We start from the raw sequence: 55,443 nt of genomic DNA, 5'->3' as shown, positions 1-55,443 counted from the left end.
ATGGACGCCGACCTGCTCGAGTCCGCCGACGAGATGCGCACCTTCCTGAACCTGCTGGCCACCGAGCCCGAGGTCGCCCGGCTGCCGATCATGATCGACAGCTCGCGGTGGTCGGTGATCGAGGCCGGTCTGCAGTGCGTGCAGGGCAAGGGCGTCGTCAACTCGATCAGCCTCAAGGAGGGCGAGGAGCCCTTCCTGGAGCAGGCCCGCAAGGTCAAGGCCTACGGCGCGGGCGTCGTCGTCATGGCCTTCGACGAGACCGGCCAGGCCGACACCGCCGACCGCAAGGTCGAGATCTGCGGCCGCGCCTACGACCTGCTCGTCGAGCAGGCCGGGCTCGACCCGCACGACATCATCTTCGACCCGAACATCCTCGCCATCGCCACCGGCATGGAGGAGCACAACGACTACGCGAAGGACTTCATCGAGGCCTGCCCCCGGATCAAGGAGCGCTGCCCCGGCGCCCACATCTCCGGCGGTGTCTCGAACCTGTCCTTCGCCTTCCGCGGCAACAACGTCGTCCGCGAGGCGATGGACTCGGCGTTCCTGTTCCACGCCATCAAGGCCGGCCTGGACATGGGGATCGTCAACGCCGGCCAGCTCGCGGTCTACCAGGACATCCCGGCCGACCTGCTCGAGATGGTCGAGGACGTCCTGTTCAACCGGCGCCCCGACGCCACCGACCGGCTGGTGGAGAACGCCGACCGGTTCAAGGGCGAGGGCACGCAGCGCAAGGTGGACCTGTCGTGGCGGGAGAGCGACGTCCGCGCCCGGCTGTCGCACGCGCTCGTGCACGGCATCGTCGACTTCGTCGAGGCCGACACCGAGGAGGCCCGCGCCGAGGCGGCCCGGCCGCTCGACGTCATCGAGGGCCCGCTGATGGACGGCATGAAGGTCGTCGGTGACCTGTTCGGCGACGGCAAGATGTTCCTGCCCCAGGTCGTGAAGTCCGCCCGCGTGATGAAGCGCGCCGTGGCCTACCTCGAGCCCTTCATGGAGAAGGAGAAGGAGGAGGCCAAGGCCCGCGGTGAGATCGACTCGCGCGGCAACGGCAAGGTCGTCATGGCCACGGTCAAGGGCGACGTGCACGACATCGGCAAGAACATCGTGGGCGTGGTGCTGGGCTGCAACAGCTACGAGGTCATCGACCTCGGCGTGATGGTGCCCGCCCAGACGATCCTGGACACCGCCGTGGCCGAGGGCGCCGACGTCGTCGGGCTGTCCGGGCTGATCACGCCCTCGCTGGACGAGATGGTGAACGTGGCCACCGAGATGGAGCGGCGCGGCCTGAAGCTGCCGCTGCTCATCGGCGGGGCCACCACCTCGCGCCAGCACACCGCGGTGAAGATCGCCCAGCAGTACCAGGGCGACGTCCTGCACGTCCTGGACGCCTCCCGGGTCGTCGGCGTCGTGTCCGACCTGCTCGACGACGACCGCGCCGAGGCGCTGTCCCGGCGCAACGACGCCGACCAGCAGCGCCTGCGCGAGCAGCACGAGGGACGGCAGGCGAAGCCGCTGCTGCCCTTCGCCGACGCCGTCGCCAACCGCGAGACGGTGGACTTCGGCGAGCTGCCGGTCCCGGAGTTCACCGGGGTCCGGCCGTGCACCCCGACCATCGCCGAGCTCCGCGAGCTGATCGACTGGCAGTTCCTGTTCCTGGCCTGGGAGCTGAAGGGCAAGTTCCCGCAGATCCTGAACTCCCCGGTCGCCAAGGAGCTCTACGACGACGCGAACGCGATGCTCGACCAGATCATCGCCGAGGACCGCTTCACCGCGAAGGGCGTCTACGGCTTCTGGCCCGCCCGCGCCGAGGGCGAGGACATCGTGATCTCCCCGGACGGCGGGGACGTGCGGCTGCCGATGCTGCGCCAGCAGACCGTCAAGCCGCAGGGACGGGCCAACCGCAGCCTGGTCGACTACGTCGCCCCCGACGGGGACCACCTCGGTGCGTTCGCGGTGTCCATCCACGGCGCCGAGGACATGGCGGCCGAGTTCGAGACCGCGCTCGACGACTACAAGGCCATCATGGTGAAGGCGCTGGCCGACCGGCTCGCCGAGGCCTTCGCCGAGTACGCCCACCGGCAGGCCCGTCGCGAGTGGTTCGAACCCGACGCGAACCAGGCCGTCGAGGACCTGCACGCCGAGCGGTTCCGCGGCATCCGGCCCGCGTTCGGCTACCCGGCCTGCCCGGACCACACGCTCAAGCGGCCGCTGTTCGACCTGCTGGGTGCCGAGGAGACCGGCGTGGGGCTCACCGAGTCCTTCGCCATGACCCCGGCGGCGGCGGTGAGCGGCATGATGTTCGCCCACCCGGAGTCGCGGTACTTCACCGTCGGCCGGATCGGGCCCGACCAGGTCGCCGACTACGCCGGCCGGCTCGGCGTGGACATCGCCGTCGTCGAGAAGTGGCTGCGCCCGAACCTGGGGTACACCCCCGATGCCTGAGCCGACGCCGACCCGCCCCGCGGGCGTGCTGATGGACATGGACGGCACGCTGATCGACTCGGAGAAGGTGTGGGAGGTCGCCCTCAACGACCTCATGAAGCACCTGGGCGCCCCGGAGCTGAGCGTGGCGGCCCGGCTGGAGTCCGTCGGCGGCTCGCTGGACTCCTCGCTGCGGATCTGCTTCCGGGAGGCCGGGCGCGACCCGGCCACGGTCGGTGCGCAGGAGTACCGCGAGACCGGTGAGTGGCTCTACGACCGTGCCGGCGAGCTGTTCTCCCACGGCGTGCCCTGGCGGCCCGGCGCCCGGGAGCTGCTCACCGCGCTGCGTGCGGCGGGCATCCCGGCCGTGCTCGTCACCAACACCATCCGGGTGCTGGTGGAGCGCGCGCTGGAGACGTTGGGTCGGGAGCACTTCGCCGCCGTCGTGCCCGGTGACGAGGTGCGCGAGCCCAAGCCGCAGCCCGAGCCCTACCGGCGCGGCGCCGAGCTGATCGGGGCCGACCCGGGCGACTGCGTCGCGGTGGAGGACTCGCCGACGGGTGCGCTGTCGGCCGAGCGGGCCGGCTGCGCGGTGCTGGTGGTGCCGTGCGAGCTCGAGGTGCCCGCCGGTCCGCGCCGGGTGCTGCGCGCGACCCTCGCCGGGATCGGGCCGACCGAGCTCGGGGCGGTCCTCGCGGAGGTCCGGGCCCGCTGAACGGCCTCAGGGCCGGCGTGAGCGGGCCGTTGGCGGCGACGAGCGGTATCGGGGTGGAGGCGTGCTCACTCCGGGTGAACCACCCGGCGCGGTCCGTTGCCCACACGGCTTACCGCCCCGGATGCGCCCGGCGTGCGGCGTGGGTCACCGTTCACACTGGTACCCGTGAAGACATTCGACGACTTGTTCGCCGAGCTGGCGGCCAAGGCCCGGGAACGGCCTGCCGGTTCGGGGACCGTCGCCGCGCTGGACGCCGGGGTGCACGCCCAGGGCAAGAAGGTGCTCGAGGAGGCCGGTGAGGTCTGGATCGCCGCCGAGTACCAGGGCGACGACGAGCTCGCGGAGGAGATCTCGCAGCTGCTCTACCGGCTGCAGGTGGTCATGCTCCAGCGCGGGCTCACCCCCGAGGACGTGTACAAGCACCTGTAGGTCGGCCGACGACCTGCTCACCACTGCCGAACGACGACCGTCAGGAGAGCGGACATGCTCCGCGTGGCACTGCCGAACAAGGGCACGCTGGCCGAGCCCGCCGCGACGATGATGCGCGAGGCCGGGTACCGACAGCGGACCGACTCGCGCGACCTCAGCGTGGTCGACGAGGAGAACGAGATCGAGTTCTTCTACCTCCGGCCCAAGGACATCGCGACCTACGTCGGCAAGGGCGACCTGCATCTGGGCGTCACCGGCTTCGACCTCATGGAGGAGTCGGGCAGCCAGACCCAGGAGATCATCCCGCTGGGCTTCGGCAGGTCGCGGTTCCACTTCGCTGCCCCGGCCGACGCCGACTGGAAGATCGAGGACCTGGACGGTCGCAAGATCGCGACGTCCTACCCCCGCCTGGTCCGCTCCTACCTGTCCGGCAAGCGGATCGGCGCCGAGATCGTGAAGCTCGACGGCGCGGTGGAGATCTCCATCCAGCTGGGTCTCGCCGACGCGATCGCCGACGTCGTGTCCTCCGGACGCACCCTGCGCCAGCACGGCCTGCAGATCATCGGGGAGGCCATCGCCACCTCGCAGGCCACGCTCATCGAGCGGGAGAAGCGGCACGACCGCGCCGAGGACGCCGAGACCACCCGCCTGAAGAAGGTCTTCGCCGACCGGCTGCAGGGCGTCGTCGTGGCCCGGGAGTACCTGATGATGGACTTCGACTGCCCCGAGGGGCTGCTCGAGGCCGTGGAGAAGGTCGCGCCGGGGCTGCAGGCGCCGACGGTCTCCCCGCTGTCGAAGAAGGGCTGGGTCGCGGTCCGCACGATGGTGCGGACCAAGGACACCAACCGCGTCATGGACAAGCTGGCCGACATCGGGGCCACCGCGATCCTCACCTCGGAGATCCGGTCCTGCCGCGCCATGACGGTCAACGGGCACGGCCACTGAGCCCGCCCCGTCCGACGTCCGTTCCCCCCACGGCGGCCCGCCACCGGTGAATCCGGTCGGCGGGCCGCCGTCGTGTCACCGGGTCACCGGCGGGCCCGGACGGTGAGGGCCTGGGCGATCCGGCCGGTGTGCCCGTCGTCGTCGAACAGGGTGGCCGAGCAGGTGCCCAGCCCGTCCGGGCCGACGACGGTGGCGGCGTCGACGCCGATCCACTCGCCGGCGGGGGCGCGGTGCAGGTGCACCGTCAGCTCGGTGTCGACGAACAGCCACCGCGTCACGTCCAGCGGTGCGGCCAGCCCGTTCGCGCAATCCGCGGCGACCATCAGCCGCTGTGCGGCGCTCGGCGCCTCGCCCTCGACGAGCGGGACGCGCATCCGGATCCAGCCGCGCCCCGGCCCCTCGACGCCGAGACCGCCGCCGTCCAGCCAGGCCCACTCGATCGCGTCGAGGAACCCCGGGAGCCAACCGTCCGGCCGCGTGGTGCGGACGACGGCGGCGTCCCGCCCGGGCAGCGCGGCCGCCTGCCCGTGCGCGACGACGGCGGTGTCGGACGCGGCGAGCCGCCAGGCCCGCGCCCGGAGCACGTCCCGGTCCCCGGCGCGCATCGTCGCCGACAACAGCTCGATCGTCCGCCCGGGCCGCTCGACGCCCGCGGTGACCGTGACCGGCCCGGCGGGCACCGCTCCGAGCACCTCGACGGTGACGCGGGCGATCCGCCACCCGGCCTCGGCGCCGCCGGGACGGGACTCGGGCAGTCGTTCGAGGGCGCGGACCAGCAGCGCCGAGGGCGGACCCATGTGCTGGGCGTCGGCGAACCAGGGCCCGGTGGTCGACGGTGTCGCCTCGAAGTCGGCGCGGGTGACGCCGTCGGCGGTGTGCTCGCCGCGGGGCAGGTAGAACGGGCGGGGCGGGATCGGGGGCGGTGCGCTCACCCGACGATCATGCCGCGCCGCCCGGCCAGCCGGGGTACGGCGGGGGAGTCCCGCCCCAGGCGGGGCAGACCGCCGTGTGGTCGCAGGTGCGACAGGCCGGGCCGGGCTGCGGCCGGAAGTCCCCGGTCGGTGCGGCGAGCCGGATCGCGGTCCACACCGCGTCGAGCAGGCGACCGAACCGGGCGAGCTCCCCGGCGTCGGGCCGGTAGGTCAGCGCGGTGCCGTCGGCCAGGTAGAGCAGGCGCAGCTCGTCGGGGGCGCGGCCGTGGGTCAGCAGGACCGCCAGTGCGTAGAACTTCAGCTGGAACAGCACACCGGACTCGTAGCCCTCGCCGGGTGTCCGGCCGGTCTTGTAGTCGACCACGCGCAGTCCCTCGGGACCGTCGTCGAGCCGGTCGAGGATGCCGCGCAGCGGGACCGGGCCCGTGGCACCGTCGGCCGCGGGCAGGGTCGCCTCGATGCGGGCCTCCACCGCGGTCGCGGCGACACCGGCCGGGTCCTCCAGACCGAAGTAGCCGTCGAGCAGGGCGGAGGCGGAGTCGAGCCAGAGGGCGAGCTGCGGGTCCTGCGGGCCGGTGAACAGCGCGGCCGCGGCGGGCTCCGCGGCGGCGAGGTCGTCCCAGCAGGGGCCGAGCAGCTCCCGCGCGGCCTGCGGGGTCCGGTCCGCCGGGTCCAGGGCGAACAGCCGCTCCAGCACCGCGTGCACCAGGGTCCCCCGCACCTGCGCCCGCGACAGCGGCTCGGGCAGCCGGTCGACGGCCCGGAACCGGTAGAGCAGCGGGCACCGGCGGAAGTCCGAGGCGCGCGACGGGGACAGCGCGGGCGGACGTGGTGCGGTGGCGGCCGGGGACACCTCGGGCCCGGCCGCACGGGCGGGCGGGGGCTCCTCGACGGTCACGACACGCAGGCTAGCCGTGCCCCCCGACGGTTCCGGGGACCGCTCAGCCGGCCGGCGCGGTCGTCGACGGGTCGGGCCCGCCCTCGGGCACGGCCGGCGCGGACACGTCCGGCGCGGGTACCCCCGGTGCGGGCGGAGCCGGCTCCGACGGCGTGGGGGCCGGGGCGGGCGCGGGTGGGTCCGCCGAGCCCTCCGGCACCGGGGTCCCGGTGGGCGGCGGTGCCTGCGGCGGCGCGGTGGGCGGCGGTGCCGCCGCGGGGTCCGGGACCGGGCACGCGGTCCGGACGTCCTCCGGGCCGGCGTCCGGGCAGGTCGCGCCGTCGGCGAGCCCGCCGTGCAGCACGTCCGGCGCGCGCGGGGTCTCCGGGCCACCGAGCAGGGTGTCGGCTCCGGCGTTGCCGTACAACCGGTCGGCACCGTCCCCGCCGGACAGTCGGTCGTCGCCGTCCCCGCCGAGCAGCACGTCGTCCCCGGCCCCGCCGTCGAGCACGTCGTCCCCGCCCGCCCCGACCAGGCAGTCCCGGCCGGGTGACCCGGTGAACCGGTCGGGCCCGGGGGTGCCGACGACGAGCAGCGGCCCGGTGGCACCCGGCCGGTCGGTGCGGGCGTCGAAGACGGCGCCGTCGCCGCTGAGGGTGACGGTCTCGGCGACCGACGTGATGCCGGCGTCCACGCACTCCGCGGGCGGTGCGGCGACGGCCGGGACGACGCTCGGCGAGGCGACCCGCAGGGATCGGGTCCCCAGCAGGTTGGTACCGATCCGCAGGGTCCCGTCCACGCGGTCGGTGAACCCGCCCGAGACCCCCAGCCGGAGCGTCGCGGCCTCGGTGCGGGGCAGCAGCACGACCGGGCCGACCGCGACGGTCAGCGGGACCGTCACCACGGTGCCGGGGGCGAGCGTGGTGACGACACGGTCCTTCCCGTCGAGCAGCGCACAGTAGGACTCGGCGGCCCGCGACCCGATCCGCACGGTCAGCGAGCCGACGTTCAGGCCGTCGAGCAGACCACCGGCCCCGGTGGTGCAGGCGGTCGAGGAGTACGCGGGCAGCGACACCGACAGCGTCGCCGGCACCGAGCCGCGGTAGTCGACGGTCACCGGGGTGGTCGTGGTCGAGTTCGCCCGCAGGCCGGTGAGCGCGACCGCGGGCGGGGCCGCGCGACCGCCCAGCACCACCGTGCCCGCCGAGGTCGAGCCCGCGGCACCCGGGTCGGTGTCGGTGAACGCGGCCCAGGTGCCCCAGGCCGCGGCCGACACCGCGACGAGCACGACCGCGGCCCCCAGCGCGAGCGCGGCCCGCCGCCGGGGGACCGCCGGGCTCACGACTGGTTCAGGGTGAACGTGGACCCGACCGCGATCCGGTCGCCCTGCACCTTGTTGTCGGCCGAGGAGGGCAGCGCGAAGGTCAGCGTGTAGGTACCGGTGGCCCCGGCACCCAGCGGGCCGGACGGCAGCGGGCTCTGGACGAAGGTGCGCAGCGGGACCGCGGCCCCCGCGCTGCCCACACCCGGCCCGGAGACGACCTGGACGGTCATCTCGTCCTGCAGGTTGCCGCCGGCGGCGCAGGCGTTCGCGGCCACCTTCTCCGCCTCCGCCTCGGGCTCGGTGCAGGTGACGTCGGACCCGGTCGCGGTCAGCGTGCCGGAGACGGTGCCGGGCACGGACCCGGCGTTGCGGACGTCGACGGTGACCGTGGTGGAGAAGCCGGGGGCGATGTTGGCCTGGTTGAACAGGACCTTGTCGGCGTTGGAGCCGACGGTGAGGTCGAGGGTGCCGGAGGAGACCTGCCCACCGGGTCCGTCCTCGGTGTCGGTGAAGGCGGCGTAGGTGCCGAGGCCGATCGCGAGTACCGCGACGGCGACCGCGGCCACGCCGATCCCGAGACGTGTGCGTGTGTCCATGCGCGTGAACTTTCCCGCTGCATCGGCGCTGCTCACCCCTCGATCGTGTACGTCGCGTGTCCGGGCGCGGACCTAGGGTGACCCGATGGGCCGAGATCCCGTCGCACCCGCGCGCACCTCGTGGCCGGTGCCGGCTGCACCCCGCCCGTCCCCGTGGCGCCGGATCGGCGGTGCGCTCGTCACCGTCGTCGTGCTCGGGCTGGTCGGACTGGCCGTGGCGGTCGCGGTCGTCCCCGCGCTCACCGGGTCCCGCGCGTACACGGTGCTGTCCGGGAGCATGGTCCCGACCCTGCCCGTGGGCTCGCTGGTCGTGTCCCGCCCGGTGGACCCGGCCCGCGTCGTCGTCGGGGACCTGGTCTCCTTCGTCGACCGCGACCGGGCGGGCGGCGCGACCCGCACCGTCACCCACCGCGTCGTCGCGGTCGGGCCCGGCCCGGTGTTCACCACCCGCGGCGACGCGAACCCGGCACCGGACCCGCACCCGGTGACGGCGCAGAACCTGCTGGGCCGGGTCTGGTACCACCTGCCCTGGGTCGGCGGCGCCGCCGGGTTCCTGCGCACCGGCCCGGGCCTGGTGGTCGGCGGGGGAGCGGTGCTGCTGCTGGTGGGCCTGAGCCTGCTCGTGCCCCGCCGCGGGCGCCCCGGCGACCGGGCCGCGCGCGAGCGCGGATAGCGTCGTCGCCCGTGCACGACGCCCTCCCGACCTCCGACGGTGCCACCGGTCCCGTCGACGCCGACCCCACCGACGCCGACCGGACCGACGACGGCCGCGCCGTCGGGAGCGCCGCCGGGGACACCGACGCCGTCTGGGAGCCACCGCGCCGCGGCGGCCCGTTCCGGGTCGGCGACCGGGTGCAGCTCACCGACCCCAAGGGGCGTCGCTACACCGTCGTCCTGCAGGAGGGCGGGTCGTACCACACCCACCGCGGCCAGATCGACCACGACGACATCATCGGCTCGCCCGAGGGCGGGCTCGTGCACTCGGCGGCGAACACGCCGTACCTGACGCTGCGCCCCCGTCTGGCCGACTACGTGCTGTCGATGCCGCGCGGCGCGCAGGTGATCTACCCGAAGGACTCCGCGCAGATCCTGATGTGGGGTGACGTCTTCCCGGGCGCGCGGGTGCTGGAGGCCGGCGCCGGGTCCGGCGCGCTGACCTGCTCGCTGCTGCAGGCCGTCGGGCCGACCGGGAAGGTGATCTCCTACGAGGTCCGCGACGACCACGCCCCGCACGCGGTCACCAACGTCGAGACCTTCTTCGGGCACCGCCCGCCGCACTGGGACCTGACGGTCGGGGACGTGCGCGAGCACCGCGGCGAGGTCGACCGCGTGGTGCTGGACATGCTCTCCCCGTGGGACGTGCTCGACACCGTCCGGGACTGCCTGGTCCCCGGCGGGATCCTGGTCGGCTACGTGGCGACCACCACCCAGCTGTCGGTGCTCACCGAGACGCTGCGGGAGATGCAGTGCTGGACCGAGCCCGAGTCGTGGGAGGCGATGGTCCGCCCCTGGCACGTGGTCGGTCTCGCCGTCCGTCCGGAGCACCGGATGATCGGCCACACGGCGTTCCTGCTGACCACCCGCAGGCTCGCCGACGGCGTCACACCTCCCCGCCAGCAGCGCCGCCCCACCGGTCGCTGACCGGGGCGTTTGCTCCCGTTCCGGGTGGTTCGCCGCGGCGACGCGCCCGGCCGCGGAACGAGAACGTTACGAACTACCCTCCGTGTGGACGTGGCGGTGACGCCCGTGAAGCCGCAGAGTGACCACATGGTGCCGACCGGCTGAGGCCCGGATCACCGGTTCGACGCACCGTCGCGGTCACCCGTCACGGGTACCGTGGTGAGACGGAACACGGAGGGAGGCTGCCGTGAACCACCCCTACGACGACGGTCCCGGCAACCAGGGTTTCCAGTCTGACCGCGACCTCAGCCCCGCTGAGGCCGCCGAGCACATCCGTCATCTCGAGCACGAGATCTCCACGCTGCGTCAACGGCTGACCGAGACGCCCCGGCACGCCCGAGTGCTGGAACAGCGTCTCGCGGAGACCACGAGCCGGCTCTCGGCGCTCAACGCGCGCAACGAGAAGCTGACCGACACCCTCAAGGAGGCCCGCGGTCAGCTGGTCGCGCTCCGCGAGGAGGTCGACCGGCTCGCGCAGCCGCCGTCCGGATACGGGGTCTTCCTCGGCCGGTACGACGACGACACGGTCGACGTCTTCACCTCCGGCCGCCGGATGCGGGTCCCCGTGTCCCCGGCGGTCGAGGGCGAGTCGCTGCGCAGCGGCCAGTCCGTCCGGCTGAACGAGGCGCTCACCGTGGTCGAGGCCATGGGCTTCGAGCAGGTCGGCGACCTCTACTCGCTGCGGGAGATCATCTCCCGGCCCGGCGAGGACGGTTCGGCCGGTCGCGGCCTGGTGGTCGGCCACTCCGACGAGGAACGGGTCGTCTGGCTGGCGGCGCCGTTGTTCGAGCTCGGGCAGGAGGAGGGCACCAGCCCGCTCAAGTCCGGTGACTCGGTCATGGTCGACTCGCGGGCGGGCTACGCCTACGAGCGGGTCGCCAAGGCCGAGGTCGAGGACCTCGTGCTCGAGGAGGTCCCGGACATCGCCTACTCCGACATCGGTGGCCTGTCCCGGCAGATCGAGCAGATCCAGGACGCGGTCGAGCTGCCGTTCCTGCACACCGAGCTGTTCACCCAGTACGAGCTGCGTCCGCCCAAGGGTGTGCTGCTCTACGGGCCGCCCGGCTGCGGGAAGACGCTGATCGCCAAGGCCGTCGCGAACTCGCTGGCGAAGAAGATCGCCAAGCAGCGGGGCGACGACCCGGACGAGGGGCGCGCGTTCTTCCTCAACATCAAGGGCCCCGAGCTGCTCAACAAGTTCGTCGGCGAGACCGAGCGGCACATCCGGCTGATCTTCCAGCGCGCGCGGGAGAAGGCGAGCGCCGGCACCCCGGTGATCGTGTTCTTCGACGAGATGGACTCGATCTTCCGGACCCGTGGCTCCGGGGTCTCCTCCGACGTGGAGACGACGATCGTCCCCCAGCTCCTCGCCGAGATCGACGGCGTCGAGGGACTGGAGAACGTCATCGTCATCGGTGCCTCGAACCGCGAGGACATGATCGACCCGGCGATCCTGCGGCCGGGCCGGCTCGACGTGAAGATCAAGATCGAGCGCCCGGACGCCGAGGGCGCGATCGACATCTTCTCCAAGTACATCACCGACACCCTGCCCATCCACGAGGACGACCTGGCCGAGTTCGGCGGGGACCGCTCGGCGTGCACCGGCGCGATGATCCAGCGGATCGTCGAGCGGATGTACGACGAGTCGGAGGAGAACCGGTTCCTGGAGGTCACCTACGCCAACGGCGACAAGGAGACGCTCTACTTCAAGGACTTCAACTCCGGCGCGATGATCCAGAACATCGTCGACCGCGGGAAGAAGTCCGCGATCAAGGCGGTGCTCGAGTCCGGCCAGCCGGGCCTGCGGGTCCAGCACCTGCTGGACGCGATCGTCGACGAGTTCGCCGAGAACGAGGACCTCCCGAACACCACCAACCCCGACGACTGGGCGCGGATCTCGGGCAAGAAGGGGGAGCGGATCGTCTACATCCGCACCCTGGTCACCGGCAAGAACGACGCCACCGGCCGGGCGATCGACACCGCGTCGAACACCGGCCAGTACTTGTAGACACGATCGACGCCCGACGGGCCCCGCCGCACCCCGCGGCGGGGCCCGTCGTGTGTCCGGCGACCGTGACCCGATGGAATGATGTCCGGACGAAACGGGCATCCTGTGCACGGAGCCGTACACGTCCGTGTCGCGGCCCGCCACCACGGAGGTCGTCATGGCCGGCATCATCGGGCGCATCAGCGCATTCCTGAAGAGCCCGCAGGGGCGTCGCTACAGCGACCAGGCCAAGCGGATGGCGAGCGATCCGCGCAACCGGCAGCGGGCGCAGGACATGCTGCGCCGCTTCCGTGGGAAGCGCTGAGCGCTGTCCGATCCGTTCACGACGCCGGGCCGCCCGCGGCCTAGCGTCGTGGGCATGGACACCTCGATCGGCGCCGAGCTCGACATGATCGGCATCGTGGTCACCGACATGACCCGCTCGCTGGCCTTCTATCGCCTGCTGGGGCTGGAGTTCCCCGAGGGCTCCGAGACCGAGGCGCACGTGGAGACCACGCTGCGCGGCGGTGTACGCCTGGCCCTGGACCTGCAGTCGATGGTGGAGGGCTTCCACCCGGGCGTCGCCCCGGACGGCCACGGACGGGTCGGGCTGGCGTTCCGGCTGCCGTCCGCCGTGGCCGTCGACGACGCCTGGCGCCGGATCACCGCGGCCGGTCACGCCTCGGTGCTGGACCCGTTCGACGCGCTGTGGGGGCAGCGCTACGCCACCGTCGCCGACCCCGACGGCTCGTCGCTGGACCTGTTCGCCTGGGTCTGACCCGCGGCGCGGACCCCGCTCACCGCGGGCCGGGCGGCGGCGGGAGCGCCAGTGCCAGCAGCCGCGACGACAACGACTTGCCGTGCGTGTCGAGCTCGGTGGACACCGTGACCCCGCCGCCGCGGATCCCGGTGCAGACGAACTGCAGGCAGCTCACCCGGGGCAGCTCGTAGCGGGTGACCGTGCCGCCGACCCAACGGGACAGGCCCGCCCGCACCAGCTGCGGGGTGAGCACGGCGACGAGCAGCGGATAGGTGGCGTCGTCGTGCGGGACCACGGTCAGCGTCGCCACCGTCCCCTTGTCGCCCGCGCGGCAGTGCGCGATCTCATGCAGCAGCACGGCCGGCCTCCAGGACGGTGACCCGCGGGACGACGGCGTCGCGGGGGACGAGGGTGGACAGCACGCCGACGACCTCGTCGAGCCGGGTGCGCACGCCGCCCCCGCCGGCCGGGCCGTTGGTGTAGAGCGCCTCGACCTCGTGGGCGACGACGTCGAGCAGGCCCGGGTCGTGGTGCAGCGCCGCGACCCGCAGCCGGGCGTCGGTGTCGCCGCCGCGGACCTCGATCCGGGGTGCGACGGCGAGCCCGCGGACCCGCGCGGCGACCACGTCGGCGGCCAGCCGGGCCCGGGCGGCGGCGTTCGGGCCGACGTAGGAGATCCCGGCCTCGACGCGGTGCCCGGCCCGGTAGCCGACGCTGACCTTCAGCTCGTCCGGGCGGGCGCGGCCGGTGGCGCCGGCGACGCGGACCCGGTCCGGGCCGTCGTGGTCCACGGAGACGCCGCGCAGGTCCAGGACGACGTCGGGGGTGCGGTACCCGGTGGGGTCGGTGACCTCGTAGAGCAGCTGCTCGCGCACCGTGTGCCGGTCGAGGCGGCCGCCGGTGCCGTCGAGCTTGCCGTAGCGGGCACTGCCGTCCGCGGCGACGTCGGCGAACGGGAACCCGAGCTCGGCGAGCCGGGGGACGTCGAGGTGCCCGGGGTCGGCGGCGTACCCGCCGGTCAGCTGCCCGGCACACTCCAGCAGGTGGCCCACCAGCGTGCCGGCAGCGGCCCGGTCCGGACGGTCGAGGTCCCAGCCGAGCCGGTGCGCCAGCGGCGCCAGGAACAGCGACGGGTCCGCCACCCGCCCGGTGACGACCACCGCGGCCCCGGTGTCCAGCGCGGGCGCGATCGCGTCGGCGCCGAGATAGGCGTTGGCCGACACCAGCTCCCCGTGCTCGCCCAGCGGGACACCGTCCTCGGCCGCCGGTGCTCCCGGGTCGACCACGTCGAGCACGTCGTCGCCGGTCACGACGGCCACCGTAGCCATCGACCCGAGACCGTCGAGGTGCTCGCGGACGACGCGGCCGGCCGCGGGAGGGTTCGCCGCGCCCATGTTGGTGAGCAGCCGGACCCCGCCCGCCAGCAGGCCCGGCAACAGCGCCGCCAGCCGCTGCCCGAGCCGCGGGTCGTACCCGGTGGCCGGGTCGGCGAGCCGCCGCAGGTGGCCGAGCGCGATCGTGCGCTCGGCGAGGCACTCCAGGACGAGATCGTCCAGCCCGCCGCGGCGGACCAGGTCGACGGCGGGCTCGATCCGGTCGCCGGCGAAGCCGGCACCGCTGCCGATCCGGGTGGTGCTCCGGGTCATCGGGTCTCCTCAGAGGCTCAGGGCGCCGGTGAGCAGCGCGACCACGGTCATGACGGCGGTGGTGCCGAACGCCCACCCGAACACGAACCGCTGGTGGCGGCCCAGCTCGACGGCGGTGAGCCCCAGCAGGATGAAGGTGGACGCGGTGAGCGGGCTGAGCGGGAACCCGGTGGTCATCTGGCCCAGGATCGCGGCCCGGGCGACCTCCGCGGGGTCGCCGCCCAGCGCCGCCGAGGTCTCGGCCAGCACCGGCAGGACACCGAAGTAGTAGGCGTCCGGGGTGAACACCAGGCTGAGCGGCATCGAGGTCAGCGCCACCGCCACCGGCAGCGCTCCACCCGCGCCGTCGGGGACCAGCCCGACCAGCGACTGCGCCATCGCCGTGATCATCCCGGTGCCGCCGAGGACTCCGGTGAACACGCCCGCCGCGAAGATCATCGCGGTCACCAGCACGACGTTGTGGCCGTGCTTCTCGAACAACGCGCGCTGGCCGTCCCAGGTGGGCCGGTTGACCAGCAGCGCGACGACGAACGCGCAGAGGAACACCACCGGCAGGTCGGCCAGCTGCAGGAGCAGCACCACCACCAGGGCCAGGGTCAGCACGACGTTGACCACGAACCGGACCCGGTCGGCCCGCGACCGCACGGCGGGCGCTCCGGCGGCCCCGGGCGCGTCGGCGGGCTCGGGCAGCTCGACGACGCCGAGCCGGGCCCGCTCGCGGCGGCCGATGACCCAGGCCGCGAACAGCACCCAGGCGATGCCGGCGGCCATGGCGGGCAGCAGCGGCACGAACACCTCGGCGGCGGTGAGGTCGAGCGCGGCCATCGCCCGTGCCGTCGGGCCGCCCCAGGGGATCATGTTCATCACCCCCGCCCCGAGGCACACCAGCGCCGCCAGCACGATCCGCCGCATCCCGAGCCGGTCGTAGAGCGGCAGCATGGCGCTCACCATGATCAGGAAGGTGGAGGCGCCGTCGCCGTCGAGGGCGACGAGCACCGTCAGCGCGGCCGTGCCGACGCAGATCTTCAGCGGGTCCCCGCCCGCCCACCGGACCACCCGGCGGATCGCCGGGTCGAACAGCCCGGTGTCGAGCATCAGGCTGAAGTACAGGATCGCGAAGGTGATCATGATCGCGACCGGCGCGACGGTCTCCAGGCCGGTCGCGACGTACTCGCCCAGCCCGCCGCCCAGCCCGGCGACGACGGCGGCGGCCGCCGGCACGACGGTCAGGGCCAGGAGCACCGACACCCGCCCGGACAGCACGGCCGCCAGGAACACGGCGATGGTCAGGAATCCGATCGCGGCGAGCATCGTCGACCTCCTCGTCGGCGGGACGGGCCGGCGTCGGCCCGGGGGAACGGTGCGCGCGCGGACCTATGATCGTCAAAGACCGAATCCGGATGGACTGATGCGGTGGGTACATGGATCTGACGTTGCAGCAGCTCAGGACGGTGGTCGCGGTGCACGACGCGGGGGGATTCACCGCGGCCGCGGCCGTGCTGCGGACTGCGCAGCCCTCGCTGAGCCGCGCGGTCGCCGAGGTCGAACGGCTTCTCGGGGCGCGGCTGTTCGAGCGGACCACCCGCCGCCTGGAACCGACCCCGGCCGGCGCGGCGGTCGTCGCGGCCGCACGCCGGGCCCTCGACGGGGTCGCGGCGGAGCTGCGCCACGTCGAGCACGTCCTGGACGGGCAGGCGGGCACCGTGCGGATCGCGACGCTGCCGTCGCTTGCGGCGATCCTGCTCCCGGGGGTGGTGTCGGCGTTCCTGCGCCGCCGCCCGGGGGTCCGCCCGGAGATCTCCGACGCCCTCGCCGACGAGGTCACCGAGCGGGTGCGTTCCGGCCGGGCCGACCTCGCCGTCACGGTGGTGCACGGCCGGGCCCGCGAGGACCTCCTGGTCACCCCGGTGGCCGCCGACCGGTTCTGCGCCCTGCTGCCTCCCGGTCACCCGCTCGCCGGGCGCCCGGAGCTGCGCTGGACCGACCTCGACGGCGAGGAGTTCGTCGACTTCGACGCGTCCACGAGCATCCGCCAGCACGTGGACCGGGCGCTGGCCGAATCGGGCAGCCGACCCGGGCGCGGCGTCGCGGCCCGCAACATCGCCGCGGTCGCGGGGCTCGTCGCGGCCGGACTCGGCGTGACGGCCGTGCCCGGGCTGGTCGTGCCGCTCACCGGTTTCGCCGGACTGGCCGCGGTCCCGCTCGCCGATCCGGTCGTCCGGCGGCGGATCGCGCTGGTGCTCCCGCGCGGACGCCGCCCCGTCCCGGCCGCGTCCGCGTTCGCCGGGCTGCTGACCGGCGCGTCGGTACGGCCGCCCCTGCCGGCGCACGCGCTGTGGGCGGCACCGGTCGCGCCTCCCGGCACGGGGGACCGGGCCTAGGAGCCCGGTCGGGCGGCGACCGGGAGGGCACCGGGGGACACCCCGGCCAGGGCCCGGACCTCGCGGGACAGGTGGGGCTGGTCGGCGTAGCCGGTGCGGGCGGCGACCGCGGCCGGGGGGACGCCGTCGTACAGCAGCGCGGCCGCGGCCCGGAAGCGCAGCACCCGCCGTGCGACGGCCGGTCCGTACCCGAGGGTGGCGACGCAGCGGCGGTGCAGGGTGCGTCCGGTGACGCCGAGCCGGTCGGCCAGCTCCGCGGCGGGCATGCCCCCGGCCAGGGCGCGCAGCGCGGGACGGGGGAGCGGGGCGGGCGTCCGGTCGTCCGCCGCCGCCTGCAGGGCGAGGGCCAGCCGGGCGAGCCGCGCGGCGTCGCCGTCGCCGTCGTCGGCGGGGGTGGGCCGGAGCAGCCGTCGCCGGCCGGGGTCGAGCACGTCGGCGAGCGGGACCCGGCGGTCGCGCAGCGCGTCGGCCGGGACGCCCAGCAGGGCCGGGAGGGCGCCGGGGCGGAAGCGCAGGCCGGTGGTCACGCCGCCCGCGGGCGAGCCGGCGAGGTGCGCCGTGGTGTCGGGACCCGCGACGACCGCCCGGCCGCCGGACAGGAGAAGGTCCATGCAGCCGTCGGGGAGCACCCGCTGGATGTGCGGCGCAGTACCGGCGTGCGCCCGCCAGGTCACCTCGACGACCGCGCGCAGCGGTCCGGCGGGGGCCGTCTCGGCGTAGCTGCGCACGGGGCGAGCCTACGGACGCGGCACGGCCCCGGTACCGGCGTCGCCGGTCCGGGGCCGTGGCCGCGGGTGCGGGGTCAGGAGGCGCGCAGGACCGCCTGGATCTCCAGCTCGACGCCGACCTTCTCGCTGACGACGACGCCGCCGCCGTCCATCGGCAGCTCGATGTCGACACCGAACTCCGAGCGCTTGATGGTGGTCTTGGCGGTGAACCCGGCGCGGGTGCCGCCCCACGCGTCGGGACCGAAGCCGTTCAGCTCGAGGTCGAGCTCCACGGGGCGGGTGACGCCCTTGAGGGTCAGGTCGCCGGTGAGGACGTAGTCCTCACCCTTCGCGGCGATCCCGGTGGACCGGAAGGTCCACTCCGGGTACTTCTCGACCTCGAAGAAGTCCGCGGAGCGGATGTGGCCGTCGCGCTGGTCGTTGCCGGTGGTGATCGAGGAGGCGTCGACCGTGGCGGTGACGGTGGAGTCCTCGAGCTTCTCCGCGGTCACGAGCTCGCCGGAGACCTTCTCGAAGCGGCCACGGACCTTGCTGACCATCATGTGACGGACGACGAACGCCACGTCGGAGTGCACCGGGTCGATGTCCCAGGTGCCGACGACGTAGCCGGGGATCGTGGTGGCGGCGGTCATGATGTTGACTCCTCGGGATAGTTGAACTCTCACTTGTTGAGAGCGATACTAGGACCAACGGATGGTACGCCCAAATGTTTCGGAGGGTGCTGTGGGTCACACACGCTGGCTCGACGACGAGGAGCAGCGCACCTGGCGCGCCTTCCTGGCCGCACAGCGGCTGGTCTCGGACAAGGTCGAGCGACGCCTGCAGACCGGGGCGGGGATGCCCCAGGCGTACTACGAGATCCTGGTCCGCCTCTCCGAGGCGCCGGAGCGCACCCTGCGGATGAGCGTCCTCGCGGACTCCGCCCTGTCCTCGCGCAGCCGTGTGTCGCACGCGGTGGCCCGGATGGAGGAGGCGGGCTGGATCGAGCGGCGGTCCTGCCCCACCGACCGGCGTGGCCAGCTGGCACACCTGACCGACCGCGGCTTCGAGGTGCTGGCCGGCGCGGCCCCGGACCACGTCGAGAGCGTCCGCGAGGCGGTGTTCGACGGCCTGACCCCTGCTCAGCAGGCCGGGCTGCGCGAGGCGTGCGAGGCGGTGGTCGCCCACCTGTCCGGCGGCGGGGAGTGGCCGGTGACCCGGGACTCGGGACCGGACGGCCCGAGCCCGGCTCAGGCGTCCTAGGCTGGGCACATGCCTCATTTCGACGTCGTCGTACTCGGAGCCGGACCCGGTGGATACGTGGCGGCCATCCGTGCCGCCCAGCTCGGCCGCAGTGTGGCGGTGATCGAGGAGAAGTACTGGGGCGGTGTCTGCCTCAACGTGGGCTGCATCCCGTCCAAGGCGCTGCTGCGCAACGCCGAGATCGCGCACATCGTCACCAAGGAGCAGAAGACCTTCGGCCTGTCCGGTGAGGTGTCGCTCGACTTCGGCGCCGCCTTCGACCGCAGCCGCTGGGTCGCGGACGGGCGCGTCAAGGGCGTGCACTTCCTGATGAAGAAGAACAAGATCACCGAGTTCGACGGGTTCGGCCGGTTCACCAAGCCGGGCGAGATCGAGGTCGAGCTGTCGAAGGGCGGCAACGAGACCGTCACCTACGGCGACGTGATCATCGCCGCGGGCTCCACGGTCAAGCTGCTGCCGGGCACCGAGCTGTCCGACCGCGTGGTGACCTACGAGGAGCAGATCCTCACCCGCGAGCTGCCGGAGAGCGTGATCATCGCCGGCGCCGGTGCGATCGGTGTCGAGTTCGCGTTCGTGCTGGCCAACTACGGCGTCGACGTCACCGTCGTCGAGTACCTGGACCGGCTGCTCCCGCTCGAGGACGCGGACGTGTCCAAGGAGCTGGCCAAGGCCTACAAGAAGCTCGGCGTCACGGTGCGGACCTCGACCAAGGTCGAGTCCGTCACCGACGACGGCAAGGGCGTCACCGTCTCGGTCTCCTCGTCCAAGGGCAGCGAGGACCTGCGCGCGGACAAGGTCGTGCAGGCCATCGGCTTCGCCCCCCGGGTCGACGGCTACGGCCTGGACAAGCTCGGCGTGGACCTGACCGAGCGCGGCGCCATCGCGATCGACGACTACATGCGCACCAGCGTGGAGCACGTCTACGCGATCGGTGACGTCACCGCGAAGCTCATGCTCGCCCACGTCGCCGAGGCGCAGGGCATCGTCGCCGCCGAGACCCTGGCGGGCGCCGAGACCCAGGAGCTGAACTACAAGATGATGCCGCGGGCGACCTTCTGCAACCCGCAGGTCGCCTCGTTCGGCTACACCGAGGCCGAGGCCCGTCAGCTGGCCGACGAGAAGGGGTGGAAGGTCACCACCGCGACCTTCCCGTTCACCGCGAACGGCAAGGCGCACGGCCTGGCCGAGCCCGCCGGGTTCGTCAAGCTGATCGCCGACGACACCTACGGCGAGCTGCTGGGCGGGCACATCATCGGTGCCGAGGCGACCGAGCTGCTGCCCGAGCTGACCCTGGCCCAGAAGTGGGACCTGACCGTCCACGAGATGGCGCGCAACGTGCACGCGCACCCGACCCTGTCGGAGGGCCTGCAGGAGGCGATCCACGGCCTGGCCGGCCACATGATCAACTTCTGATCACGGCCGCCGCGGGCCCGCATCCCATCGGGGTGCGGGCCCGTCGTCGTACCGGGCTCGGTCGTACCGGGCTCGGTCGTACCGGGCTCAGGGCCGCCGGGAGTCCGGCTCGCGGCGGGCGGTGTGCTCGCGCCGCGTGGTGGAGGCGGCGGCGCGCTGCTCGTGCCGCTCGGCGGCCAGCGCGGCCTCCACGGCGGCCTGCACGGCCGCGGTGTTGACGTCGGGATCGATCAGCCTGGCGGCGGCGAGGGAGCGGGTCGAGACCGAGATGCTGACCATGGGAACTCCTGGAACTGTCGCGTGGTGGGTGTGGTGGTCCGTGCGGGAGGCCTCACGCTGGGCCCTTCCCGGGGTGTCGTCGCGCGACCCGCCCGGTGTCGATCGATTCAGGTACCGGTGTGGGTGACGTGTTACCCGCGGGTGAACGCGCCGGCCCGAGGACCCTAACGGACGAGGTCGGCCAGGAGCAGGCGGGTGACGTACAGGCCGTCCGGGACCCACGGCCGGTCCGGCGCGCGGAGCCGGGCGGTCAGCTCGTCGACGGTCCACCAGCCGCCCTCGGCCACCTCGGAGGCCTGGTGGGTCACCGGGCCGTCGGAGAAGGCGCGGTAGACGTGCACGTGGGCCCGTAGCCCGTCCGGCCCGGTGCCGGGGCCGGTGTCGACGCCCAGCGCCGCGGCGTCGAAGGCGACCACGGCCACCTTCTCCAGTGCCGCACCGGTGATCCCGAGCTCCTCGCCCAGCTCGCGGGACGCGCAGGCGTCGGGGGTCTCGCCCTCGTCGAGCACCCCGCCGGCCAGGCAGTCCCACAGGCCGGCCATCACGAGCTTGGTGTCGGTGCGCCGGTGGACGTACACCCGAGCGCGGTCGGTCGAGCGCAGGAGCACCGCCGTCGTCGCGTGCCACAGCGAGCGGGCGTAGACCTCGCCGCGCTCGGCGACGCCGGTGGGCCTGCCGTCGGCGTCGAAGACGGTGAGGCGCTCGCGCGCGGGGTCGGTCACGCCACGATGATCCCGCCGGGCCGCGGTGCGCCCCGGGCGGGGTGGTGGACGGTTAGGCTCGTGCCATGGAGTCTCGCGCAGGGGGCCGGTCGTGACGGCCCGCCGGATCATGGGCACCGAGGTGGAGTACGGCATCGCCGTCCCGGGTGACCCCACCGCGAACCCCGTCGTCACCTCGACGCAGGTGGTGCTGGCCTACGCCGCCGCGGCGGACGTGCCGCGCAACCGCCGGGCGCGCTGGGACTACGAGGTGGAGTCGCCGCTGCGCGACGCCCGGGGCTTCGACCTGTCGGCGCCGTCGCTCGCGCCGCAGCTCGACACCGACCTCGACGACCTCGGTGCGGCCAACGTGATCCTCACCAACGGCGCGCGGTTCTACGTCGACCACGCCCACCCGGAGTACTCCACGCCCGAGGTCCTGTCCCCGCGTGACGTCGTGGTCTGGGACAAGGCCGGCGAGCGGGTCATGCTGGAGGCGGCGAACCGCGCGGCCACGGTGCCGGGTGCGCCGCGGATGCAGCTGTACAAGAACAACGTCGACGGCAAGGGTGCGAGCTACGGCTCGCACGAGAACTACCTGATGGCCCGCTCGACGACCTTCCCGTCGATCGTCACCGGGCTGACCCCGTTCTTCGTGACCCGGCAGGTCGTCTGCGGCTCGGGCCGGGTCGGCCTGGGCCAGCAGGGCGACGAGCCCGGCTACCAGATCGCCCAGCGCTCGGACTACGTCGAGGTCGAGGTCGGCCTGGAGACCACGCTCAAGCGCGGCATCATCAACACCCGCGACGAGCCGCACGCCGACGCCGACAAGTACCGCCGCCTGCACGTGATCATCGGTGACGCGAACCTGTCGGAGATCTCGACGCTGCTGAAGGTCGGGACCACGGCCCTGGTCCTCGACATGATCGAGAAGGGGCGGTCGTTCGAGGACCTGCGCCTGGCCGAGCCGGTGAAGTCGGTCGCGCGGATCAGCCACGACCCGACGCTGCAGCGGACCGTCCCGCTGGCCGACGGCCGCCACCTCACCGCGCTGCAGATCCAGCAGGAGTACTTGGCCAGGGCCGTCGACCACATGGAGCAGACCGTCTCCGCGCGGCGCGAGGAGTGGGACCCCGACACCCGCGAGGTCGTCGAGGAGTGGGAGTCGGTGCTGGTCGACCTGGAGCGCGACCCGATGCTCACCGCCGACCGGCTCGACTGGACGGCCAAGCTCAAGCTGCTCGAGGCCTACCGCGAGCGCGACGGGCTGACCTGGGCGTCGGGCCGGCTCGGGATGGTCGACCTGCAGTACTCCGACGTACGGCTGGCCAAGGGCCTCTACAACCGGCTCGTCACCCGCGGGTCGATGCGTCGCCTGGTCACCGAGGAGCAGGTCGCCGCGGCGATGACCGAGCCGCCCGAGGACACCCGGGCCTACTTCCGCGGCACCTGCATGGGCCGGTTCCCGGTCGAGGTGGCCGCCGCGTCGTGGGACTCGGTGATCTTCGACCTGGGCCGTGAGTCGCTGGTCCGGATCCCCACCCTGGAACCGCTGCGCGGTACCCGTTCGCACGTGGGGGAGCTGTTCGAGGCGGTGTCGACGGCCGAGGAGCTGGTCGACAAGCTCACCGCCTCCTGAGCCGTCGAGCCGGGGGAAGCGGATCACACGCCGCTGCGCAACAGGCGATTTTGTCGCCCCCGGTGGGTAGGGTGAACCCGCAGACAATTCTCTGCGAGGAGTTCTGCGAGGAGGAGGCGTCATGTCCCAGGAGCAGACCAAGCGCCAGGGTGGCGGCGACGGAGACGACGAGTCCGGCGAGAACGCGTCCGGATCCGGTCAGGAGCGCCGCGAGAAGCTCGGTGAGGACGTCGACACCATCCTCGACGAGATCGACGACGTGCTGGAGGAGAACGCGGAGGACTTCGTGCGGTCCTACGTGCAGAAGGGCGGTGAGTGAGCCCCGCGGGCCACTCACCGTGCCGTACCCCGGCACCCGCAGTACCGTCCCGGCCGGGTCCGCACCTGCGGGCCCGGTCCTGCCGGAAGGGCCGGTCACCCCGCCGAGGTGGGGGATCGGGACCGTCGGCGCACGCAGCTCGAACGAAAGGCACGTCCGCGAGATGGAGTTCCGGCCGTCGGTCACCCCCGGGCTGGTGCCCGGGCACCACACGGGTCAGCTCGACACCTTCCTGACCGGGTCGCAGTCGTTCTCCGACTTCGTCGGCGGCGCTGCCCCGCACCTGCTCCCCGGCGCGGGCCTGGACCGGACAGCCGGTCCCGGCACCGCCGCGGACGCCCTGGGCGTCCCGCACGGGACCACGATCGTCGCGTTGCTGTTCTCCGGCGGTGTCGTGATCGCCGGTGACCGCCGCGCGACCGCGGGCAACGTGATCGCCCAGCGCGACATCGAGAAGGTGTTCGTCACCGACACCCACTCCGCGGTCGGTATCGCCGGCTCGGCGGGGATCGCGCTGGAGATGGTCCGGCTGTTCTCGGTCGACCTCGAGCACTACGAGAAGCTCGAGGGCGTCCCGCTCTCGCTCGACGGCAAGGCCAACAAGCTCGCCGGGATGGTCCGGCAGAACCTGGGCGCGGCGATGCAGGGGTTCGTGGTCGTCCCGCTGTTCGCGGGCTTCGACACCGACGCCGCCGACCCGGCGCAGGCCGGACGGATCGTCACCTACGACCCGACCGGCGGCCGCTACGACGAGAACCTCGGCTTCCACGCCGTCGGGTCCGGGTCGGTGTTCGCGAAGTCGTCGCTGAAGAAGCTGCACGACCCGGCCGCGGACCTCGACGGCGCGGTGCGCACCGCGATCGAGGCCCTCTACGACGCCGCGGACGACGACACCGCCACCGGCGGCCCGGACACGGTGCGGCGCATCTACCCGGTGGTCGTCGGCATCACCGCCGAGGGTGCCGTGCGCCGCGACGACGCGGAGATCGCCGCCGTCGTCGACCAGGTGATCGCCGGGCGCCGGGAGCGCCCGGGCGGTCCCACCCGCTGACCCCCTCCCCGCACGAAGCACGAGCCTGGAGCGTCTCCCCATGACGATGCCGTTCTACTCCTCCGTCGACCAGCTGCTGCGCGACCGTTCCGAGCTGGCCCGCAAGGGCATCTCGCGCGGCCGCAGCGTGGTCGTGCTGACCTACGCCGGTGGCGTGCTGTTCGTCGCGGAGAACCGGTCGACGGCGCTGCACAAGGTCTCCGAGATCTACGACAAGATCGGCTTCGCCGCGGTCGGCCGGTACAACGAGTTCGAGAACCTGCGGACCGGCGGGATCCGGATGGCCGACTTCCGCGGGTTCACCTACGACCGGCGCGACGTGACCGGCCGGATGCTGGCCAACGCCTACGCCCAAGCGCTGGGCACCGCGTTCGTCGAGCAGCAGAAGCCGTTCGAGGTGGAGCTCTGCGTCGCCGAGGTGGGGGTCGAGGCCGCCGGGGACCAGCTCTACCGGATCACCTACGACGGCTCGATCACCGACGAGCCGCGCTTCGTCGTGATGGGCGGGCAGACCGAGCCGATCTCGCAGAAGCTGTCCGAGACCTACTCCCACGGGCTGGAGCTGGGCGCGGCGATCGAGGTCGCGCTCGGTGGGCTGCAGGTCCCCGGCGCCGACCCGGCGACGCCCGGCAACGGCGCGAACGCCCAGCCGCGGGTGCTCGGCGCGGAGGCGCTGGAGGTCGCGGTGCTGGACCGGACCCGGCCGCGCCGGACCTTCCGCCGCCTCGAGGGCGCGGCGCTGGCCGATCTGCTGCCGGCCGCGAACCGCGGCACGGAGGAGCCCGAGCCCGACGTGGCGGGGGGCGACGACACCCCCGCCGCCGGTGGGGCACTGGGCGGGGACGGGGCGTCCTGACCCGCTTCTCCGCGACCACCGCCTCCGACGCCGTCGTCACGGCATCGCGGGAGGACGTGTGGCGCGTGCTGACCGACACCGACGTCCTGCCCACGCTGACACCGCTGCTCAACCGGATCGACGCCGACTCCGCCCGGGACGCCGCCGTCGACGGCTACGAGCTGTGGCGCTGGCACATGGTGCGGATCGCGGTGCTCGGAGTGGGGATCAAGCCGGTGTTCACCGAGCGGATGACCTTCGTCGAGGGTAAGCGCATCGAGTTCACCCACGCCCCGCCCGCCGGGGTCACCGAGTGGGCCGGTGCGGAGGGCTACTACGCGCTGAGCGACGCCGACCCGGAACCGGACGGGTCGCCCGCGACGCATTTGGAGATCTCGCTGACCGTCGACGTCGACATGCCGCTGTCGCGTCTCGCGGCGCCGGTGGTGACCCGCACCATGAAGGCGACGATGGACGCGACCGGCGACCGGTTCGCGGCCAACCTGCTGCGCCGCCTCGGCGCCCGGGAGCGCTGAGCGGGCTCACCTGCCCTCGGGGTCGTCCACCGGCAGCTCGAGCGTCACCGACCCGGCGCGCTCGAAGGTGAGGGTGACCGGGTAGGTCGGGCCGACCGACAGCGCCTGGCGCAGGTCGTCGAGGGTCACCGTGGCCCGGGTGACCGACGCCGCGCCGGCGGGGACGGTGGACCCGGTCCCACCCACCAGCAGCGTCGCGCCGCCGATCAGGGCCCGCTCGCCGCTGATGTCGACGTCCTCGGCCAGCGGGGAGCTCACCGACACCAGCCGGTCGGCGGCGTCGCCGGTGTTGACCGCGACGAACCGCAGTGCGACCTCGGAGCCCGCCGGGTGGGCGATCCCGCCCTCGGCGTCGTCGGCGGGGGCGATGGCCGCGTCCCGGATGTCGATCCCGCCGACGGAGGCGAGCGCATCACCCGCGGTCCCCGTCGGAGGGGCCACATCGATGGTCGGCGCGGCGGTGCCGCAGCCGGCGAGCAGGAACAGAGCCAGCAGAGCGGGCGCGGTACGTCGCATGTGCCCGGGTTCCCCGTTCCGGCCCCCGCCCACGCGCGGCCGCCGCACGTGGCATGATGGTTGAGGGATCAACCAATCTGGGGGAGCGGATGAGCGACATCGTCTTCGGCATGGACACCTTCGGCGACGTGCCGGTGGGCGACGACGGCACGCCGCTGTCGCACCCGCAGGCCATCCGCCAGGTGGTCGACGAGGTGGTGCTGGCCGACGGGGCCGGCGTCGACGTCGTCGCGCTGGGGGAGCACCACCGTCCCGAGTACGCGATCTCGACCCCGGAGACGGTGCTCGCCGGGATCGCCACCCGCACCTCGCGGATCCGGCTCTCCTCCGGGGTGACCGTGCTCAGCTCCGACGACCCGGTGCGGGTCTACCAGCGCTTCGCCACCCTGGACGCGCTGTCCGACGGCCGCGCCGAGGTGATCGTGGGGCGCGGCTCGTTCACCGAGTCCTTCCCGCTGTTCGGCTACTCCATGAACGACTACGAGCAGCTGTTCGAGGAGAAGCTCGAGCTGTTCGTGCAGCTCCTGGACGAGAAGCCGGTGACGTGGCGGGGCGGCACCCGGGCCGCGATCGACGGCATCGAGGTCTTCCCGACGGCCGGTCGCCGGCTGCCCGTGTGGGTCGGCGTCGGGGGATCCCCGGAGTCGGTGGTACGCACCGCCCGCTACGACCTCGGTCTCATGCTGGCGATCATCGGCGGCCCCGCCGGCCGGTTCGCGCCCTACGTCGACCTCTACCACCGCGCCGTCGAGCAGTTCGGGCACACGGCGAAGCCGGTGGGCATGCACTCGCCGGGGTTCGTCGCCGACACCGACGAGGAGGCAAAGGAGATCTTCTTCGCCCCGTACAAGGCGCAGATGGACCGGATCGGCGCACAGCGCGGCTGGCCGCCGCTGGACCGCGCCCGGTTCGAGGCCGAGATCTCCGGCGGGGCGCTGCACGTCGGGTCCCCGGAGACGGTGGCACGCCGGATCGCGGACTCGGTCCGCTCGCTCGGCGCCCAGCGCTTCGACCTGATCTACACCGTCGGTCCGCAGCCGGTCTCGGCCCGGCTGCGTGCGGTCGAGCTGTACGGCACCCGCGTGATCCCGATGGTGCGCGAGCTGCTCGCCTGACCGGACGCACACCCCCGGCCGGGTGCCCACACCCGTGGCGACGGGTGTGGGAGGCGGTCGGCGGGTGTGGCTGGGGCCGGGGTCAGGCGGGGATGATGCGGGCCGCGGCGGCGCGCAGGCCGTCGACCAGCGCCCGCAGTGCGGGGAGGTCGGCGTCGGACCCGCGGGTGGCCAGTACCAGGGAGCGCCCCGCCGCGGGGCGGCAGGGGAGCAGCCGGACGCCGTCCTCGGCGGTGACCGGGACCGGTCCGGTGCCGCCGGGGACGGTGGACCCCGCCACCGCCATGCCCGGGACCAGCGCGATCGCGAGCCGCGCACGGACCAGCGCCAGCTGGGTGGCGAAGTCGCCGACCCGGTAGCGGATGTCCGGCTCGGTCCCGACCCCGCGCAGCAGCTGCAGCAGCGCCTCGTAGGGCTCGGTGCCGACCGGGCCCGAGGTCCAGACCCGCCCGGCCAGGGTGCGCAGCGGCACCGGGCCGGGCCCGGTGAGCGGGTCGTCGGCGGGGACCGCGAGCATCGCGGGCTCGGTGGCCAGGGCGGTCACCCGGATCCCGGCGGGCAGCCGGGCCGGGGCCTGGGTCCAGCTCTCCATGAGCACCGCGTCCAGGTCGCGGGACTGCAGGGCGGGCAGCAGGTCGACGACCTCGCCGTCGTCCACGGTCGGGACCAGCCGGGGGTGGGCGACGGCCAACCCGTCGATGACCTCGGGCAGCAGCGTCCGCAGCGCGCTCGCGACCGAGCCGATCCGTAGCGGGCCTGCGGCATCGTCGTGCAGGGCGGCGAGGTCGCGCTCGGCCCCGGCGACGGTCGCGGCCGCGGCGGCCGCGTGCCCGGCCAGCACGTGCCCGGCGGCGGTGAGCCGGATGCCGCGCCCGTCCGGTTCGACGAGACGGGCGCCGGTCTCGCGTTCGAGCTTGCGCAGCTGCTGGGTCACCGCAGGGCCGGTGATGTGCAGCGCGGCCGCGGCGGCGCCGACCGAGCCGTGCTCGGCGACGGCGTCGAACACCTGGAGCCGGTCCCAGGAAATCACGTAGCCGAGCTTAGAGGTCGCGCGGATTGGTTGGTGATCATGGACGTCGTGCAGGTCGGGCGTTCCAGCGGTGTGTGGTCCAGGCCTGCCGAATCAAGCTACGGAGTGTGACGATCGTGTCGGCGAGGTCGAAGAACGCGTCGACGACGATTTCTCGTCGTTCGTAGCAGCGCTGCAGCCGGTTGAAGCTGTTGTGCCAAGCGTTGGTCCGCTCGACGTGCCAGCGGCGGGTGGCCTGGATCGGCGCTTTCTCACCCTTGTGCGCGATCTCGCCGTGCAGGCCTCGTTCGGCCAGCGTGTCGCGGGTCTTGCCGGAGTCATAGCCGGCGTCGAGGTGCACGGTGATGTCGTCGGGCAGCGGGCCGAGAGCATCGAGGCGGTCGAGGGTGGGGCCCAGTAGCGGGGAGTCGTGCCGGTTGGCTCCGGCCAGGACTCGGCCCAGCGGGATGCCGTATCCCTCGACGAGCACCGAACGTTTCATACCCTGTTTGCGCCGGTCCACCGGCGACGGACCGGCGACCTCGCCGCCGCCGGGGGCCTTGGTGATGGCGCCATCGACGGCGATGTCGTGCAGCAGCAGACCGACGATGCGGTCGTAGGCGTCCAGGACGATCCGACGCAGCTGGGCGAAGACCCCGAGCCTGATCCACTCGTCACGACGATCGCGGATGGTGGTCGCCGAGCAGGTGCTGTCAGCGATGCCCTCATACGAGCAGCCGAACCGCAGTACCTGCAGGAGCTTGTCGAACACGATCCGATCCGCGATCCGGCGGCGATGGCAGCCCAGCGGATGGGTGGGATCGAACTCGTCTCGATGAGGCAGCAGCGCGGTGAACTGGTCCCACAACGGCTCGGTCAGCCATGATGGCAGGGTGGGCACGCGGCCTCCAGACGATCACGAAGCGTAGATAACTTCATGATCGGCAGGCCCGTACCCGCCCTCGCCCCCAGACACTCGACCGCGGCCAAGCTGTGACCAATCCGCGCGACCTCTAAGACGTCGTTTCAGAAGTGGTGGGCCCGGTTCTGCCGGTGACGGCGGGGCTGGCAGCATCGGCTGATGGTCGCGCCTCGTGTGTCTGAGAAGACGAAGATTTTCGAGTTGGAGATCGTCCTGACCGAGGTGGTGCCGGCGGTCCGGCGTCGGGTGCAGGTGCCGGGCGAGGTCGACTTGGCGGTGTTACACGAGGTGGTGCAGTCAGTGATGGGCTGGACGAACTCTCATCTGCACGAGTTCGAGATCGTCGGGCGCCGCTACGGGATCCCAGACCCGGACTGGCCCGGACAGGATGTCGCCGACGAGACGAAAGAGAAGCTGTTTCGGCTGGTCAAGGCTGGTGACCGGTTCGGTTACGTCTACGACTTCGGTGACAACTGGGCCCACGAGATCACCGTCGAGGCGGTCGCGGCCGTCGAGCCGGGAGTGTGCTATCCGCGATGCGTCGCCGGGCAGGGGGCGTGCCCGCCCGAGGACGTCGGCGGGATCGGGGGGTATGAGGACTTCCAGGCCGTGCTCGCCGACCCTGACCATCCCGACCGCGCCGAGCGCCTGGAGTGGGCGGGCGGGCCGTTCGACCCGCACCGCTTCGACCCTGACGAGGCCGACCGGGCCTTGGAGTGGCTGGCCTGGCGGCCGCTGGCCCCGACCTCGTAGGCGAGTGCCTCAGCGAGGGCTGGGTCGACCATCACTTCGGCTTCGGCTTCGGCTTGGTGAGGCGGCGGTGGCAGATCAGGGCGCAGGCCAGCGATAACAGCGCGGTGATCGTGGATTCGGCGCGGTCGTAGCGCAGCGCGAGGCGGCGGAAGTCCAGCAGCCAGGACATGGTGCGCTCGACGACCCAGCGGACCCGCCCGAGCCGGGTGGAGTCCTCGATCCCGCGCCGGGCGATCCGCACCCCGATCCCACGCCCACTCAGGTAGCGGCGGCAGCGGGGATAGTCGTAGCCCTTGTCGGCGTGCACCTTGTCCGGCCGACGTCGCGGACGCCCCGGCTGTCCCGCCCGTTCGCGGACGCCGGGGTTGGTGTCCAGCAGCGGGGCGAGCATCCGACTGTCGTGGGTGTTCGCCCCGGTGACCAGCGCATGCAGCGGGAGCCCGCCTCGGTCGCAGAGCACGTGGTACTTGCTGCCCGCCTTCCCGCGATCGGTCGGCGAGGGCCCGGTGGCCTCGCCGCGGCGCTTGGCCCGCACGCTCACGCTGTCCACCGCCGCCCGCGACCAGTCCAGCAGGCCCTGCTGGGCGAGGCGGTCGAGCATCACCCGGTGCAGCTGGGCCCAGACCCCGGCCTGCTGCCACTGCCGTAGCCGCCGCCAGCAGGTCACTCCGGACCCACAGCCGAGCTCGGCGGGCAGCGCGTTCCAGCTGATCCCGGTCTTGAGCACGAACACGATCCCGGCCAGAGCGGCCCGATCCGGCACCCGCGGACGGCCTGTCCGTCCCCGCTTGTGCTTGCGCGGCTTGGGCAGCAGCGGCTCCACCAGCGCCCACAGCTCGTCGCTCACCAATCGCTCGACACAAGATCGCCGCGCCACGACCGGACATGATCAGCTACCAGCGCCGATCCACACAGGACCGACACGCCGACTTCTGAAACGACCTCTTAGCGGTACCGGGTAGGAACACTCATTGGATCTTTGCGGTGGACGCGGGGATCGTGGAGCCCGTGACCGTACGCACCGCCCCCGACCCGCACTCCACCCTCCTCCTGCTCGCCGGCGCCTCGGTGCTGGCCTGGACCGGCATCCTCGTCGCGCTCGCGGGCGCGGACCCGGCGACGGCGTCGTTCTGGCGGTGCGTGCTCGCGCTGGTCGTGCTGGCGCCGTGGGCCCTGGCCGAGTACCGGCGCGCCGGCGGGCTCCCGCTCGCGACGGTCGGCTGGGCTCTGCTGTCCGGGGTGTTCCTCGGTGCGGACTTCCTGCTGTGGACCCGCGCGGTGCTCGACGCGGGCGCCGGCATCGCGAACGTCGTGCTCAACATCCAGGTGCTGGCGCTGCCGCTGATCGCCTGGGTGGTCGCGGGCGAGCGGGTCCCGCGCAGGCTCGTCTACGCCGCGCCGCTGCTGCTGGGCGGGATCGCCCTGGCCGGCGGGGTACTGGGTGCCGGGGTCGGCGGGCCGGAACCGGTGCGCGGCGCGGTGCTCGGCACCCTCGCCGGGGTCGCCTACGCCGGCTTCCTGCACCTCAACCGCTCGGTGTCCCGGGGCCGGCCGCGCCACCTCGTGACCCCGGTCGCGCTGGCGACCGTCGGGGCCGGGGTCACCTGCGGGATCGTCGGTGTCGCCGGCGGCGGGATCGTCGTGGCCCTCCCCGCGACGACGTGGGCCTGGCTGATCGTGCTGGCACTGACCGGACAGGTGGTGTCCTGGGTGCTGATCGGGCGTGGATCGGCTGGGCTCGCCCCGGGCACCGCGGGTGCGCTGCTGCTGGTACACCCGGTGCTCTCGGTGCTGCTCGGCATGCTGGTGCTCGGGGAGACCCTCACCGGCTGGCAGGTCATCGGCTGTGCACTGGTCGTCGCCACGGTCGCGGCGCTGGTCGGGCCGGCCGGGAACGCGGGGCGGCTGCGCCGGGTGGTGGACCGGCACGAGCGGGCCTGGGCCACGCTCACCCCGCGGGCCTGATCCACCCCCGGCCTACAGGTCGATCCGCTCGGCCCCGGTGTAGACGTTGCCGGTCCGCCCGCGCAGGAACCCGACCAGGGTCATCCCGGACTCCTCGGCGAGCTCGACGGCCAGCGACGACGGCGCCGACACGGCCGCGAGCATCGGTACTCCGGCCATCACGGCCTTCTGCACGAGCTCGAACGACGCCCGCCCGGACACCATCAGCACGGTGCCCGCGGCGGGCACCCGGCCGTCCATCACCATCCGGCCCAGCACCTTGTCCACCGCGTTGTGCCGCCCCACGTCCTCCCGCGCGGCGAGCAGGCCGCCGTCGGCGTCGAACAGGGCGGCGGCGTGCAGCCCGCCGGTGGAGCCGAACACCTTCTGGTGCTCGCGCAGCCGGTCGGGCAGCTCCAGCAGCAGCTCCCGGCCGATCCGCAGCGGGTCCGCGGCGGGGGAGTGCCGGGTCTTCAGCTTCACCGCGTCCAGCGAGGCCTTCCCGCACACCCCGCACGACGAGGTGGTGTAGAAGTTCCGCTCCACCGACGCGTCCGGCGGGGCGACGCCCTCGGCCAGGTCGACGTCGAGCACGTTGTAGGTGTTGCGGCCCTGCTCGTCGACCGAGTTGCAGTACCGGGCCCCGGCCAGGTCCAGCCCGGAGCCGATCACACCCTCGGTCAGCAGGAACCCGTGCGCGAGCTCCACGTCGTGGCCGGGGGTGCGCATCGTCACCGACAACGCCTTCCCCCCGACGCGCAGCTCCAGCGGCTCCTCGGCCACGAGGGTGTCCGGCCGCGAGCGGGTGCTGCCGTCCGGGTTCAGGTGCAGCACCGGGCGCCGCACGGTCAGCCGTCCCATTCCGATCCCCTCCCGCTGTCGACCCCCCAGGGTAGGAGGAGGATCGGCCGCGTGCGCGGGTACGGGGGTCGGCGGCCGGGGGCGGGCATCGTGCCGGCGGGTGGTGCGTCGTCGCGGATGGGGACGGCGAAGGCGTCGCTGGACTGGCACGGGGCGGCGCTGCTGACCCGCACCGTCGCCGTACTGGGCCGCGCGGTGGACGGGCCGCTGGTCGTCGTGCGGGCCGCCGGGCAGGAGCTGCCGCAGCTCCCGCCGGGCACCGAGGTCGTCGACGACCCGGTGCCCGGGCTCGGCCCGCTGCCCGCGATCGGCGCCGGGCTGGCCGCCGTCGCCGGCCGGGCGCAGGTGGCGTTCGTCGCGTCGGTCGACCTGCCGCTGCTGCACCCCGCGTTCGTCGCCCGGGTGCTGGACCTGCGCGGGGAGCACGACGTCGCGCTGCCCGAGGCGTTCGGGCACCACCAGCCCCTCGCCGCGGCCTACGCCACCGAGCTGGCCCCGGTGATCGACGAGCTGACCGCGGCCGGGCAGGGCCGCCCGCCGTCGCTGTTCGACCGGGTCGCGGTCCGCCGGATCGGTGAGCAGACCCTGCGCAGCGACCCGGTGCTGGCCCGCCTCGACCCGGACCTGGCCTCGCTCACCAACGTCAACACCCCCGCCGAGCTGGCGGCCGCGCGGGCCCGTCCGCTGCCCGCCGTGCGGCTGCACGACGCGGGCCGGGCCCGCACCGTCCGCGCCCGTACGGCGGGGGAGCTGGGACGACCGGTGGCCCTCGCCGATGGCACGGAACCGCTGCCGCCGTGGTTCCCGCTGGTGACCGGCGACGAGCTCGCGGGGGTGTGACGCGGGTCTCGACCTTGCTACGGTGCGCGGAGCCGAGGGAACCACCACGCCGGAGGCCGACGATGACCGCCACCCGTCCGCAGGGATCGCGCCGGGGCTTCCGGCCCCGCCACGCCCGCCTGACCGAGCCGCTGGTCCGTGAGAACGGGGTGCTGCGCCCGGCGTCCTGGGACGAGGCCCTCGACCGCGCCGCGGCCGGGTTCGCGGGCGTCCCGGGGGACCGCTTCGGGATGTTCAGCTGCTCGAAGGCGACCAACGAGATGAACTACGTCGCGCAGAAGTTCGCCCGGGCGGTGATGGGCAGCAACAACGTCGACAGCTGCAACCGCACTTGACACGCTCCCAGCGTCGTCGGTCTGACGGCAGTGTTCGGTGCCGGCGGCGGCACCTCCGCCTACGTCGAGGCGGAGAACGCCGACCTCCTCGTCCTGTGGGGCAGTAACGCCCGCGAGACGCACCCGATCTTCTTCCACCACGTGCTGCAGGGGATCCGCAAGGGCGCCCGGATGTTCTCGGTCGACCCGCGCCACACCTCGACCGCGCACTGGGCGGACTCGTGGCTCGGGCTCGACGTGGGCACCGACATCGCGCTGGCCAACGCGGTCGGCCGCGAGATCATCCACGCCGGGCTGGTGAACCACGCGTTCGTGCAGCGCTCCACCACCGGGTTCGAGGACTACCGGGCCGCGGTGGAGCCGTACACGCTGGAGCGGGCGGAGGAGATCACCGGGGTGCCTGCCGCCTCGATCCGGGAGCTGGCGCACGCCTACGGCCGCGCCGACCGTGCCCAGATCTGCTGGACGCTGGGCATCACCGAGCACCACAACGCCGCCGACTACGTCTTCGCGCTGATCAACCTCGCGCTGCTGACCGGTCACGTCGGCCGCTACGGCTCCGGCCTGGTCCCGCTGCGCGGGCAGAACAACGTGCAGGGCGGCGGCGACATGGGCGCCATCCCGGCCAAGCTGCCCGGCGGCTACGACGTGTCCGACCCCGACGCGCACGCCCGCTTCCACGCCGTCTACGGCGGCGTCGAGTTCCCCGACCGGCCGGGCAGGCACCTGTCGCAGATGTTCGAGGCGATGGAGGCCGGGGAGATGAGCGCGCTGTACTGCATCGGGGAGAACCCCGCCGAGTCCGAGGCCGACGCCGCCCACGCCCGGCACCTGCTGTCCTCCCTCGACCACCTCGTCGTCCAGGACATCTTCCGCACCGCCACCGCCGAGCTGGCCGACGTCGTGCTGCCCGCCGCCGCGGACTGGTGCGAGTACGAGGGCACCGTCACCAACTCCGAGCGCCGCGTCCAGCGGGTCCGCAAGGCCCTCGACCCGCCGGGCCTGGCCCGCCCCGACACCCACATCATCTGCGGCGTCGCGCAGCGGCTCGGGCACGACTGGGGCGAGCCGACCGCCGAGCAGGTGTGGGACGAGCTGCGCTCGGTGTCGCTGAACTGGCACCACGGCATGAGCTACGACCGCCTCGACGCGCTCGGCGGCATCCAGTGGCCCTGCCCCGCCGAGGACCACCCGGGCACACCGTTGATGCACGCCCGGCTGTGGGCCGACGACCCGGACGAGCGCGGGGCGGCCGCGCCGTTCACCCCGGTCGAGCACGTGCCGCCGGCCGACGAGCTCACCGAGGAGTACCCGATCCGGCTCACCACGGTGCGGCTGCTCGACGCGTACAACTCCGGGGTGCAGACCGGCGGCTACGCCTCCCCGCTGCGCCGCCGGGAGTCGCTGCGCATCGACGCCGCCGACGCCGCCGCGCTCGGGGTCACCGACGGCGACCGGGTCCGGGTCACCAGCCGTCGGGGCAGCGTCGAGGCGCCGGTGTGGGTCGACCGGTCGCTGCGGCCGGGCCTGGCCTCGTTCACCCCGCACTTCACCGAGCAGGTCGACGTCAACGTGCTGACCAACGACGCGTGGGACCCCAAGTCGGGGACCTCGGAGTTCAAGGCGACCGCGGTGCGCATCGAGAGGCTGTGAATGGATCTCCACATCTCCACCGCCACGCCGACCGCGGCCGAACGGGAGGCCGTGGACGCGGCGTTCGCGCTGCTGGCCCCCGCCGCCGCGGACACGACCGCCGGGGACCGGCCGACCCGGTCGGTGCACGCCGGGCACGCCGCGCGCTCCCGGCGCCACCTGCTGCTGCCGTTGCTGCATGCGGTGCACGACACGGCGGGATGGCTCTCGGAGGGCTCGCTCAACCACGTCGCCCGGACCCTGCAGGTCCCGCCGGCCGAGGTGTACGGCGTCGCCACCTTCTACGCGATGTTCTCCGTCGAGCCCCGCGCCCCGCGCGTGGTCCACGTGTGCGACGACGTCGCCTGCGGGCCCGCGGGGGGCGAGGAGATCGTCGCCGCGCTGGAGCGTGAGCTCGACGGCGCGCGCGCCTGCGTGGTGCGCAGCCCCTGCCTGGGACTGTGCGAGCGGGCGCCCGCGGTGCTCCACCAGCGCGCGGGCGAGCCGGACCTGTCCCAGGCCCCCGCGACCCCGCAGGCCGTCCTCGCCGCGGCGCACGCGCCCGCCGACCCGTCGGGTGAGCAGGCCTCCGAGGCCGACCGGGCCTTCGCCGACACCACCGTCTCCGCACCCCAGACCCGGACCGGTGAGCACCTGCGGCTGCTGCGCCGGGTCGGCGTCGTCGACCCCACCTCGCTCGACGACTACCGCGCCCGGGGCGGCTACGCCGCACTGCGCCGCGCGGTCGACCTCGGCGCCACCCGGGTGATCGCCGAGCTGAAGGACGCATCGCTGACCGGGCGCGGCGGCGCGGCGTTCCCCACCGGGGTCAAGTGGGAGGGCGTCGCGCAGTCCCCCCAGCGCCCGCACCACCTCGTCTGCAACGCCGACGAGTCCGAGCCGGGCACCTTCAAGGACCGGGTGCTGATGGAGGGCGACCCGTTCGGCCTGGTCGAGGCCATGACGATCGCCGGGTACGTGACCGGCGCGACGGTCGGGCACCTCTACATCCGCGGCGAGTACCCGCTGGCGACCCGGCGGCTGCAGGACGCGATCGCCGCCGCCCGGGCCCGCGGCCACCTCGGCGACGACGTCATGGGCGAGGGCTTCGCGTTCGACATCGACCTGCGCCGCGGGGCCGGGGCCTACATCTGCGGCGAGGAGACCGCCCTGCTGGAGTCGATCGAGGGCTACCGGGGCGAACCACGGAACAAGCCGCCGTTCCCGGCGACCTCCGGGCTGTTCGGGAAGCCCACCGCGATCAACAACGTCGAGACCCTCTACAACGTGCTGGAGGTCCTGAACATCGGCGGCGGGGCGTTCGCCGCGGTCGGCGGCGGCCGCTCCACCGGGTCGAAGCTGTTCTGCGTCTCCGGTGCCGTCGGCGTCCCCGGGGTCTACGAGGTCGACTTCGGCACCACCCTGCGCGAGCTGCTCGACCTCGCCGGCGGCACCCGCGGCACCCTGCGCACCGTGCTGCTGGGCGGTGCCGCGGGCGGCTTCGTGCTCCCGCAGGACCTCGACGTGACACTCACCCTGGAAGGGGCCCGCGACATCGGCGCCACCCTCGGGTCCGGCGTCGTACTCGTGTTCGACGACCGCGCCGACCTCACCGCCACCCTCCGCCGGATCGCGGCCTTCTTCCGCGACGAGTCCTGCGGGCAGTGCGTGCCGTGCCGTGTCGGGACGGTGCGCCAGGAGGAGGCACTGGCCCGGCTGGAACGCGGCGCCCCGCTCGGCTCGCGGGAGACCGAGCTGGCCCTGCTCGACGACCTCGCCCGCGTGATGCGCGACGCGTCGATCTGCGGGCTCGGCCAGACCGCGCCCTCGGCCGTCGCCTCCGCACTCGACCTGGGACTGATCGCGGCGCCGTCGCACTCGTCGAACGGACACGGGGGGCCTCGATGACCACCACCGGCGGCAAGGGCCCGATGGGGCCCGGCGGCGGCTCGCGGGCACCCCGGGCCGGGGAGGTCGACGGCGCGCCCGAGGCCGACGCGTCGTCGGTCGACGGCACTCCGGGGGACGGCCCCGGCGCGGGGGAGGGCGTCGCGGCCCTGCACCGCACGAACGGCGCCGGCGCGGTCGGCGTGACCGTGGCCGATCCGGCGGGCTCGCGCCCCGGGCCGGCCGAACGGCTCGCCGGCGGCCCGGTGATGCTCGGAGCGATCCGGCGCACCGTCACCGTCACCCTGGACGGCACGCAGGTCCGGGTCCCGGAGGACGCGACGATCCTCGACGCCCTGCACCGCGAGGGCTCCCCGGCCCAGGCCGACACCCCCACCCTGTGCTGGGCGCCGAACATGGACCCGGTCAACGCCTGCCGGGTCTGCGTGGTCGAGGTCGAGGGCTCCCGCGCGCTGGTGCCCTCCTGCGCGCGGCGCTGCGAGGACGGGATGGAGGTGCGGACCGACACCGACCGGGTCCGGCACAGCCGCCGGATGGTGCTCGAACTGCTGGCGTCGTCGGTGGACATGACCCAGGCGAGCGCCGACGTGGCGCGCTGGATGACCGACTACGGCGTCGACCCCGACCGCTACGGCCCCCCCGCCCCACCGGCCGGGCCGGGGGAGCGCGACCGCCGCCACCCCGGGCACCACCCGGCCCCCGACGGCGCGACCCGGGCGACCGTCGCCCAGCCCGTCAAGATCGACAACGAGCTCTACGTGCGGGACTACGCGCGGTGCATCATGTGCTACAAGTGCGTCAATGCCTGCGGTACCGACGCCCAGTTCACCTTCGCGATCGCCGCCGCGGGGCGCGGGTTCGACGCCCGCATCGCCACCGAGCACGACGTCGAGCTGCCCGGCTCGGCCTGCGTCTACTGCGGCAACTGCATCGGGGTCTGCCCGACCGGGGCGCTGAAGTCGCTCGCCGAGCACGACCGGCGCGAGGCCGGCGACTGGCACCCCGACGAGGAGACCGTGACCACGACGGTCTGCTCGTTCTGCGGGGTCGGCTGCAACCTGGAGCTGCACGTGCAGCGCGGCGAGATCGTCAACGTCACCAGTCCGGCCGACCACTCGGTCACCCACGGGCACCTGTGCATCAAGGGCCGGTTCGGGTTCCGGCACGTGCAGAACCTGCCGGAGGCCTGAGCACCGCGCCGACGAACCGGGTCAGCTCCCGCTCCACGTGCTCGGCCACCGGCATCCGGGGGTCGAAGCTCCACCACAGCAGGGTGCCCTGCCAGTGGGTCGCCAGGAGCGCGCCCGCACCCTCCGGCGCGCCCGGGGTGCCGGCCAGGCAGGCGTCGAGGACGTCGGTGAGTGCCTGCCGCCAGGCGGCGCCCCGTCGTCGTACGTCGGGGTCGAGGAGGTCCTCGCGCAGGACCAGCAGCGCGTCGGCGTAGCTGTCGATCCCGCCGTACTGCCCGGACAGGCCCACCAGGAACGCGACCGCGCCCTCGGGCGTGGGGTCGGCGTGCGCTCCCCTCCCGGCGGTCTCGCGGTCGAGCCGGTCCCAGGCGTGCAGCAGGGTCCGGCGCAGCAGGTCGGCCTTGCCGCCGAAGCGCTGCACGAGCGTCGCCGGGGCCAGCGAGCTCACCTCGGCCAGCGCGGCGAAGGTCAGCGCCTGCGGTCCGCGGGCGTGCAGCAGGTCGAGGGCGGCGTCGAGGACGACCGCGTCGGGGACCTGCTTGCGGCGGGGCACGGCTCACCCTCTCAGGCGGGCGACGCCACGGGCGCCGCGGACCCGGCGATGCCGGCCGGGTCGGGGCTGTAGGCGACCATCCAGGCCGGCTCGATCCGGTAGAAGATCACCTCGTCCCAGACGAAGCCCTCCGGTCCGTAGCAGTCCTTCAGGTGGTCGAGGGTCGCGGGCCACCGGGGGTGCGCCGGTGCGCCCGCCGGGTTGAGCGGGTGCGCGGTCCCGTGCGTGAAGATCCCCAGGTCGTCGCCGCGCAGGTGGGCGGCGCTCACCGCGGGGCGGGCCGCGAGATGACGCGCCTTCACGGCGCCGGGATCGGTGCCGACGACCCACGCGCCGTGCAGGAAGTGCCCGTCCACCCCACTGACCCGGGGCTCGCCGCGCGCCGTGGTGGTGGCCAGCGCCAGGGTGCAGATGCCGGTGGCGACCCGGACGAGCTGCTCGGCGGACAGCGTCCGCTCCCCGGGGGTGACGATGCTGCGCAGGTGGTCCCCGGCTCCGGAGACGGAGGCGTCCAGCAGTCGCCGGAGGTCCTCGATCTCGGTGGTCGTCTCGAACATGGTGTCGGGTGGTCCCCTCGTCGGCTCCGATCGGCGCGACGAACATAACCGAATGCTCGTTTACAAAGAATGCGGTCCCTGCCACGCTGCCCGGTGTGACGGATCTGAGGGACAGGGTGGCGTTGGTGGCGGGCGCGACGCGCGGCGCCGGGCGGGGGATCGCGGTCGAGCTGGGCGCGGCCGGCGCGGTCGTGTACTGCACCGGCCGCAGTACCCGCGCGGCCCGGTCGGAGTACGACCGGCCGGAGACCATCGAGGACACCGCCGACCTCGTCACCGCCGCGGGCGGCACCGGCATCGCCGTGCCCACCGACCACCTCGACCCCGACGCCGTCGCGGCACTGGTCGCGCGGGTCGAGCGCGACCACGGCCGGCTCGACGTGCTGGTCAACGACATCTGGGGCGGCGAGATGATGGTCGAGTGGGACGTCCCGGTCTGGGAGCACGACCTGGACAACGGGCTGCGTACGCTGCGCCTGGCGGTCGAGACCCACCTCGTCACCGCCCACCACGCCCTGGGGCTGCTCTCCCGCACGCCCGGCGGCCTCGTCGTCGAGGTCACCGACGGCACCGACGCCTACAACGCCGAGCACTACCGGCTCAACGTCTTCTACGACCTGGCCAAGATCGCGCCCATCCGGCTGGCCCGGTCCTGGGCGCACGAGCTGCGCGGGCACGGCGGGACCGCGGTCGCGGTCACCCCGGGCTGGCTGCGCTCGGAGATCATGCTGGAGCACTTCGGGGTCACCGCCGACACCTGGCGCGACGCGTGCGTGGCCGAGCCGCACTTCGCGATCTCGGAGAGCCCGCGGTTCGTCGGTCGCGGGATCGCCGCGCTGGCCGCCGACCCCGACCGGCACCGCTGGAACGGCCGCTCCACCTCATCGGGCGAGCTCGGGCGGGTCTACGGGGTCGACGACGTCGACGGGTCCCGGCCCGACGCCTGGCGCTACGTCGCCGAGGTCCAGGACGCGGGACTGCCGGCCGACACGACCGGCTATCGGTGAGGCTCACACGGATGTGCGCGCGTCGCGCCGCTGGATGACCAGCAGCGCCGCCAGGGCCAGCAGCGCGAGCACCGCGGCCGCGACGCAGAACGCGATCCCCGCGGTCCGCAGCCCCCACGCCTGGCTCGACGCCCCCAGCCCGACGACCGGCAGCGAGATCGCCACGTAGACCACCACGAAGTACGACGACGTCGTCCCCGCCCGCTGGTGGGCCTCCACCCGCGCGTTCACCGCGGCCAGGCCCTTGGAGAACGTCATGCCCTGACCGGCCCCGGCGACGACCGCGCCGACCACCAGCTCGGCCATCGACCCCTGTGCCACCGACAGTGCGACGAGTGCGAGACCGGCCGCCAGCAGCACACAGCCCAGGGCGAGGATCCGCTCGGTGGGCGCGGTGCGGACCGCGAGCTGCGCGAGCACCGAGGCGCCCAGCAGCAGCAGCGACATCGCCCCGGCGACGGCATGGTTCGGGATCCCGATCAGGTCCGACACGATCCGCGGTGAACAGGCCCAGCACCGCGAACCCGGCGAACCCGGCCGTCGCCGCCGGCACGAACACGGCGCGCACCGCGGGCGGCACCTCGGGGACCTGCGGCCGCAGGGCCGGGTGCGGGGGCCGGTCGGTCACCGTCTCCGGGGCGCCCAGCACGAGCAGCCCGCACAGCGCGACGGCGACCGCGTGCACCGCGAAGGACAGGTGCAGCGGCGCGGGCAGGTACTCCACCGCCACTCCGGCGAGCGCCGCGCCCAGCCCGAGCCCGCCGATGTTCGCGACGGTCGCGACCGCGGCCCCGCGTTCGCGCCAGGACTCCGGTGCGGCCTCGATGACCGCGGCGGTCGCGGCCCCCGCGAAGATCCCGGCGGAGAACCCGGACAGCAGCCGCCCCACCAGCAGCACCCAGACCGGACCCGCGACCAGGAACACCAGGCTCGACGCCAGCGACAGCGCCACACCGGCCAGCAGCACCGGTCGCCGCCCCAGCTGGTCCGACCACCGGCCGGTGACCAGCAGCGCGGCCAGCACACCGACCGCGTAGAGCGCGAAGATCACGGTCTGGACGGTGGGGGAGAACCCGAGCTCGCGCTGGTAGAGCGCGTACATCGGGGTCGGCATCGTCGCCCCGAGCATCACCACGGCGAACGTGACGGCCAGGCCGGCGAAGGCCGCGGAGCGAGGCAGGCGGGAGATGGTCGGACCCCTTCCGGTGAACGTTGCGCGATGCATCGAGCATGATCCCAGCCGGCCCCCGGCGTGGCATCCGCAGCCGGGCGCGGCCCCGGCCGTCCGGTCAGGGTCGGCGGCGCAGCACGTGCAGGGCGACGCCGTCGGGCAACGCCCGGGTGGTGACCGTCCAGGTGTCACGGACGGCGTCGAGCCAGCGCGACGCCTCCGGGCGGCCCGGGTCGGCCAGCCACACCTGCCCGCCGGGGGCGGTCACCCGCGGCAGGAGCCCGGTGAGCGCCGTCGCCGCGGCCGCGCCGTAGAGCACGTCGGCGGCCAGCACGAGGTCCCACGTCCGGCCGGTGAGGGCGTCCTCGGCGGGGGAGAAGGCCGCCACCGCGGTCCCGACTCGCAGGCCGGCCCGCCGGGCCGACGCCGCCACCCAGCCCACCGCCGCGGCGGACCGGTCGGTCGCCAGCACCGGGTCCGCTCCCGCTCGGGCCGCCACCAGCGACGGCAGCCCCAGCCCGCAGCCCAGCTCCAGCACCGCGCGTCCGGCGAGCAGCCCCGGGTCAGCCCCGGCCAGCGCCCCGGCGAGCGCCCGCCCGGACGGCCACAGCCGCGCCCAGTGCGGCGGGTGCAGCTCCTCCACACCCTCGTCGACGGCGACCGGGTCGAACGCGACGGCGTCCGGGTCGGCGGGACGCAGCAGGTCCAGCGGCCCGCCCGGTAGCCGAACCCGCACGTGCGCCCCCGGGTCAGACACCGGCGCGGTGGGTGAACCGGCCGCCGACCAGCGTGGCCGCGACCGGCATGGCCCGCAGCGTCGACGGGTCGCAGGTGGTCGGGTCGGCGTCGGTCAGCACCAGGTCCGCGACCGCGCCCTCGACGACCGCGGCGGTCGAGCCCCCCACCACCCCGAACGACGCGCCGAGCGCGGTCGCCCGGTCGATCTCCTGCTCGGGGTGCCAGCGCTCCCGTCCGTCGGCGCTGCGGTGCACGGCCGCGGCGAGCGCGACCCAGGGGTCCAGCGGTGCGACCGGGGCGTCCGAGCCGAGCGCGAGCCGGGCCCCGGCGCGGTGCAGCGACGCGAACGCGAACGCCCGCCCGGTGCGGCCCGCCCAGAGCCGGTCGGCGACGTCGCGGTCGTCGAGGGCGTGCTCGGGCTGCACGCTCGCGACCAGGCCGAGCCCGGCGAAGCGCGGCACGTCGTCGCCGGTGAGCAGCTGGGCGTGCTCGACCCGGCCGCGGGCCCCCGTCCCGGCGAACGCGTCGAGGACCAGGGTGTTGGCGTGGTCGCCGATGGCGTGCAGGGCCGCGGTGAGCCCGCCCGCGTGCGCCCGGGCCAGCAGCGGGCGCAGCGCGTCCGGCGGCACCAGCAGCAGGCCGCACGGGTGCTCCAGGGGGTTCTCCGGCGGCGCGGGGTAGGGGTCGTAGCAGTAGGCGGTGCGGGTGTTCAGCGACCCGTCGGTGATCACCTTCAGCGGCCCCGCGGTGAGCAGCCCGCCGGTGCCCTCGACGACGTCGCCGGTGCGCAGCCCGGTGGCCAGGGCGTCGTCGAGGCGGTCGGGCCACACCGATGCCTCGACCCGCAGCCCGGTCGTGCCGCCGGCGATCCGGCGCCGCCAGTCCGGCAGCGACCAGGGCGCCTCGAAGTCCACGACGCCGACCACCCCGCGCGCCGAGGCCGCGGCGACGGCGTCGGCGACGAACCCGTCGAGGGCCGCGGTCGGTGCGTCCTGCAGCGCGGGGGAGACGACGGCGAAGAACTCCGACTCCCGGATCCGGCCGGTCGGATGGCCGTCGTGGCCGAAGCGGGCCAGTGCGGCGCCGTTGAGCCAGCCCTGGTGCAGGTCCCCGGAGACCAGGACCACCGGGGTGTCCCCGGTGACCGGGTCGAGCAGGGCACGGTGCGCCTCGTCGGGCCACAGGGCGTCGCGGAACCCGAACCCGACGAGCACCTCACCGGCGGCCGGCGGGGCGTCCGCGAGCCGCCGCGCGACGAGCGCGGCGGCGTCGGCGGCCGAGCGGGCACCGGACACGTCCAGCCTGCGGCGGGCCAGCGCCCACTGCGCCATGTGGACGTGGTGGTCCCACAGCCCCGGCAGCAGCGCCCGCCCGTCGCACTCGACGACCTCGGCGTCGCCCGGATCGAGCCCGGCACCGACGGCGCGCACCCGGCCCTCGGCCAGCAGCACGTCGACGGGGGCGTCCAGCCCGTCGCAGCCGGGCCGCAGCGGGCGGACCGAGCGCAGCAGCACCGTGCTCACCCCTGGAACGGCCGGTCCCGCCCGGTCCAGCGCTCCTCGTCGCGGCGGTAGACCGGGATCGGCTTCCCGGCGACCCGGAAGGTGTAGCGCCCGGCCTCCTCGACGACCTCGCCGTCGGTGGCCAGCATGCTCGGTTCCAGCAGCTCGACGTCCAGGCTGGGCACCTCCCGCTGGTGGTAGACCCGGCTGTGCCCCAGGGCGCCCAGGATCAGCGCGATCACGACCCGCAGCCGGGAGAACCGCACGTCGGCGCGCAGCCAGCGCACGTCGAGCAGGCCCGAGTCCAGCGTCGGACGCCACGCCGGGACCGCGCCGCGCGGGAAGTACGGCCCGTTCCCGACGAACAGGAACCACACCTTGTACCAGCGGTCCTCGATCTTCACGCTGATCTTCTCCGAGCGCTGCAGCACGGTGATCAGCGCCGCGGCGAACGCCGGCCACTTGCCGTAGCGCGGCTGCCACTGCTCGCGCAGCCGCACCAGCTCGGGGTAGGAGCCGATCGAGGCGGTGTTGATGAAGTAGCGGGTGCGGGTGACCGAGACGTCCTCGGGGTCGTCCAGGCGGCCCGGGTGCGCCTCGACCAGCGCCAGGTCGACCGCGACGGCCTCCCCGGCCTGGGTGGCGTCGACGGCCTCCTGGGTGTCGTAGACCCCGACGTCGCGGGCGAAGTGGTTCAGCGTCCCGCCGGGCACCACGACCAGCGGCAGCCCGTGCCGGTCCGCAACCGCGGCGGCGGTGGCGACGGTGCCGTCCCCGCCCGCGACGCCGACCGCCTGCACCCAGGAGCCGAGCCGGTCGAGGGCGTCGGTCAGCATGTCCTCGACCTTCACCCCGTCGCCGACGACGAGGTGGTGCGCGGCGGGCAGCCGCTCCCGGACCTCCTCGGACACGTCCTGGTCGGGCGGCCCGGAGAACGGGTTGGAGACGATGACCAGGCCCTCGCCCTGCGGCAGCACCGGCACGGTGTCGATCGGGCGGGCGCGGGCCTCGTCACTGGGGCGCACCGGCCACCAGCGGTTCGTCAGCTTCGCCACGCCGGTGCCGATCGCCGCCCCGACGAGCACGTCGGAGGTCCAGTGCACGCCCACGTGCACCCGCGACCAGCCCACCAGCGCCGCCAGCGGCACCACGACCGGCGCGGCCCGGCGGTTCTCCATCACCACCGCCGTCGCGAACGCCGCGGCCGAGGCGGCGTGCCCCGACGGGAACGACGACGACGACGGCGGGTCGGCCACCGTGCGGTAGACGGGCAGCTCCGCCGCGGCCGGGCGCCGCCGCGGCAACAGCGGCTTGAGCAGCGCGTTCGCGGTGAAGCTGGTCAGCGCGATCGAGGCGATCCCGCGCAGGGCCGCCTTGCGCCCGGCGCCGCGGCGCACCGCCAGCAGCGCCGCGACGGTGAACCACAGCACGCTGTGGTCGGCGGTACGGGTGAGCCGGCGCAACGAGGTGTCCACCCGGCTCGGTGGACGGCTCGCGATGTAGTCGGTCACCGCCCGGTCGGCCCGGGACACCGAGTCCACCCCGCGGTCCAGACGGCGGGACCTGCGTGCGACGCGTTCGAACCATCCACTCACAGTCGTGACAGTAGAGGGGGTCGGGCGCCTACCCTGAACGGCATGCAGCGTCGGATCTTCGGGGTCGAGACGGAGTTCGGTGTCACGTGCACCTTCCACGGGCAGCGCCGACTGTCCCCGGACGAGGTGGCGCGCTACCTCTTCCGCCGGGTGGTGTCGTGGGGCCGGTCCTCCAACGTCTTCCTCCGCAACGGTGCCCGTCTCTACCTCGACGTCGGGTCGCACCCCGAGTACGCCACGGCGGAGTGCGACTCGCTGACCCAGCTGGTGTCCCACGACAAGGCCGGTGAACGGATCCTCGAGGACCTCCTCGTCGACGCCGAGCGCCGGCTGGTCGACGAGGGCATCGGCGGGGACATCTACCTGTTCAAGAACAACACCGACTCGGCGGGCAACTCCTACGGCTGCCACGAGAACTACCTCGTCGCGCGGCAGGGCGAGTTCTCCCGGATCGCCGACGTGCTCCTGCCGTTCCTGGTCACCCGCCAGCTCATCTGCGGCGCCGGGAAGGTCCTGCAGACCCCGCGCGGCGCCGTGTACTGCCTGTCCCAGCGGGCCGAGCACATCTGGGAGGGCGTCTCCTCGGCGACCACCCGGTCCCGGCCGATCATCAACACCCGCGACGAGCCGCACGCCGACGCCGAGCGCTACCGGCGGCTGCACGTGATCGTCGGGGACTCGAACATGTCCGAGGTGACGACCCTGCTCAAGGTCGGGTCCGCCACCCTGGTGCTGGAGATGATCGAGGCAGGCGTCCAGTTCCGGGACTTCACCCTGGACAACCCGATCCGCGCGATCCGCGAGATCAGCCACGACCTCACCGGTCGCCGCCCGGTCCGGATGGCGGGCGGCCGGGAGGCCTCGGCGCTGGACATCCAGCGCGAGTACCACGCCCGCGCCGTCGAGTACCTGGCGGCGACCGGGCACCCGGACCCGGCGATGACGCGCGTCGTCGAGCTCTGGGGCCGCACCCTCGACGCCGTCGAGTCCCAGGACCTGTCGAAGATCGACCGGGAGATCGACTGGGCGATCAAGCACCGGCTGGTGGAGCGCTACCGGGCCAAGCACGACCTGGACCTGTCCAGCGCCCGGGTCGCCCAGCTCGACCTGGCCTACCACGACGTGCGTCGCGGCCGCGGCCTGTTCGACATGCTGCAGCGCAAGGCCCTGGTGGACCGGGTCACCGACGACGGCGAGATCGAGGCCGCCAAGGACACCCCGCCGCAGTCGACCCGGGCGAAGCTGCGCGGGGACTTCATCGCCGCCGCGCAGGCCGCCGGCCGGGACTTCACGGTCGACTGGGTGCACCTCAAGCTGAACGACCAGGCCCAGCGCACCGTGCTGTGCAAGGACCCGTTCCGCGCCGTCGACGAGCGGGTGGACCGGCTGATCGCCTCGCTGTGACCGGTCCGGCGGGGGTGGGCCGGTGCCCGCCCCGCCGGACCGGGTCAGTCCGGCTGCGCGACCCGCCCGAACCGGGACGACAGCTCCCGGCAGACCGCGACGCCGCGCACCGAGTTCCCGTGCCGGTCCAGGCCGGGGGAGTACACGCCGAGCCCGAACCAGCGCGGCAGCACCCCCATGATCCCGCCGGACACCCCGCTCTTGGCGGGGATGCCGACGTCGTGCGCCCACTCCCCGGCGGCGTCGTACATGCCGCACATGCTCATCACACTGACCACGGTGCGCAGGTGCTCGCCGGGCAGCGCACGCCGGCCGGTCAGCGGGTTGACCCCGCCGTTGGCCAGGGTGGCGCCCATCGTCGACAGCTCCGGCGCGGTGACCGTGATCGAGCAGGCGGCGAGGTAGACGTAGAGGGTGTCGTCGATGTCGCCGTGCAGCATCCCGAGGCTGCGCATCAGGTAGCAGAGTCCGAGGTTGCGGTCGTTGGAGACCAGCTGCTCGTCCAGCACGTCCTGGTCGATCTCCAGCGACGGGTTGCCGGTGAACAGCCGGTTGCGCTCCAGCAGCCGCCCCGCCCGCTCCTCCTTCGTGGCGCCCTGCACCAGGTTCGCCGCGACCAGCGCCCCGGCGTTGATCATCGGGTTGAACGGGCGGTTGCCCGCCTGGTCGAAGGTGATCGAGTTGAACGGGTCCCCGGACGGCTCGACCCCCACCCGGCGCAGTGTCTCGCTCAGCCCGTTGTCCTCCAGGGCGATGCCGTAGGTGAAGACCTTGGAGATCGAGTGCAGCGGGAACCGCACGTCGCAGTCGCCGACCTGCCACTGGGTGCCGTCGACGTTCGTGCCGGCCAGGCCGAACTCCTCGGCGCGGGCCTCCATCTCCGGCGGGTAGTAGCTGACGACCTCCTCGCCGGGCAGCAGGATCCCGCTGCCCGCGGTGCAGGTACTGCGGAGGTCCTCGAACTGCTGCTGGACGAGCTCGCGTTCGGCCTGCGCGACCATCGGTGTCCCTTTCGTCGGGGGTGTCCGGCCGCACCGTACCGACGGCGACGGGCGTCGGCTCAGCTGTCGCGTCGTGTGGGCCAGGGGGCCCACCGACGGTCGGACGGGCCTGCCGCGCCGATGTCCTGCTCGTCCTCCGTCGCGGCCCACGACTCGCCGGAGGACGACCCGCCCGCGTACGGGCCGAGGGCGTGCCCGTGCCACACGCGGTCGGCACGGCGACCCCGCCACTCCCGGAAGGCCCCCGCGGTGATCGCCCCCACGGTCCACTCCAGTCCGTCCGCGAGCTGCTCGACGTCGTCGTCGCAGGCGTCGCAGCCGCACCCGGGCAGGGACGACCGCCACCACGACCCGGCGGCGACGACGAGCCCGGGACACGCCGTCCACCGCACGCTCAGCGCGGCGGCCGCCGGGTCCCGCGGCCGCAGCGACGTCGTCCGCAGGACGGTGTCGGGCCGGAGCTCCGCGGTGTCGCCGGTGTCGCCGGTGGGGCCCGAGGCCCCGGATATCGCGGATATCTCGGATATCGCGGATATCTCGGAGATCGCGGAGACCTCGGAGACCTCGAGGTCGAACCGTGCCACCAGGTCCGCGACCAGCGCGTCGGCGACGGCGTGCAGCGACCGGAACCGCTCCGGGTGGGTCACCACCGAGTAGCTGTCCCCGGGCGGTCCGTCGGGGCCCCACCGGTCGCCGTAGGGGATGACGGCGCCGCCGGCGTCGCGGAACGGCCCGGTCACGACGACCGGACGGCGGTAGGTCGACACCCCCGCAGCATGACCGTGCCCCGGACCCGCGGCACCCGGTTTCCGTCCGCCGGAGCGGCGGTCCGGGCCCCGGTCAGGGCGCCTCGCCGATCCCGTCGGGCAGCCAGCCGTCGCCGAAGGGGTACATCTCGGTGCTCTCCTCCCGCCGGCCCGGACGCACGATCCGGCCCAGCCGCGACTCCGACGGGTCGGCGAACACGTGCAGCCCGAACCGGTCGGACAGCTCCCGGCACACGGCGACCCCGCGCACCGAGCTGCTGTGCCGGTCCAGCCCGGGGGAGTAGACGCCGACCCCGATCGCGTCCGGGATCGCCGCGAGGATCGCCCCGGACACGCTCGACTTCGCCGGGATCCCGACCTCGTAGGCCCACTGCCCGGCCGCGTCGTACATGCCGCACATGCTCATCACGCTGAGCACGTCACGGGTGTAGGTGCGCGGCAGCGCAGGCACCCCGGTGAACGGGTTCGCCCCGCCCCGCGCCAGGGTAGCCGCCATCGTCGACAGCTCGGTCGCGGTGACCGTCACCGAGCAGGCGGCCAGGTTTGTCCTCGATGTTGCCGTGCAGCATCCCCAGGCTGCGCATCAGGTACGACAACGCGACGTTGCGGTCGTTGGACACCAGCTGCTCGGCGAGGACGTCCTCGTCGACGGCCAGGTCGGGGTTGCCCGCGTAGATCCGCAGCCGGGTCAGCAGCCGCTCGACCTTCTCCTCCCGGGTCGACCCGTGCACCAGGTTCACCGCGACCAGCGCCCCCGCGTTGATCATCGGGTTGAACGGGCGGTGGTTGACCTCGTCGAAGCTGATGGAGTTGAACGGGTCCCCGGACGGCTCGACGCCGACCCGCAGCAGGACCTCCTCACGGCCGTTGTCCTCCAGCGCCAGGCCGTAGGTGAAGACCTTGGAGATCGAGTGCAGCGGGAACCGGACCTCGGCGTCGCCGACCTGCCACTGGGTGCCCTCGATGTCGGTGGCGGCGAGCCCGAACAGCTGCGCGCGCCCGGCCATCGACGGCGGGTAGTAGGCGACGACCCGCCCGTCGGGCACCCCACCGGGGCCGCCGACCGCGTGGTGCAGCTCCTCGAGCTGCCGCTGCACGATCGCGCGCTCGGTCTGCTGCTCCATCGGCGCCCCTCCCCGCGGACCGGTCCGTCCGGTGCGGAGCGCAAACTAGATCACCCGTGCCCGGTCACTCGATCCCGGGCATGATCCGGCGGCGCAGCTCGGCCAGCTCGTCCTGCACCTCCGGGTCCGCCGGGCCCGCCTTCTCCGGCGCCGGGGCGATCCCCATCGACCGCAGCAGCCCGGTCGCCGCGGCCGCGGGGTCCCCGGTCTCCCCGAGGACGGGGTGCAGGCCCTGGTCGGCCAGGTGGTGGAACACCAGGTTCACCACGGTCCAGGGGTTGAACGTCTCCTGCTCACCGGACATGCGCCACCTCCACGTGCGGGTGCGGCCGCGGCGCCGCACCGGGACCGAGCCTTTGCCGTGGGCGCCCGTGCGTCAACGGCCCTGTCGCAGGATGAGACACCGCGACGCGGTGGACGGTGCCCGCGCGTCCGGGGCGCCCGATCCGTCGTCCCCGGCCTGGCTACGATGCCCGTCGTGTCCTCCGCCCGCGCCGAGCGACTGGTCAACCTGGTGCTCTGCCTGATGTCGCCGCGCCAGTACCTGTCCGCGGACCGCATCCGGTCCATCGTCCCCGGCTACGCCGACGGCGCGGGTGACGAGGCGTTCTTCCGGATGTTCGAACGGGACAAGGCCGAGCTGCGCGAGCTGGGCGTGCCCCTGGAGACCGGGCACAACTCGGTGTTCGACACCGTGGAGGGCTACCGGATCGCGCGGGCCGACTACGAGCTCGGGGAGATCCACCTCGACCCGGACGAGGCCACGGTGGTGGCACTGGCCGGAAACCTGTGGGACTCCCCGGAGCTCGCCGGGGCCGCGCACGGCGCGCTGGTGAAGCTGCGCGCGGCCGGCGTCGAGGTCGCCGAGACCCCGGCCGCGGCCATCCGGCCCGGCGCAGCCGCGGGCGAGCCGGCCCTCGCCCCGCTGCTGGGCGCGGTGCGCACCGGCCGGGTCGTCACCTTCGACCACCGCCGCGGCGGCCCCACCGGGGAGCGGGTCCGGCGCACCGTCGGGCCCTGGGGGGTGGTGTCGTTCCGGGGCCGCTGGTACCTGGTCGGCCACGACCGCGACCGCGACGACGTGCGCTGCTTCCGGCTCTCCCGCGTCGACGGCCCGGTCCGCGCCGTCGGGCCGGAGGGTGCGGTCACCGTGCCCGATGGCGTCGACCTGCGCGGGCTGGTGCGCGCCTCGGCCGGCCCGCAGCCGGTCTCGGGCACCGCGCGGGTCTGGGTCGCGGCGGGCCGCGCGGCTGGGCTGCGCCGGACCGGCCGCGAGCGCGGGCCGCGCGAGCACGCCGGGCGGCCCGGCGTGGAGATCGAGCTGGACCTGCGCGACCGGGGCACCGTCGCGCGGTGGCTCGCCGGGCACGGCCCGGACGTCGCCGTCCTCGACCCGCCGGAGCTGGCGGGCGCCGTCCGTGAGCTCTGGGAGGCCGCGCTCGGTGCGGACGCCCCGGGGGCCCGCACGTGAGCCGCCAGGGCGTGGCGCAGCGCCTGCCCCGGCTGCTCTCGCTGGTGCCCTACCTGCGGGCCCACCCGGGGGTGCCGGTCGCCGAGGCCGCCGCGGACTTCGGCGTCGACAAGCGGCAGCTGCGCAAGGACCTGGAGCTGCTGTGGATGTGCGGGCTGCCCGGCTACGGCCCCGGTGACCTGGTCGACCTGTCCTTCGCCGGGGACACCGTCGACGTCGTCTTCGACGCCGGGCTGACCCGGCCGCTGCGCCTGACCACCACCGAGGCGACCGCGCTGCTGGTGGCGCTGCGGATGCTGCACCAGACCGCGGGGGTGGTCGACTCCGACGCGGTCGGGCGGGCCATCGCCAAGGTCGAGGCCGCGGTGGGGGAGGCCGCGGGCCCGGGCGGGCTGGTCACCGTCGAGTCGGGGATCGGCGAGCGCGACACCACCGCCGTCGTGCGCCGGGCACTGGACCGCGGTCGCGCGCTGCGCATCGTCTACTTCACCGCGGGCCGCGACGCGGTGTCCCGCCGCGACGTCGACCCGATGCGGCTGGTGGTCAGCGGCGGGCGCGGCTACCTCGAGGCGTGGTGCCGCCGCGCCGAGGACGTGCGGATGTTCCGGCTGGACCGGGTGGAGCAGGCCGAGGAGCTCGACGAGCCGGCCCGCGCGCACCCGGAGGCGCGGCCGGTGGACGTCTCGCACGGACTGTTCAGCCCGCGCGCCGAGCACCGGTACGCGGTGCTGGAGCTCGACCCGGAGGCGCACTGGGTCGCCGAGTACTACCCGGTCGACGAGGTGCGCACCGGTGCCGGCGCACCGGTGGAGGGTGACCCGCCGCCCGGCGCGCCGGATCCGGCACCCGCCCCGGCGAGCAGCGACGACCGGCTCCGGGTGCTGCTCCGCTTCGCCGACGACGACTGGCTGGTCCGCCTCGTGCTCGGGCTCGGCGGCGCGGCGCGGATCGTCGAGCCGCCGGCACTCGCGGCAGCCGTGCGCGCGCGGGCCCGCGAGGCACTGCGGATCGCCGACGCCCCGTCACCCTGAGCAGCGGGCACCGGTCCGGCCGGGGGGGGGAATGCGACCGGGTCACGTCGAGCGGGTGAACGGGCGGTGACCGGAGCCACCTCCCGGGGCGCGGGGGCCCGGAACGTCCGTGTCTACACTCGGTGGCGACCCGGCCCGATCGACGCGAGGTGGACCCCAATGCCCGGTGGCTACGAGTGGCTGATCATCATCGCCGTCCTGCTACTGCTGTTCGGCGCGAAGAAGATGCCCGAGATGGCGCGGTCGGTCGGTCAGTCCGCCCGCGTGTTCAAGGGCGAGATGAAGGGCCTCAAGGACGACGACGCCCGCAACCGGCAGGCCGAGGAGCCCAAGCCGGCCCAGGAGCTGCCGTCCGCGGCCCCGGCGCCGCAGCAGGGTTCCGCCCCGCAGGCGTCGGCGCAGCCGCCGTCGCAGGCCACCGACCGGCCCGCCGGTCCGACCGCCTGAGACACCTCCTACCGTGAAGGCACCGTTCCGTCGGAAGCGCAGGCTCAACCCCGACGGGACCATGACCCTGATCGAACACCTCTACGAGCTGCGCAACCGGCTCGGTATCTCGCTCGCCGCGATCGTGGTGACGACGGTGTTCGGCTACATCTGGTTCGAGGTCTCGTTCTTCGGCTTCCCCAGCCTGGGTGAGCTGCTCAAGGAGCCGTACTGCTCGCTGCCGCCCTCGGCGCGGGCGTCGCTGACGGCCGACCCCAACGCCTGCACGCTGCTCGGCACCACCCCGTTCGACCAGTTCATGCTGCGCCTGAAGGTCGGGGCGACGGCCGGGGTCATCCTGGCCTGCCCGATCTGGCTGTACCAGCTGTGGGGCTTCATCACCCCGGGGCTGCTGCGCAAGGAGCGCCGCTACGCGCTCGGCTTCGTCTCGGTGGCCGCGGTGCTGTTCGTCGCCGGCGCGGTGCTCGCCTACCTGATCATCCCGCAGGCGCTCGGCTTCCTGCTCACCATCGGTAGCGAGATCCAGACGACGGCCCTGACCGGCACGTCCTACTTCTCCCTGGTCGTCAACCTGATCGTGATCTTCGGGGTCAGCTTCCTGATCCCGCTGCTGGTCGTCGCGCTCAACGCGGCCGGCGTCGTGTCCTACGACCTGCTCCGCCGGTCCCGGCGCGGGCTGATCTTCGGACTGTTCTGCTTCGCCGCGATCGCCACCCCCGGGCAGGACCCGATCTCGATGCTGGCGCTGGCGTTCGCGCTGACGCTGCTGTTCGAGGGCGCGATCCAGGTCTGCCGGATCACCGACCGGCGCCGCGCCCGCCGCCGTGCCGCCGAGGGCTGGGACTCCCTGGACCCGGACGAGCCCTCGCCGCTGGACACCACGCCGTCGCCGATCGAGGGGCCGTCCCGGATCGAACCGTCCCGGATCGAACCCGCCGCGCCGGTGTCGACCACCCGGGCACCCGTCGTTGCCCCGGACGGCGGCACCGCGGGTGCGGGGAACGGCCGCACCGGGGGTGCCGGGACGAACGGGACCGTCCCCGGGCCGCCCCGCTACGACGACATCACCTGACCGGGGCGGTGCCGCGGATCCCCCCGCGGCCCCGTCCGGCACGGCTCCGTAGGCTTGCCCCCCGGATCGGGTCGGGCGGCACTGAGGAGCGGGTCGGGACAGATGAAGTACAACCGGGTGGTCATCAAGCTCAGCGGACAGGCGATGGCCGGTGCCGACGGCTTCGGGTTCTCCGCGCAGGCCCTGTCCCACCTCGCCGACCAGATCCGGCAGATGCGTGCGCTGGGGGTGCAGGTCGCGGTCGTCGTCGGCGGCGGGAACGTGTTCCGCGGGAACCGCTCCGAGACCTGGGGGATCGACCGCGTCGAGGCCGACAACATCGGCATGCTCGGCACCGTGATCAACGGTCTCCTGCTGCGCGGCAAGCTCTCCGCGGGCGGTGAGGAGAACGTCCGCGTCATGACGGCGATCCCGATCAACGCCGTCGCCGAGCCGTTCCTGCGGCTGCGCGCCAAGCGGCACCTGGAGAAGGACGCGATCCTCATCTTCTCCGGTGGCAACGGTCAGCCGTTCATCACCACCGACTACCCGAGCGTGCAGCGCGCCCTGGAGATCGGCGCGGACGCGCTGCTGGTGGCCAAGCACGGCACCGACGGCGTCTACGACACCGACCCGCGCACCAACCCCGACGCCCGGCGCTACGAGCGCCTGCCCTACGACGAGGTGCTCTCGCGACGGCTGGCCGTGATGGACCAGACCGCGTTCATCCTGGCCCGCGACCACGGTCTGCCGCTGCACGTGTTCGACATCGAGAAGGACGGCCTGATGGCCGCGATCTGCCGCGGCGAGCACCACGGCACCGAGATCAACCCGGACATCGTCGAGGCGGAGTTCGCCCACCCGGAGTAGCCGGCCGGGACACGTGGTCCGGCTCACCCTGTGGCGGCGCAGCGTGTCGGTGCCGTGTGACAGCCTGGGGTCGTGAATGGTTCCGCCGCCGACCCGGCCGCCGCGTACGCGGCGGCGAAGGCCCGTGCCGCCTACCCGCGGCTGGCCGAGTTCACCGGTCTGATGCCCTTCGACCTGGACCCGTTCCAGCGCGAGGCGTGCGAGGCGCTGGAGGACGGCCACGGCGTCCTGCTGTGCGCGCCCACCGGCGCGGGCAAGACCGTCGCGGGTGAGTTCGCCGTGCACCTGGCCCTGTCCGAGGGCCGCAAGTGCTTCTACACCACCCCGATCAAGGCGCTGTCCAACCAGAAGTACGCCGACCTGGTCGCCCGCTACGGCGCCGACACGGTCGGTCTGCTCACCGGCGACACCGCGGTCAACGGTGACGCCCAGGTGGTGGTGATGACCACCGAGGTGCTCCGCAACATGATCTACGCCGACTCGGACAAGGCGGCGAACCGGCGGCTGGACCACCTCGGCTACGTGGTGATGGACGAGATCCACTACCTGGCCGACCGGTTCCGCGGCGCGGTGTGGGAGGAGGTCATCCTCCAGCTGCCCGAGCACGTCGCGGTGGTCGGGCTCTCGGCCACGGTGAGCAACGCCGAGGAGTTCGGCGACTGGCTGGTCGAGGTCCGCGGCGACACCCGC

The 55,443-nt window shown here is 73.8% G+C and carries 59 protein-coding genes and 1 pseudogene (2 of these 60 only partly in view); 32 read left to right on the top strand and 28 right to left on the bottom strand.

The window, feature by feature from the left end; genetic code table 11:
• The 4 genes from metH to hisG all read left to right on the top strand — a co-directional run.
• On the top strand, positions 1-2,445 hold the 3' portion of the coding sequence (gene metH, locus KPF47_RS09655) for a methionine synthase (RefSeq protein ID WP_224388208.1). The gene continues 1,248 nt to the left of window position 1, outside the view; the window shows 2,445 of its 3,693 coding nt (coding positions 1,249-3,693); the start codon falls outside the window, past its left edge; it ends in the stop codon at positions 2,443-2,445.
• A complete protein-coding gene (locus KPF47_RS09650) occupies positions 2,438-3,139 on the top strand; it encodes an HAD family phosphatase (protein WP_224388205.1) in 702 nt (233 codons plus the stop codon). The genes metH and KPF47_RS09650 overlap by 8 nt, the downstream gene beginning before the upstream one ends.
• A 165-nt stretch (positions 3,140-3,304) precedes the next feature.
• Positions 3,305-3,568 (top strand): phosphoribosyl-ATP diphosphatase, encoded by a 264-nt coding sequence (locus tag KPF47_RS09645; protein WP_224388203.1) that lies wholly within the window; start codon positions 3,305-3,307, stop codon positions 3,566-3,568.
• 54 nt (positions 3,569-3,622) lie between these two features.
• Entirely contained in the window at positions 3,623-4,513 is an 891-nt protein-coding gene (hisG, locus tag KPF47_RS09640; protein WP_020625547.1) for an ATP phosphoribosyltransferase, read from the top strand.
• Between the two features lie 83 nt (positions 4,514-4,596).
• On the opposite strand, the gene KPF47_RS09635 is transcribed toward hisG, so the two are convergent.
• Genes KPF47_RS09635 through KPF47_RS09620 form a run of 4 tightly spaced genes read right to left on the bottom strand, consistent with a single transcriptional unit; the run spans position 4,597 to position 8,242 of the window.
• Positions 4,597-5,445, bottom strand: coding sequence for a thioesterase family protein (locus KPF47_RS09635; protein WP_224388202.1), 849 nt, complete (start codon positions 5,443-5,445; stop codon positions 4,597-4,599).
• A gap of 7 nt (positions 5,446-5,452) precedes the next feature.
• Entirely contained in the window at positions 5,453-6,343 is an 891-nt protein-coding gene (locus KPF47_RS09630; protein WP_224388200.1) for a PD-(D/E)XK nuclease family protein, read from the bottom strand.
• Positions 6,344-6,386: 43 nt separating this feature from the next.
• Complete coding sequence (locus tag KPF47_RS39990; protein WP_308015365.1) at positions 6,387-7,664, bottom strand: hypothetical protein; 1,278 nt, start codon at positions 7,662-7,664, stop codon at positions 6,387-6,389.
• Positions 7,661-8,242, bottom strand: a complete 582-nt coding sequence (locus tag KPF47_RS09620) for a TasA family protein (protein WP_224388198.1) — start codon at positions 8,240-8,242, stop codon at positions 7,661-7,663. Before KPF47_RS09620 ends, KPF47_RS39990 begins: the two co-directional genes overlap by 4 nt.
• An 85-nt stretch (positions 8,243-8,327) precedes the next feature.
• Here KPF47_RS09620 and KPF47_RS09615 point away from each other — a divergent pair, with 85 nt between their 5' ends.
• From KPF47_RS09615 to KPF47_RS09595, 5 genes are all read left to right on the top strand, one after another.
• The gene (locus KPF47_RS09615) at positions 8,328-8,915 is read left to right on the top strand and encodes a signal peptidase I (RefSeq protein WP_224388196.1); all 588 of its coding nucleotides are present in this window, start codon (positions 8,328-8,330) and stop codon (positions 8,913-8,915) included.
• Between the two features lie 11 nt (positions 8,916-8,926).
• A complete protein-coding gene (locus tag KPF47_RS09610) occupies positions 8,927-9,883 on the top strand; it encodes a tRNA (adenine-N1)-methyltransferase (protein ID WP_224388194.1) in 957 nt (318 codons plus the stop codon).
• Between the two features lie 226 nt (positions 9,884-10,109).
• Positions 10,110-11,930, top strand: coding sequence for a proteasome ATPase (gene arc / locus KPF47_RS09605; protein WP_224388192.1), 1,821 nt, complete (start codon positions 10,110-10,112; stop codon positions 11,928-11,930).
• A gap of 157 nt (positions 11,931-12,087) precedes the next feature.
• Positions 12,088-12,234, top strand: a complete 147-nt coding sequence (locus KPF47_RS09600) for a hypothetical protein (protein ID WP_168172083.1) — start codon at positions 12,088-12,090, stop codon at positions 12,232-12,234.
• Positions 12,235-12,288: 54 nt separating this feature from the next.
• Entirely contained in the window at positions 12,289-12,687 is a 399-nt protein-coding gene (locus KPF47_RS09595; protein ID WP_224388190.1) for a VOC family protein, read from the top strand.
• 19 nt (positions 12,688-12,706) lie between these two features.
• Here KPF47_RS09595 and KPF47_RS09590 read toward each other — a convergent pair whose 3' ends face one another.
• From KPF47_RS09590 to KPF47_RS09580, 3 genes are read right to left on the bottom strand one after another with little or no spacing between them, the layout of a single operon-like run.
• Positions 12,707-13,027 (bottom strand): hypothetical protein, encoded by a 321-nt coding sequence (locus KPF47_RS09590; protein WP_224388188.1) that lies wholly within the window; start codon positions 13,025-13,027, stop codon positions 12,707-12,709.
• Entirely contained in the window at positions 13,014-14,315 is a 1,302-nt protein-coding gene (locus KPF47_RS09585; RefSeq protein ID WP_224388186.1) for an acyclic terpene utilization AtuA family protein, read from the bottom strand. The genes KPF47_RS09590 and KPF47_RS09585 overlap by 14 nt, the downstream gene beginning before the upstream one ends.
• Positions 14,316-14,324: 9 nt before the next feature.
• Positions 14,325-15,626: a CitMHS family transporter gene (locus KPF47_RS09580; protein WP_224388184.1), complete on the bottom strand. Its 1,302-nt coding sequence runs from the start codon at positions 15,624-15,626 to the stop codon at positions 14,325-14,327.
• A 110-nt stretch (positions 15,627-15,736) separates the two neighbouring features.
• On the opposite strand from KPF47_RS09580, the gene KPF47_RS09575 reads away from it, so the two are divergent.
• Complete coding sequence (locus KPF47_RS09575) at positions 15,737-16,696, top strand: LysR family transcriptional regulator (protein WP_224388182.1); 960 nt, start codon at positions 15,737-15,739, stop codon at positions 16,694-16,696.
• On the opposite strand, the gene KPF47_RS39985 is transcribed toward KPF47_RS09575, so the two are convergent.
• Positions 16,693-17,424, bottom strand: coding sequence for a helix-turn-helix domain-containing protein (locus KPF47_RS39985; protein WP_224388180.1), 732 nt, complete (start codon positions 17,422-17,424; stop codon positions 16,693-16,695). The two genes, KPF47_RS09575 and KPF47_RS39985, sit on opposite strands and share 4 nt — an antisense overlap.
• 74 nt (positions 17,425-17,498) lie before the next feature.
• Positions 17,499-18,056, bottom strand: a complete 558-nt coding sequence (locus tag KPF47_RS09565) for a YceI family protein (protein ID WP_224388178.1) — start codon at positions 18,054-18,056, stop codon at positions 17,499-17,501.
• Between the two features lie 91 nt (positions 18,057-18,147).
• Here KPF47_RS09565 and KPF47_RS09560 point away from each other — a divergent pair, with 91 nt between their 5' ends.
• A complete protein-coding gene (locus KPF47_RS09560) occupies positions 18,148-18,666 on the top strand; it encodes a MarR family winged helix-turn-helix transcriptional regulator (protein WP_224388176.1) in 519 nt (172 codons plus the stop codon).
• 9 nt (positions 18,667-18,675) lie between these two features.
• A complete protein-coding gene (gene lpdA / locus KPF47_RS09555; protein WP_224388173.1) occupies positions 18,676-20,079 on the top strand; it encodes a dihydrolipoyl dehydrogenase in 1,404 nt (467 codons plus the stop codon).
• Between the two features lie 87 nt (positions 20,080-20,166).
• On the opposite strand, the gene KPF47_RS09550 is transcribed toward lpdA, so the two are convergent.
• Both KPF47_RS09550 and KPF47_RS09545 read right to left on the bottom strand, forming a co-directional pair.
• Positions 20,167-20,358, bottom strand: a complete 192-nt coding sequence (locus KPF47_RS09550; protein WP_224388171.1) for a hypothetical protein — start codon at positions 20,356-20,358, stop codon at positions 20,167-20,169.
• 164 nt (positions 20,359-20,522) lie between these two features.
• Positions 20,523-21,080: an NUDIX domain-containing protein gene (locus KPF47_RS09545; RefSeq protein WP_224388169.1), complete on the bottom strand. Its 558-nt coding sequence runs from the start codon at positions 21,078-21,080 to the stop codon at positions 20,523-20,525.
• A 109-nt stretch (positions 21,081-21,189) separates the two neighbouring features.
• Here KPF47_RS09545 and dop point away from each other — a divergent pair, with 109 nt between their 5' ends.
• From dop to KPF47_RS09520, 5 genes are all read left to right on the top strand, one after another.
• A complete protein-coding gene (gene dop / locus KPF47_RS09540; protein WP_224388508.1) occupies positions 21,190-22,698 on the top strand; it encodes a depupylase/deamidase Dop in 1,509 nt (502 codons plus the stop codon).
• Positions 22,699-22,819: 121 nt separating this feature from the next.
• Positions 22,820-23,017: a ubiquitin-like protein Pup gene (locus KPF47_RS09535; protein WP_020626587.1), complete on the top strand. Its 198-nt coding sequence runs from the start codon at positions 22,820-22,822 to the stop codon at positions 23,015-23,017.
• 163 nt (positions 23,018-23,180) lie between these two features.
• On the top strand, positions 23,181-24,068 hold the full coding sequence (prcB, locus tag KPF47_RS09530; protein WP_224388166.1) for a proteasome subunit beta: 888 nt from the start codon (positions 23,181-23,183) through the stop codon (positions 24,066-24,068).
• A 40-nt stretch (positions 24,069-24,108) separates the two neighbouring features.
• On the top strand, positions 24,109-24,924 hold the full coding sequence (prcA, locus tag KPF47_RS09525; protein ID WP_224388164.1) for a proteasome subunit alpha: 816 nt from the start codon (positions 24,109-24,111) through the stop codon (positions 24,922-24,924).
• Positions 24,925-24,989: 65 nt separating this feature from the next.
• Positions 24,990-25,439: a hypothetical protein gene (locus tag KPF47_RS09520; RefSeq protein WP_224388161.1), complete on the top strand. Its 450-nt coding sequence runs from the start codon at positions 24,990-24,992 to the stop codon at positions 25,437-25,439.
• Between the two features lie 6 nt (positions 25,440-25,445).
• Here the strand turns inward: KPF47_RS09520 and KPF47_RS09515 are convergent, their stop codons facing one another.
• Positions 25,446-25,955 carry a copper chaperone PCu(A)C gene (locus tag KPF47_RS09515; protein WP_224388159.1) on the bottom strand — a complete coding sequence of 170 codons (510 nt, stop codon included), beginning with the start codon at positions 25,953-25,955 and terminating at the stop codon, positions 25,446-25,448.
• An 89-nt stretch (positions 25,956-26,044) separates the two neighbouring features.
• Between KPF47_RS09515 and KPF47_RS09510 the strand changes: the two genes are divergently transcribed.
• Positions 26,045-27,070, top strand: coding sequence for an LLM class flavin-dependent oxidoreductase (locus tag KPF47_RS09510; protein ID WP_224388157.1), 1,026 nt, complete (start codon positions 26,045-26,047; stop codon positions 27,068-27,070).
• Between the two features lie 82 nt (positions 27,071-27,152).
• Here the strand turns inward: KPF47_RS09510 and KPF47_RS09505 are convergent, their stop codons facing one another.
• Both KPF47_RS09505 and KPF47_RS09500 read right to left on the bottom strand, forming a co-directional pair.
• Positions 27,153-28,100 (bottom strand): LysR family transcriptional regulator, encoded by a 948-nt coding sequence (locus KPF47_RS09505; RefSeq protein ID WP_224388155.1) that lies wholly within the window; start codon positions 28,098-28,100, stop codon positions 27,153-27,155.
• Between the two features lie 37 nt (positions 28,101-28,137).
• Positions 28,138-28,980, bottom strand: a complete 843-nt coding sequence (locus KPF47_RS09500) for an IS5 family transposase (protein ID WP_224386276.1) — start codon at positions 28,978-28,980, stop codon at positions 28,138-28,140.
• A gap of 180 nt (positions 28,981-29,160) precedes the next feature.
• Here KPF47_RS09500 and KPF47_RS09495 point away from each other — a divergent pair, with 180 nt between their 5' ends.
• Positions 29,161-29,754: a plasmid pRiA4b ORF-3 family protein gene (locus KPF47_RS09495; protein WP_224386178.1), complete on the top strand. Its 594-nt coding sequence runs from the start codon at positions 29,161-29,163 to the stop codon at positions 29,752-29,754.
• A gap of 31 nt (positions 29,755-29,785) precedes the next feature.
• Here KPF47_RS09495 and KPF47_RS09490 read toward each other — a convergent pair whose 3' ends face one another.
• Positions 29,786-30,631, bottom strand: a complete 846-nt coding sequence (locus tag KPF47_RS09490) for an IS5 family transposase (RefSeq protein WP_224386179.1) — start codon at positions 30,629-30,631, stop codon at positions 29,786-29,788.
• Between the two features lie 131 nt (positions 30,632-30,762).
• Between KPF47_RS09490 and KPF47_RS09485 the strand changes: the two genes are divergently transcribed.
• Positions 30,763-31,719, top strand: coding sequence for a DMT family transporter (locus KPF47_RS09485; protein ID WP_224388153.1), 957 nt, complete (start codon positions 30,763-30,765; stop codon positions 31,717-31,719).
• Positions 31,720-31,731: 12 nt separating this feature from the next.
• Here KPF47_RS09485 and fdhD read toward each other — a convergent pair whose 3' ends face one another.
• Positions 31,732-32,559, bottom strand: a complete 828-nt coding sequence (gene fdhD / locus KPF47_RS09480) for a formate dehydrogenase accessory sulfurtransferase FdhD (protein WP_224388151.1) — start codon at positions 32,557-32,559, stop codon at positions 31,732-31,734.
• A gap of 51 nt (positions 32,560-32,610) precedes the next feature.
• Here fdhD and KPF47_RS09475 point away from each other — a divergent pair, with 51 nt between their 5' ends.
• The 4 genes from KPF47_RS09475 to KPF47_RS09460 all read left to right on the top strand — a co-directional run bounded on the left by KPF47_RS09475 (position 32,611) and on the right by KPF47_RS09460 (position 38,464).
• On the top strand, positions 32,611-33,399 hold the full coding sequence (locus tag KPF47_RS09475; RefSeq protein ID WP_224388149.1) for a molybdenum cofactor guanylyltransferase: 789 nt from the start codon (positions 32,611-32,613) through the stop codon (positions 33,397-33,399).
• Positions 33,400-33,461: 62 nt separating this feature from the next.
• Positions 33,462-35,387, top strand: a complete 1,926-nt coding sequence (locus KPF47_RS09470) for a molybdopterin oxidoreductase family protein (RefSeq protein ID WP_224388147.1) — start codon at positions 33,462-33,464, stop codon at positions 35,385-35,387.
• Complete coding sequence (locus KPF47_RS09465) at positions 35,388-37,274, top strand: NAD(P)H-dependent oxidoreductase subunit E (protein WP_224388145.1); 1,887 nt, start codon at positions 35,388-35,390, stop codon at positions 37,272-37,274. It begins immediately after the preceding gene.
• Entirely contained in the window at positions 37,271-38,464 is a 1,194-nt protein-coding gene (locus KPF47_RS09460; RefSeq protein ID WP_224388143.1) for a 2Fe-2S iron-sulfur cluster-binding protein, read from the top strand. The genes KPF47_RS09465 and KPF47_RS09460 overlap by 4 nt, the downstream gene beginning before the upstream one ends.
• Here the strand turns inward: KPF47_RS09460 and KPF47_RS09455 are convergent.
• Entirely contained in the window at positions 38,415-39,017 is a 603-nt protein-coding gene (locus KPF47_RS09455; protein ID WP_224388141.1) for a TetR/AcrR family transcriptional regulator, read from the bottom strand. The two genes, KPF47_RS09460 and KPF47_RS09455, sit on opposite strands and share 50 nt — an antisense overlap.
• Positions 39,018-39,028: 11 nt before the next feature.
• Positions 39,029-39,574 carry a pyridoxamine 5'-phosphate oxidase family protein gene (locus KPF47_RS09450; protein ID WP_224388139.1) on the bottom strand — a complete coding sequence of 182 codons (546 nt, stop codon included), beginning with the start codon at positions 39,572-39,574 and terminating at the stop codon, positions 39,029-39,031.
• Positions 39,575-39,678: 104 nt separating this feature from the next.
• Between KPF47_RS09450 and KPF47_RS09445 the strand changes: the two genes are divergently transcribed.
• The gene (locus KPF47_RS09445; RefSeq protein WP_224388506.1) at positions 39,679-40,581 is read left to right on the top strand and encodes an SDR family oxidoreductase; all 903 of its coding nucleotides are present in this window, start codon (positions 39,679-39,681) and stop codon (positions 40,579-40,581) included.
• 3 nt (positions 40,582-40,584) lie between these two features.
• On the opposite strand, the gene KPF47_RS09440 is transcribed toward KPF47_RS09445, so the two are convergent.
• The 5 genes and pseudogenes from KPF47_RS09440 to KPF47_RS09420 form a co-directional block, all read right to left on the bottom strand.
• Complete coding sequence (locus tag KPF47_RS09440; RefSeq protein WP_224388137.1) at positions 40,585-41,073, bottom strand: hypothetical protein; 489 nt, start codon at positions 41,071-41,073, stop codon at positions 40,585-40,587.
• A gap of 73 nt (positions 41,074-41,146) precedes the next feature.
• Positions 41,147-41,683, bottom strand: a pseudogene (locus KPF47_RS09435) (MFS transporter); the annotation flags it as partial.
• A 187-nt stretch (positions 41,684-41,870) separates the two neighbouring features.
• A complete protein-coding gene (locus tag KPF47_RS09430; protein WP_224388135.1) occupies positions 41,871-42,509 on the bottom strand; it encodes a methyltransferase in 639 nt (212 codons plus the stop codon).
• The gene (locus KPF47_RS09425) at positions 42,502-44,013 is read right to left on the bottom strand and encodes an amidohydrolase family protein (protein ID WP_308015364.1); all 1,512 of its coding nucleotides are present in this window, start codon (positions 44,011-44,013) and stop codon (positions 42,502-42,504) included. The genes KPF47_RS09430 and KPF47_RS09425 overlap by 8 nt, the downstream gene beginning before the upstream one ends.
• Positions 44,010-45,533 carry a phosphatase PAP2 family protein gene (locus tag KPF47_RS09420; protein WP_224388133.1) on the bottom strand — a complete coding sequence of 508 codons (1,524 nt, stop codon included), beginning with the start codon at positions 45,531-45,533 and terminating at the stop codon, positions 44,010-44,012. The genes KPF47_RS09425 and KPF47_RS09420 overlap by 4 nt, the downstream gene beginning before the upstream one ends.
• 96 nt (positions 45,534-45,629) lie before the next feature.
• Between KPF47_RS09420 and pafA the strand changes: the two genes are divergently transcribed.
• Positions 45,630-46,991 carry a Pup--protein ligase gene (gene pafA / locus KPF47_RS09415; protein ID WP_224388131.1) on the top strand — a complete coding sequence of 454 codons (1,362 nt, stop codon included), beginning with the start codon at positions 45,630-45,632 and terminating at the stop codon, positions 46,989-46,991.
• Between the two features lie 44 nt (positions 46,992-47,035).
• Here pafA and glsA read toward each other — a convergent pair whose 3' ends face one another.
• From glsA to KPF47_RS09395, 5 genes are all read right to left on the bottom strand, one after another.
• Positions 47,036-47,992 carry a glutaminase A gene (glsA, locus tag KPF47_RS09410; protein ID WP_224388129.1) on the bottom strand — a complete coding sequence of 319 codons (957 nt, stop codon included), beginning with the start codon at positions 47,990-47,992 and terminating at the stop codon, positions 47,036-47,038.
• 59 nt (positions 47,993-48,051) lie between these two features.
• The gene (locus tag KPF47_RS09405; RefSeq protein WP_224388127.1) at positions 48,052-48,759 is read right to left on the bottom strand and encodes a DUF6226 family protein; all 708 of its coding nucleotides are present in this window, start codon (positions 48,757-48,759) and stop codon (positions 48,052-48,054) included.
• A 73-nt stretch (positions 48,760-48,832) separates the two neighbouring features.
• A complete protein-coding gene (locus tag KPF47_RS38505) occupies positions 48,833-49,255 on the bottom strand; it encodes a glutaminase (protein ID WP_255659358.1) in 423 nt (140 codons plus the stop codon).
• Positions 49,179-49,883 carry a glutaminase gene (locus KPF47_RS09400; protein WP_255659357.1) on the bottom strand — a complete coding sequence of 235 codons (705 nt, stop codon included), beginning with the start codon at positions 49,881-49,883 and terminating at the stop codon, positions 49,179-49,181. The genes KPF47_RS38505 and KPF47_RS09400 overlap by 77 nt, the downstream gene beginning before the upstream one ends.
• A gap of 64 nt (positions 49,884-49,947) precedes the next feature.
• Positions 49,948-50,187 carry a hypothetical protein gene (locus tag KPF47_RS09395; protein WP_073574845.1) on the bottom strand — a complete coding sequence of 80 codons (240 nt, stop codon included), beginning with the start codon at positions 50,185-50,187 and terminating at the stop codon, positions 49,948-49,950.
• A 174-nt stretch (positions 50,188-50,361) separates the two neighbouring features.
• Between KPF47_RS09395 and KPF47_RS09390 the strand changes: the two genes are divergently transcribed.
• The 6 genes from KPF47_RS09390 to KPF47_RS09365 form a co-directional block, all read left to right on the top strand.
• Positions 50,362-51,354 (top strand): YafY family protein, encoded by a 993-nt coding sequence (locus tag KPF47_RS09390; RefSeq protein WP_224388125.1) that lies wholly within the window; start codon positions 50,362-50,364, stop codon positions 51,352-51,354.
• On the top strand, positions 51,351-52,385 hold the full coding sequence (locus KPF47_RS09385; protein ID WP_224388124.1) for a YafY family protein: 1,035 nt from the start codon (positions 51,351-51,353) through the stop codon (positions 52,383-52,385). The genes KPF47_RS09390 and KPF47_RS09385 overlap by 4 nt, the downstream gene beginning before the upstream one ends.
• A 159-nt stretch (positions 52,386-52,544) precedes the next feature.
• The gene (gene tatA, locus KPF47_RS09380) at positions 52,545-52,832 is read left to right on the top strand and encodes a Sec-independent protein translocase subunit TatA (RefSeq protein ID WP_224388122.1); all 288 of its coding nucleotides are present in this window, start codon (positions 52,545-52,547) and stop codon (positions 52,830-52,832) included.
• A 61-nt stretch (positions 52,833-52,893) separates the two neighbouring features.
• Positions 52,894-53,904, top strand: a complete 1,011-nt coding sequence (gene tatC, locus KPF47_RS09375) for a twin-arginine translocase subunit TatC (RefSeq protein WP_255659430.1) — start codon at positions 52,894-52,896, stop codon at positions 53,902-53,904.
• A 102-nt stretch (positions 53,905-54,006) separates the two neighbouring features.
• Positions 54,007-54,753 (top strand): UMP kinase, encoded by a 747-nt coding sequence (pyrH, locus tag KPF47_RS09370; RefSeq protein ID WP_062395067.1) that lies wholly within the window; start codon positions 54,007-54,009, stop codon positions 54,751-54,753.
• Positions 54,754-54,825: 72 nt separating this feature from the next.
• Positions 54,826-55,443, top strand: partial view of an RNA helicase gene (locus KPF47_RS09365; RefSeq protein ID WP_224388118.1) — the 5' portion only. It continues 2,292 nt past the right edge of the window; only the first 618 of its 2,910 coding nucleotides appear in the window; its start codon is at positions 54,826-54,828; its stop codon lies beyond the right edge, outside the window.

Origin of the sequence: Pseudonocardia sp. ICBG1293 (assembly GCF_020131355.1) — a bacterium.
GTDB lineage: Bacteria > Actinomycetota > Actinomycetes > Mycobacteriales > Pseudonocardiaceae > Pseudonocardia.
This window is presented reverse-complemented; position numbering and strand designations above follow the sequence as displayed.

Bases quoted from the DNA above. Each gene is read 5' to 3' on its own strand.
- KPF47_RS09575 (WP_224388182.1), top strand. From the start codon at position 15,737: ATGGATCTGACGTTGCAGCAGCTCAGGACGGTGGTCGCGGTGCACGAC.
- KPF47_RS09565 (WP_224388178.1), bottom strand. From the start codon at position 18,056: ATGACCGCCGCCACCACGATCCCCGGCTACGTCGTCGGCACCTGGGAC.
- pyrH (WP_062395067.1), top strand. From the start codon at position 54,007: ATGAAGTACAACCGGGTGGTCATCAAGCTCAGCGGACAGGCGATGGCC.
- dop (WP_224388508.1), top strand. From the start codon at position 21,190: ATGGGCACCGAGGTGGAGTACGGCATCGCCGTCCCGGGTGACCCCACC.
- tatC (WP_255659430.1), top strand. From the start codon at position 52,894: ATGACCCTGATCGAACACCTCTACGAGCTGCGCAACCGGCTCGGTATC.
- KPF47_RS09600 (WP_168172083.1), top strand. From the start codon at position 12,088: ATGGCCGGCATCATCGGGCGCATCAGCGCATTCCTGAAGAGCCCGCAG.
- fdhD (WP_224388151.1), bottom strand. From the start codon at position 32,559: ATGGGACGGCTGACCGTGCGGCGCCCGGTGCTGCACCTGAACCCGGAC.
- prcB (WP_224388166.1), top strand. From the start codon at position 23,181: ATGGAGTTCCGGCCGTCGGTCACCCCCGGGCTGGTGCCCGGGCACCAC.
- KPF47_RS09585 (WP_224388186.1), bottom strand. From the start codon at position 14,315: ATGACCCGGAGCACCACCCGGATCGGCAGCGGTGCCGGCTTCGCCGGC.
- KPF47_RS09400 (WP_255659357.1), bottom strand. From the start codon at position 49,883: ATGGAGCAGCAGACCGAGCGCGCGATCGTGCAGCGGCAGCTCGAGGAG.
- pafA (WP_224388131.1), top strand. From the start codon at position 45,630: ATGCAGCGTCGGATCTTCGGGGTCGAGACGGAGTTCGGTGTCACGTGC.
- KPF47_RS09535 (WP_020626587.1), top strand. From the start codon at position 22,820: ATGTCCCAGGAGCAGACCAAGCGCCAGGGTGGCGGCGACGGAGACGAC.
- tatA (WP_224388122.1), top strand. From the start codon at position 52,545: ATGCCCGGTGGCTACGAGTGGCTGATCATCATCGCCGTCCTGCTACTG.
- KPF47_RS09510 (WP_224388157.1), top strand. From the start codon at position 26,045: ATGAGCGACATCGTCTTCGGCATGGACACCTTCGGCGACGTGCCGGTG.
- prcA (WP_224388164.1), top strand. From the start codon at position 24,109: ATGACGATGCCGTTCTACTCCTCCGTCGACCAGCTGCTGCGCGACCGT.
- KPF47_RS09620 (WP_224388198.1), bottom strand. From the start codon at position 8,242: ATGGACACACGCACACGTCTCGGGATCGGCGTGGCCGCGGTCGCCGTC.
- KPF47_RS09460 (WP_224388143.1), top strand. From the start codon at position 37,271: ATGACCACCACCGGCGGCAAGGGCCCGATGGGGCCCGGCGGCGGCTCG.
- KPF47_RS09465 (WP_224388145.1), top strand. From the start codon at position 35,388: ATGGATCTCCACATCTCCACCGCCACGCCGACCGCGGCCGAACGGGAG.
- KPF47_RS09615 (WP_224388196.1), top strand. From the start codon at position 8,328: ATGGGCCGAGATCCCGTCGCACCCGCGCGCACCTCGTGGCCGGTGCCG.
- KPF47_RS09595 (WP_224388190.1), top strand. From the start codon at position 12,289: ATGGACACCTCGATCGGCGCCGAGCTCGACATGATCGGCATCGTGGTC.
- KPF47_RS09650 (WP_224388205.1), top strand. From the start codon at position 2,438: ATGCCTGAGCCGACGCCGACCCGCCCCGCGGGCGTGCTGATGGACATG.
- KPF47_RS09495 (WP_224386178.1), top strand. From the start codon at position 29,161: ATGGTCGCGCCTCGTGTGTCTGAGAAGACGAAGATTTTCGAGTTGGAG.
- hisG (WP_020625547.1), top strand. From the start codon at position 3,623: ATGCTCCGCGTGGCACTGCCGAACAAGGGCACGCTGGCCGAGCCCGCC.
- lpdA (WP_224388173.1), top strand. From the start codon at position 18,676: ATGCCTCATTTCGACGTCGTCGTACTCGGAGCCGGACCCGGTGGATAC.
- KPF47_RS09450 (WP_224388139.1), bottom strand. From the start codon at position 39,574: ATGTTCGAGACGACCACCGAGATCGAGGACCTCCGGCGACTGCTGGAC.
- KPF47_RS09515 (WP_224388159.1), bottom strand. From the start codon at position 25,955: ATGCGACGTACCGCGCCCGCTCTGCTGGCTCTGTTCCTGCTCGCCGGC.
- KPF47_RS09550 (WP_224388171.1), bottom strand. From the start codon at position 20,358: ATGGTCAGCATCTCGGTCTCGACCCGCTCCCTCGCCGCCGCCAGGCTG.
- glsA (WP_224388129.1), bottom strand. From the start codon at position 47,992: ATGGTCGCGCAGGCCGAACGCGAGCTCGTCCAGCAGCAGTTCGAGGAC.
- KPF47_RS38505 (WP_255659358.1), bottom strand. From the start codon at position 49,255: ATGGCGGCTACCCTGGCGCGGGGCGGGGCGAACCCGTTCACCGGGGTG.
- KPF47_RS09580 (WP_224388184.1), bottom strand. From the start codon at position 15,626: ATGCTCGCCGCGATCGGATTCCTGACCATCGCCGTGTTCCTGGCGGCC.
- KPF47_RS09395 (WP_073574845.1), bottom strand. From the start codon at position 50,187: ATGTCCGGTGAGCAGGAGACGTTCAACCCCTGGACCGTGGTGAACCTG.